54 protein-coding genes (1 of these 54 only partly in view) are annotated in these 52,375 nt (G+C 66.7%); 33 read left to right on the top strand and 21 right to left on the bottom strand.

What is annotated here, in order from left to right:
• On the bottom strand, nucleotides 1-1,318 hold a 1,318-nt coding region (locus tag NQJ30_RS10805; RefSeq protein WP_255769914.1), incomplete at its 3' end, for a DUF445 domain-containing protein.
• A gap of 50 nt (nucleotides 1,319-1,368) precedes the next feature.
• Between NQJ30_RS10805 and NQJ30_RS10800 the strand changes: the two genes are divergently transcribed.
• The 6 genes from NQJ30_RS10800 to NQJ30_RS10775 all read left to right on the top strand — a co-directional run bounded on the left by NQJ30_RS10800 (nucleotide 1,369) and on the right by NQJ30_RS10775 (nucleotide 4,610).
• A complete protein-coding gene (locus NQJ30_RS10800; RefSeq protein WP_255769913.1) occupies nucleotides 1,369-2,274 on the top strand; it encodes a glycerophosphodiester phosphodiesterase in 906 nt (301 codons plus the stop codon).
• 87 nt (nucleotides 2,275-2,361) lie between these two features.
• On the top strand, nucleotides 2,362-2,883 hold the full coding sequence (locus tag NQJ30_RS10795) for a DoxX family protein (RefSeq protein WP_255769912.1): 522 nt from the start codon (nucleotides 2,362-2,364) through the stop codon (nucleotides 2,881-2,883).
• A complete protein-coding gene (locus NQJ30_RS10790; protein ID WP_255769925.1) occupies nucleotides 2,880-3,623 on the top strand; it encodes an AzlC family ABC transporter permease in 744 nt (247 codons plus the stop codon). The genes NQJ30_RS10795 and NQJ30_RS10790 overlap by 4 nt, the downstream gene beginning before the upstream one ends.
• On the top strand, nucleotides 3,620-3,931 hold the full coding sequence (locus tag NQJ30_RS10785) for an AzlD domain-containing protein (protein WP_255769911.1): 312 nt from the start codon (nucleotides 3,620-3,622) through the stop codon (nucleotides 3,929-3,931). Before NQJ30_RS10790 ends, NQJ30_RS10785 begins: the two co-directional genes overlap by 4 nt.
• Nucleotides 3,932-4,024: 93 nt before the next feature.
• Entirely contained in the window at nucleotides 4,025-4,279 is a 255-nt protein-coding gene (locus NQJ30_RS10780) for a hypothetical protein (protein ID WP_255769910.1), read from the top strand.
• Between the two features lie 58 nt (nucleotides 4,280-4,337).
• Nucleotides 4,338-4,610 carry a hypothetical protein gene (locus tag NQJ30_RS10775; RefSeq protein ID WP_255769909.1) on the top strand — a complete coding sequence of 91 codons (273 nt, stop codon included), beginning with the start codon at nucleotides 4,338-4,340 and terminating at the stop codon, nucleotides 4,608-4,610.
• Nucleotides 4,611-4,627: 17 nt separating this feature from the next.
• Here NQJ30_RS10775 and NQJ30_RS10770 read toward each other — a convergent pair whose 3' ends face one another.
• Together NQJ30_RS10770 and NQJ30_RS10765 are read right to left on the bottom strand one after the other, a co-directional pair.
• Nucleotides 4,628-4,846: a hypothetical protein gene (locus NQJ30_RS10770; protein ID WP_255769908.1), complete on the bottom strand. Its 219-nt coding sequence runs from the start codon at nucleotides 4,844-4,846 to the stop codon at nucleotides 4,628-4,630.
• 129 nt (nucleotides 4,847-4,975) lie between these two features.
• On the bottom strand, nucleotides 4,976-5,605 hold the full coding sequence (locus NQJ30_RS10765) for a TetR/AcrR family transcriptional regulator (protein ID WP_255769907.1): 630 nt from the start codon (nucleotides 5,603-5,605) through the stop codon (nucleotides 4,976-4,978).
• 121 nt (nucleotides 5,606-5,726) lie between these two features.
• Here NQJ30_RS10765 and NQJ30_RS10760 point away from each other — a divergent pair, with 121 nt between their 5' ends.
• The 5 genes from NQJ30_RS10760 to NQJ30_RS10740 are packed head-to-tail and all read left to right on the top strand — an operon-like array spanning nucleotide 5,727 to nucleotide 10,039.
• Entirely contained in the window at nucleotides 5,727-6,050 is a 324-nt protein-coding gene (locus NQJ30_RS10760; RefSeq protein WP_255769906.1) for a thiamine-binding protein, read from the top strand.
• Between the two features lie 46 nt (nucleotides 6,051-6,096).
• Nucleotides 6,097-6,774, top strand: a complete 678-nt coding sequence (locus tag NQJ30_RS10755) for an O-methyltransferase (RefSeq protein WP_255769905.1) — start codon at nucleotides 6,097-6,099, stop codon at nucleotides 6,772-6,774.
• Between the two features lie 19 nt (nucleotides 6,775-6,793).
• On the top strand, nucleotides 6,794-7,867 hold the full coding sequence (locus NQJ30_RS10750) for an acyl-CoA dehydrogenase family protein (protein WP_374113247.1): 1,074 nt from the start codon (nucleotides 6,794-6,796) through the stop codon (nucleotides 7,865-7,867).
• Nucleotides 7,861-9,294, top strand: a complete 1,434-nt coding sequence (locus NQJ30_RS10745; RefSeq protein WP_255769904.1) for a PIG-L family deacetylase — start codon at nucleotides 7,861-7,863, stop codon at nucleotides 9,292-9,294. The genes NQJ30_RS10750 and NQJ30_RS10745 overlap by 7 nt, the downstream gene beginning before the upstream one ends.
• A 1-nt stretch (nucleotide 9,295) precedes the next feature.
• Nucleotides 9,296-10,039, top strand: a complete 744-nt coding sequence (locus tag NQJ30_RS10740) for a glycosyltransferase (RefSeq protein WP_255769903.1) — start codon at nucleotides 9,296-9,298, stop codon at nucleotides 10,037-10,039.
• Between the two features lie 161 nt (nucleotides 10,040-10,200).
• On the opposite strand, the gene NQJ30_RS10735 is transcribed toward NQJ30_RS10740, so the two are convergent.
• From NQJ30_RS10735 to NQJ30_RS10720, 4 genes are all read right to left on the bottom strand, one after another.
• Nucleotides 10,201-11,328, bottom strand: a complete 1,128-nt coding sequence (locus tag NQJ30_RS10735; RefSeq protein ID WP_255769902.1) for a YihY/virulence factor BrkB family protein — start codon at nucleotides 11,326-11,328, stop codon at nucleotides 10,201-10,203.
• 93 nt (nucleotides 11,329-11,421) lie between these two features.
• A complete protein-coding gene (locus tag NQJ30_RS10730) occupies nucleotides 11,422-12,030 on the bottom strand; it encodes a DUF3618 domain-containing protein (RefSeq protein WP_255769901.1) in 609 nt (202 codons plus the stop codon).
• Nucleotides 12,027-12,458 (bottom strand): phage holin family protein, encoded by a 432-nt coding sequence (locus tag NQJ30_RS10725; RefSeq protein WP_255769900.1) that lies wholly within the window; start codon nucleotides 12,456-12,458, stop codon nucleotides 12,027-12,029. Before NQJ30_RS10725 ends, NQJ30_RS10730 begins: the two co-directional genes overlap by 4 nt.
• On the bottom strand, nucleotides 12,458-13,477 hold the full coding sequence (locus tag NQJ30_RS10720) for a hypothetical protein (protein ID WP_255769899.1): 1,020 nt from the start codon (nucleotides 13,475-13,477) through the stop codon (nucleotides 12,458-12,460). Before NQJ30_RS10720 ends, NQJ30_RS10725 begins: the two co-directional genes overlap by 1 nt.
• Before the next feature lie 200 nt (nucleotides 13,478-13,677).
• Between NQJ30_RS10720 and NQJ30_RS10715 the strand changes: the two genes are divergently transcribed.
• From NQJ30_RS10715 to NQJ30_RS10705, 3 genes are all read left to right on the top strand, one after another.
• A complete protein-coding gene (locus NQJ30_RS10715; RefSeq protein ID WP_255769898.1) occupies nucleotides 13,678-14,364 on the top strand; it encodes a hypothetical protein in 687 nt (228 codons plus the stop codon).
• 321 nt (nucleotides 14,365-14,685) lie between these two features.
• Nucleotides 14,686-15,387: a sigma-70 family RNA polymerase sigma factor gene (locus NQJ30_RS10710; protein ID WP_255769897.1), complete on the top strand. Its 702-nt coding sequence runs from the start codon at nucleotides 14,686-14,688 to the stop codon at nucleotides 15,385-15,387.
• A 40-nt stretch (nucleotides 15,388-15,427) separates the two neighbouring features.
• Nucleotides 15,428-16,327, top strand: coding sequence for a spermidine synthase (locus NQJ30_RS10705; protein WP_255769896.1), 900 nt, complete (start codon nucleotides 15,428-15,430; stop codon nucleotides 16,325-16,327).
• Here NQJ30_RS10705 and NQJ30_RS10700 read toward each other — a convergent pair.
• Nucleotides 16,324-17,226 carry a LysR family transcriptional regulator gene (locus tag NQJ30_RS10700; RefSeq protein WP_255769895.1) on the bottom strand — a complete coding sequence of 301 codons (903 nt, stop codon included), beginning with the start codon at nucleotides 17,224-17,226 and terminating at the stop codon, nucleotides 16,324-16,326. The two genes, NQJ30_RS10705 and NQJ30_RS10700, sit on opposite strands and share 4 nt — an antisense overlap.
• Before the next feature lie 129 nt (nucleotides 17,227-17,355).
• On the opposite strand from NQJ30_RS10700, the gene NQJ30_RS10695 reads away from it, so the two are divergent.
• The gene (locus NQJ30_RS10695; protein WP_255769894.1) at nucleotides 17,356-18,738 is read left to right on the top strand and encodes an MFS transporter; all 1,383 of its coding nucleotides are present in this window, start codon (nucleotides 17,356-17,358) and stop codon (nucleotides 18,736-18,738) included.
• 64 nt (nucleotides 18,739-18,802) lie between these two features.
• The gene (locus NQJ30_RS10690; RefSeq protein WP_255769893.1) at nucleotides 18,803-19,552 is read left to right on the top strand and encodes a 3-hydroxybutyrate dehydrogenase; all 750 of its coding nucleotides are present in this window, start codon (nucleotides 18,803-18,805) and stop codon (nucleotides 19,550-19,552) included.
• Nucleotides 19,553-19,625: 73 nt separating this feature from the next.
• Here NQJ30_RS10690 and NQJ30_RS10685 read toward each other — a convergent pair whose 3' ends face one another.
• Together NQJ30_RS10685 and NQJ30_RS10680 are read right to left on the bottom strand one after the other, a co-directional pair.
• Nucleotides 19,626-19,889: a hypothetical protein gene (locus NQJ30_RS10685; RefSeq protein WP_255769892.1), complete on the bottom strand. Its 264-nt coding sequence runs from the start codon at nucleotides 19,887-19,889 to the stop codon at nucleotides 19,626-19,628.
• Between the two features lie 224 nt (nucleotides 19,890-20,113).
• Nucleotides 20,114-20,491, bottom strand: coding sequence for a winged helix-turn-helix transcriptional regulator (locus NQJ30_RS10680; protein ID WP_255769891.1), 378 nt, complete (start codon nucleotides 20,489-20,491; stop codon nucleotides 20,114-20,116).
• 122 nt (nucleotides 20,492-20,613) lie between these two features.
• Between NQJ30_RS10680 and NQJ30_RS10675 the strand changes: the two genes are divergently transcribed.
• Nucleotides 20,614-21,477 (top strand): SDR family oxidoreductase, encoded by an 864-nt coding sequence (locus NQJ30_RS10675; RefSeq protein ID WP_255769890.1) that lies wholly within the window; start codon nucleotides 20,614-20,616, stop codon nucleotides 21,475-21,477.
• A gap of 199 nt (nucleotides 21,478-21,676) precedes the next feature.
• On the opposite strand, the gene NQJ30_RS10670 is transcribed toward NQJ30_RS10675, so the two are convergent.
• On the bottom strand, nucleotides 21,677-23,182 hold the full coding sequence (locus tag NQJ30_RS10670) for an amino acid permease (RefSeq protein WP_255769889.1): 1,506 nt from the start codon (nucleotides 23,180-23,182) through the stop codon (nucleotides 21,677-21,679).
• Between the two features lie 241 nt (nucleotides 23,183-23,423).
• On the opposite strand from NQJ30_RS10670, the gene NQJ30_RS10665 reads away from it, so the two are divergent.
• Genes NQJ30_RS10665 through NQJ30_RS10655 form a run of 3 tightly spaced genes read left to right on the top strand, consistent with a single transcriptional unit; the run spans nucleotide 23,424 to nucleotide 25,044 of the window.
• On the top strand, nucleotides 23,424-23,852 hold the full coding sequence (locus NQJ30_RS10665; protein WP_255769888.1) for a hypothetical protein: 429 nt from the start codon (nucleotides 23,424-23,426) through the stop codon (nucleotides 23,850-23,852).
• Nucleotides 23,846-24,076 (top strand): helix-turn-helix transcriptional regulator, encoded by a 231-nt coding sequence (locus NQJ30_RS10660; protein WP_255769887.1) that lies wholly within the window; start codon nucleotides 23,846-23,848, stop codon nucleotides 24,074-24,076. The genes NQJ30_RS10665 and NQJ30_RS10660 overlap by 7 nt, the downstream gene beginning before the upstream one ends.
• Nucleotides 24,073-25,044 (top strand): NAD(P)-dependent alcohol dehydrogenase, encoded by a 972-nt coding sequence (locus NQJ30_RS10655; protein WP_255769886.1) that lies wholly within the window; start codon nucleotides 24,073-24,075, stop codon nucleotides 25,042-25,044. The genes NQJ30_RS10660 and NQJ30_RS10655 overlap by 4 nt, the downstream gene beginning before the upstream one ends.
• Before the next feature lie 113 nt (nucleotides 25,045-25,157).
• Here the strand turns inward: NQJ30_RS10655 and NQJ30_RS10650 are convergent, their stop codons facing one another.
• Nucleotides 25,158-25,370 (bottom strand): hypothetical protein, encoded by a 213-nt coding sequence (locus NQJ30_RS10650; protein ID WP_255769885.1) that lies wholly within the window; start codon nucleotides 25,368-25,370, stop codon nucleotides 25,158-25,160.
• A gap of 330 nt (nucleotides 25,371-25,700) precedes the next feature.
• On the opposite strand from NQJ30_RS10650, the gene NQJ30_RS10645 reads away from it, so the two are divergent.
• From NQJ30_RS10645 to NQJ30_RS10630, 4 genes are all read left to right on the top strand, one after another.
• The gene (locus NQJ30_RS10645) at nucleotides 25,701-26,498 is read left to right on the top strand and encodes an IclR family transcriptional regulator (RefSeq protein ID WP_255769884.1); all 798 of its coding nucleotides are present in this window, start codon (nucleotides 25,701-25,703) and stop codon (nucleotides 26,496-26,498) included.
• A gap of 138 nt (nucleotides 26,499-26,636) precedes the next feature.
• A complete protein-coding gene (locus tag NQJ30_RS10640; protein WP_255769883.1) occupies nucleotides 26,637-28,334 on the top strand; it encodes a urocanate hydratase in 1,698 nt (565 codons plus the stop codon).
• A gap of 95 nt (nucleotides 28,335-28,429) precedes the next feature.
• A complete protein-coding gene (hutH, locus tag NQJ30_RS10635; protein ID WP_255769882.1) occupies nucleotides 28,430-30,022 on the top strand; it encodes a histidine ammonia-lyase in 1,593 nt (530 codons plus the stop codon).
• A 160-nt stretch (nucleotides 30,023-30,182) separates the two neighbouring features.
• Entirely contained in the window at nucleotides 30,183-30,419 is a 237-nt protein-coding gene (locus NQJ30_RS10630) for a hypothetical protein (RefSeq protein ID WP_255769881.1), read from the top strand.
• A gap of 73 nt (nucleotides 30,420-30,492) precedes the next feature.
• On the opposite strand, the gene NQJ30_RS10625 is transcribed toward NQJ30_RS10630, so the two are convergent.
• The 5 genes from NQJ30_RS10625 to NQJ30_RS10605 all read right to left on the bottom strand — a co-directional run bounded on the left by NQJ30_RS10625 (nucleotide 30,493) and on the right by NQJ30_RS10605 (nucleotide 34,478).
• Complete coding sequence (locus NQJ30_RS10625) at nucleotides 30,493-30,750, bottom strand: hypothetical protein (RefSeq protein ID WP_255769880.1); 258 nt, start codon at nucleotides 30,748-30,750, stop codon at nucleotides 30,493-30,495.
• A gap of 207 nt (nucleotides 30,751-30,957) precedes the next feature.
• A complete protein-coding gene (locus NQJ30_RS10620; RefSeq protein ID WP_255769879.1) occupies nucleotides 30,958-31,359 on the bottom strand; it encodes a universal stress protein in 402 nt (133 codons plus the stop codon).
• Between the two features lie 61 nt (nucleotides 31,360-31,420).
• On the bottom strand, nucleotides 31,421-32,959 hold the full coding sequence (locus NQJ30_RS10615; protein WP_255769878.1) for a tripartite tricarboxylate transporter permease: 1,539 nt from the start codon (nucleotides 32,957-32,959) through the stop codon (nucleotides 31,421-31,423).
• On the bottom strand, nucleotides 32,959-33,471 hold the full coding sequence (locus NQJ30_RS10610; RefSeq protein WP_255769877.1) for a tripartite tricarboxylate transporter TctB family protein: 513 nt from the start codon (nucleotides 33,469-33,471) through the stop codon (nucleotides 32,959-32,961). Before NQJ30_RS10610 ends, NQJ30_RS10615 begins: the two co-directional genes overlap by 1 nt.
• Nucleotides 33,468-34,478: a Bug family tripartite tricarboxylate transporter substrate binding protein gene (locus NQJ30_RS10605; protein WP_255769876.1), complete on the bottom strand. Its 1,011-nt coding sequence runs from the start codon at nucleotides 34,476-34,478 to the stop codon at nucleotides 33,468-33,470. Before NQJ30_RS10605 ends, NQJ30_RS10610 begins: the two co-directional genes overlap by 4 nt.
• Before the next feature lie 239 nt (nucleotides 34,479-34,717).
• On the opposite strand from NQJ30_RS10605, the gene NQJ30_RS10600 reads away from it, so the two are divergent.
• Together NQJ30_RS10600 and NQJ30_RS10595 are read left to right on the top strand one after the other, a co-directional pair.
• Nucleotides 34,718-36,325, top strand: a complete 1,608-nt coding sequence (locus tag NQJ30_RS10600) for a sensor histidine kinase (RefSeq protein WP_255769923.1) — start codon at nucleotides 34,718-34,720, stop codon at nucleotides 36,323-36,325.
• Nucleotides 36,326-36,381: 56 nt separating this feature from the next.
• A complete protein-coding gene (locus NQJ30_RS10595; protein WP_255769875.1) occupies nucleotides 36,382-37,059 on the top strand; it encodes a response regulator in 678 nt (225 codons plus the stop codon).
• A 34-nt stretch (nucleotides 37,060-37,093) separates the two neighbouring features.
• On the opposite strand, the gene hutG is transcribed toward NQJ30_RS10595, so the two are convergent.
• Together hutG and NQJ30_RS10585 are read right to left on the bottom strand one after the other, a co-directional pair.
• Nucleotides 37,094-38,053, bottom strand: coding sequence for a formimidoylglutamase (gene hutG / locus NQJ30_RS10590; protein ID WP_255769874.1), 960 nt, complete (start codon nucleotides 38,051-38,053; stop codon nucleotides 37,094-37,096).
• A gap of 93 nt (nucleotides 38,054-38,146) precedes the next feature.
• Entirely contained in the window at nucleotides 38,147-39,589 is a 1,443-nt protein-coding gene (locus NQJ30_RS10585) for an NCS2 family permease (protein ID WP_255769873.1), read from the bottom strand.
• Between the two features lie 187 nt (nucleotides 39,590-39,776).
• Here NQJ30_RS10585 and NQJ30_RS10580 point away from each other — a divergent pair, with 187 nt between their 5' ends.
• Together NQJ30_RS10580 and NQJ30_RS10575 are read left to right on the top strand one after the other, a co-directional pair.
• The gene (locus NQJ30_RS10580; protein ID WP_255769872.1) at nucleotides 39,777-42,179 is read left to right on the top strand and encodes an ATP-binding cassette domain-containing protein; all 2,403 of its coding nucleotides are present in this window, start codon (nucleotides 39,777-39,779) and stop codon (nucleotides 42,177-42,179) included.
• Between the two features lie 79 nt (nucleotides 42,180-42,258).
• Entirely contained in the window at nucleotides 42,259-42,894 is a 636-nt protein-coding gene (locus NQJ30_RS10575) for a copper resistance CopC family protein (protein ID WP_255769871.1), read from the top strand.
• On the opposite strand, the gene NQJ30_RS10570 is transcribed toward NQJ30_RS10575, so the two are convergent.
• Nucleotides 42,891-43,529, bottom strand: a complete 639-nt coding sequence (locus NQJ30_RS10570) for an FAD-binding oxidoreductase (protein WP_255769922.1) — start codon at nucleotides 43,527-43,529, stop codon at nucleotides 42,891-42,893. The genes NQJ30_RS10575 and NQJ30_RS10570 overlap by 4 nt on opposite strands.
• A gap of 433 nt (nucleotides 43,530-43,962) precedes the next feature.
• On the opposite strand from NQJ30_RS10570, the gene NQJ30_RS10565 reads away from it, so the two are divergent.
• The 5 genes from NQJ30_RS10565 to NQJ30_RS10545 all read left to right on the top strand — a co-directional run bounded on the left by NQJ30_RS10565 (nucleotide 43,963) and on the right by NQJ30_RS10545 (nucleotide 50,950).
• The gene (locus tag NQJ30_RS10565; protein WP_374113246.1) at nucleotides 43,963-45,000 is read left to right on the top strand and encodes a universal stress protein; all 1,038 of its coding nucleotides are present in this window, start codon (nucleotides 43,963-43,965) and stop codon (nucleotides 44,998-45,000) included.
• 30 nt (nucleotides 45,001-45,030) lie between these two features.
• Nucleotides 45,031-47,748 carry a PEP/pyruvate-binding domain-containing protein gene (locus NQJ30_RS10560; protein ID WP_255769870.1) on the top strand — a complete coding sequence of 906 codons (2,718 nt, stop codon included), beginning with the start codon at nucleotides 45,031-45,033 and terminating at the stop codon, nucleotides 47,746-47,748.
• 88 nt (nucleotides 47,749-47,836) lie between these two features.
• Nucleotides 47,837-48,994: a hypothetical protein gene (locus NQJ30_RS10555; RefSeq protein ID WP_255769869.1), complete on the top strand. Its 1,158-nt coding sequence runs from the start codon at nucleotides 47,837-47,839 to the stop codon at nucleotides 48,992-48,994.
• Complete coding sequence (locus NQJ30_RS10550) at nucleotides 48,991-50,037, top strand: ABC transporter ATP-binding protein (RefSeq protein ID WP_255769868.1); 1,047 nt, start codon at nucleotides 48,991-48,993, stop codon at nucleotides 50,035-50,037. Before NQJ30_RS10555 ends, NQJ30_RS10550 begins: the two co-directional genes overlap by 4 nt.
• Nucleotides 50,027-50,950 carry an ABC transporter permease gene (locus tag NQJ30_RS10545; RefSeq protein ID WP_374113245.1) on the top strand — a complete coding sequence of 308 codons (924 nt, stop codon included), beginning with the start codon at nucleotides 50,027-50,029 and terminating at the stop codon, nucleotides 50,948-50,950. The genes NQJ30_RS10550 and NQJ30_RS10545 overlap by 11 nt, the downstream gene beginning before the upstream one ends.
• A gap of 47 nt (nucleotides 50,951-50,997) precedes the next feature.
• Here the strand turns inward: NQJ30_RS10545 and NQJ30_RS10540 are convergent, their stop codons facing one another.
• Nucleotides 50,998-52,375: the 3' portion of a C40 family peptidase gene (locus NQJ30_RS10540; protein WP_255769867.1), read on the bottom strand. Its footprint extends 98 nt past the window's final position; 1,378 of the gene's 1,476 nt are visible here — the last part of the coding sequence; its start codon lies off the right edge, out of view; its stop codon occupies nucleotides 50,998-51,000.

Genomic DNA, 52,375 nt, shown 5'->3' with positions numbered 1-52,375 from the left:
TGGCCAGCCCGGCCAGGGAGCCCACCACGGTGCCGTTGATCCGGATGAACTGCAGGTCCTTGCCCACCTGGAGTTCGATCTTCTGGGAAGTTTCCTCGGCGTCCCACCGCGCCACGGTATCGGTGATGACGCCGGCGATGTCCGAGCGGTACGTCCGCACCAGGTACCCGGCTGCGTCGCCGATCCACGCGTTGACCTTGCCGGCCAGCTCCGGATCAACCACCAGTCGGGTGCCGAAGTCGTGCACGGCGGCCTTGAACTTGATGGTCAGCTCGCTGTGGGGATCGTCGACGGCGCCGAGCAGCGCCGCCTTGATGGTGCCCCAGGTGCGGGACGCCAGTTCGCGGACCTCCGGATCGCCCAGCACTTGTGCCTTGATGCCTTCGGCCCGGGCGATCATCACCGGATCGTGCTGCAGGTCCTGCGCGAGCGAGGTGAGGTAGGTGTCAATGGACTGCCGGACCTGGTGCTGCGGATCGGCCTGCACGGCCTTGGTGAACTTGAGGATTTCCAGGTACACCTTGTCGCCCACGAGCCCGTCCACGAACTGCGGGACCCACTGCGGCGACCGGTCAGAGACCAGCCTGCTCACGGTTTCATGGTTGTCCCGGACCCAGTCCACCGTCCGGTCCACCAGCAGGTCCACCAGGGTGTGGTGGTGGCCGTCGGCGAAGATCCGGGCGGCGAGCCTGCCCACGGGAGGCCCCCACGGCGGCGCGAGCAGGTGCTTGCGGACCATCGACTCGATAACGGCCTGGACGTCGTCGTCGTTCAGTACCTTGAAGGCACCGCGGATGACGGCGGCACCCTCCTTGGCTACCCGCTCGGCGCCGCCGGGGCCGGACAGCCACGCACCCGCCTTCCGAGCCACGTCCACCGACGCGAGCTTCTCCTGGACAACCTCCTCGGAAAGGAAGTTGGTTTCCACGAACTCGCCCAGCGACGCCCCGATCTGGTCCTTGCGGCGCGGGATAATGGCGGTGTGCGGGATCTTGATGCCCATGGGGTACTTAAACAGCGCGGTCACGGCGAACCAGTCGGCCAGCGCGCCCACCATGCCGCCCTCCGCCGCGGCGCGGACGTACTGCAGCCACGGGTAGTCCTTCTGCAGGGCGAAGGCGAACACAAAAATGACGGCCATGGCAAGGAGGAGTGCCAGCGCCAGCATTTTCATCTTCCGCAGCGCTGCCGCCTTTTCGGCGTCGCCGGCACTGGGTTGCTGACCGACGACGGCGGCCCCCGCCTTCCGTCCGGGCGGCACGGGGACTGTCGGTTGCGGCGGGGCCTGCCGGGTAGTTGGCTCAGAGTTCACCTGCATGTGCCCAGCCTAGTCCCGTGTGCCCTGCCCCGGTCCGCTAGCGTGTCCTCATGACATTCGATGAGTCTGTGCCGGACCGGCCACTGGTTTATGCTCACCGCGGCGCCAGCGCTGCCTTTGCTGAACACACCCGCGCCGCTTACCTGCAGGCCATCGCCGACGGCGCGGACGGGGTGGAGTGCGACGTCCACCTCACCCGCGACCAGCACGTCATCCTGCTCCATGATGCCAACCTGGACCGCACCTCGGACGGGACCGGGCCGGTGGCGGACCGCACCCTGGCCGACCTGCGGCAGCTGGATTTTTCGTCGTGGAAAGGCGTCCGGATCCCCGAAAAGTACGGCGCCCGATCAGAGCAGTTCCTGACGCTGCCCGAACTCCTGGACATCCTCCGCGGCGCGGGTCGGCCGATGGGACTTGCCATAGAACTGAAACACCCGAGCCCCTACCAGCTGAAACTGGAGGACCGGGTGCTCGAAGTGCTCCGGGCTGAAGGGTGGGACGGCGCGACCTCCACCGTGGACAACATCAGCATCTCCTTCATGAGCTTCAGCCCGGATTCGGTGAAGCACCTGCTGAAGAAGGTTCCGGCCGAGCACATCTGCCAGCTGGTGGATGACATCGACGTCGACGAAATCCGGGACGAGCTGAGCCTGGGCACCATCGCGGGCGCCGCCGTCGCCAACGTGATGAAGGCCGCCCAGCTGGAAGGCGAGAGAATCCTGGACGACTGCGAGGTGGGGCTCGCGGGGCCTGGAATCATCTACATCCGCGAACATGCCCGCACCGTCCAGCGCTGGCTGGAATCCGGCCGCCGCTTCCGCGTCTGGACCGTGGACACCGAACGCGATGTGGCCCTGTGCCAGGGGCTGGGCATCCACGAGGTCACCACCAACAAACCGGCCCGGGTGCTGGCACAACTCCAATCGAGCAGCCCCCAGGCCCTGCGTTCCTGAAGGGCGGCCGGTACCCCGGCGTGCGCGCTGTTTTAGCCGCTAACGTCCCGTTTAGCGGCGGACGTTCCGCTGTGATTGAGTGGAACCATGTCATTTCGCTGGTCCCGTCAGACCGTCCAAACCCTCTCCGCGGCCGCCATGAGCACGCTGCTGCTGGCCAGCGCCATGAAACATTTCCGCCAGCCGCGCTTCTTCGCCCAAATGGTCCCGGACTACCTCTGCCGCGACGCTCCGGACAGCACCGGTGAGGCGCCTGGCGCCGGCGCGGGCAGCGCTGGCGGCGCTGTAGGAACGGACGCAACTTCCGACGGCGGCGGGCGCCCTTGGGCGGTCATGACCCGCGCGGAGTGGATTGCGGTGAGCGGCCTGCTCGAGGCGGGTGCCGCCGTCGTACTCCTGATCCCGGCCACGCGCCGGGTGGCGGCCACCGCAGTTGCCGGAATGTTCACGGTGTTCCTGGCCGGCCACGTGGATGCCCTCCGCCGCGCGTACGGCCCCGCGGGCTCGCCGTCGCAGCGCACGGCACACACCGTCAGGCTTCCTGTTCAGCTCCCGCTCATCCTGTGGGCCTGGAGCCTGCGGACAGCCCCCGGCCGGCCGAAACAGTGAAGATCCTCGCGTCGCCTGCCGTCCGGGTGGGCGTGTCCATCAGCATCGCCACCGGACTCTACGGGATTTCCTTCGGTGCCCTGTCCGTCACATCCGGCCTCGATTTCTGGCAGACCATGGCCCTGAGCCTGCTGCTATTCAGCGGTGGTTCCCAGTTTGCGTTCATTGGCGTGGTGTCCGGCGGCGGGTCCGGCGTTGCGGCGATGAGCGCAGCCACGCTTCTGGGCATGCGGAACGGCATCTACGGGATGCAACTGAATGCCCTCCTGCACCCGAGGGGATGGCGGCGATTTCTTGCCGCCCAAGTCACCATTGACGAGTCGACAGCCACCAGCACCGGGCAGACCGACCCCGCGGAGCAGAGGCGCGGATTCTGGACCGCGGGGATTGGCATCTACGTGCTCTGGAACCTGTTTACCGCGGTCGGGGCCCTCGCCGGCAGCGGCCTGGGAGACCCCAAGCAGTGGGGCCTGGACGGTGCAGCGGTTGCCGCTTTCCTCGCCCTCCTGTGGCCCCGGCTCAAGGGATTCGAGCCTGCCGCGATCGCCGTGGCGTGTGCATTGGCCACCGTCCTCGCCGTGCCCTTCGTTCCCGCCGGCGTGCCCATCCTCATCGCGGCCCTGGTGGCCGCCGTGATCGGCTGGTTCAGCCACGGACGCAGCGATGAAGGCCTCGAACCGGACGTTGATCCGTACCAGGAGCATCACGGCCACGGCGGCATCCGTGAGGCAGGCTCATGAATCTGTGGTTCTGGCTGCTGTTGGCGTGCGTCCTCGCCTACGCATGGAAGCTGATGGGTTACCTGGTCCCGGCGAAGCTCCTGGAAAACCCGCGAATGTCCCGGGTGGCAGGGACCATGACCATCGGCCTGCTCGCCTCCCTGACCATCGTCAATACCGTGGCGTCCGGGCAAACGCTGACCGCTGACGCCAGGCTGGGAGCCCTCGGCGCTGCGGCAGTTGCGTTGGCTTTCCGCGCGCCGTTCCTCCTCGTGGTCATCATCGGCGCTGCCACCGCTGCCCTCCTGCGGTTAATTGGCTGGAACTGAGTGCAAAACCTAGTGGTGTGCGGCACAACGGCTGTAGCATGAATCTGGCTATGCAGTTGGCCATGGATTCCCACGAGAGCACCGACCATGGAAATGAACCTGCACGTAGCCCGGGCCAGACCCGGCCCGCCCCGTCACCCCAACGCCGCCGGATGGCGCGCCGGCCTGCCCGTCAAGCGCTTCTTCACCCGGTTCAGGTCCCTCTCCGACTTGCCGCCTGAGGACCTTGACATCCTCTCGGAACGCATAAGACTGGCCATGGACGTCACTCAGGAGCCAGGCATGGCCGCGCTGCATGCTGCGGTCCGGGCCGAGCTCAACAACAGGGGAGCGCCGTCGGACGACTAAAGCCCCCCGACGAGGTTTAGCTGCGACTTGGCAGTTGCGGCCGGAGAGGAGCCAGGCCATGACCGAACAGGCGGAACACCAGGGAGCGGACGCCGAAGTCGGAGCCGATCCCAGGGACTCGGAATCGAAGTCCCGCCCCACCTATGACGCGAGCGGGTCCGAAGCCACCAGGGAAATGCGGGACACCTCCCGGCGGCGGCGTGACGCCGAGGAGAAGCTGCAGCAGCACCTGCGGGAGGCCAGGGAACACGTTCCCCACCACCACGGTGATGAGGAACGCGGTGCGCTTCAGACGGACGGGGATACACCCCCGGGAGCGATGCCGGGCTGAATCCCTTGGCAGTAGCCTTAGGCGGTCTGCTCATCCCCGGGGGCAGCTGTGCGCCGGGCACATTCTTCGACGGCGAGTTCGTACCACTCCTGCGCACCAAGATCAGGTGCAGGCGTATCGAGGTTCTGGTACAAGGCGTCCAGCAGATTGGCGAGATCTTCCGCGGGCAGCGTGGGAAGGACTTCTTCCGGTCCGCGCGGATCGTTGATGACTTGGGAAAGCTTCGAATGATTCATGGCAGCCTCACGAGTTCCGGTGGAATGCCAAGAGTATGGTTCATTTTTGTCTCCTCTGGTGGTTCAGAGGCTGGCTGCGTAACCCAACTCGAGTTTAGGCCACCGGGTCGGGACGCACAATGCCATGGACTACCTGTGCCCCTGTACCTGCGGCGCAGGCAGCGGGACGAAGGCAGGCAGGGGGCGCCCGGTCCGTTCGGTGCGGATGGCGTCCTCGATGAGCGCCACCGGACGGCGCCAGGCATCGGAACCGGGTTCCATGGTGTCCACCACGCCGATCAGCATGGCGAGCAAGCGGAACATGTCCGTCATGGAAATATCGGAACGCAGGGTCCCTTGTCCCTGTCCCCTGACCAGCAGGACACCGATGGATTCCATCAGGGATCCCGTGATCCCCGTGAGGAGTTCGCGGCGCCCGGCAACTGCGCCGAGCAGATTGGCGTCGGTGCTCGCGGCGGCCATAATCGCCTCGATGACGCGGAGCAGCCCCGCCGCGGCGTCCATGCCCGCCAGCGCCTCGACCATGACCGGGTCCACAGTCTCCCGCAGCTGGCGGTTGAGGGCGGCCAGGACCAGTTCCTCTTTGTCGGCGAAGTTCCGGAACAGGGTGGCAGGCCCCACTCCCGCGGTAGCAGCGATGGTCTGCAGGGGAACATCCGGGCCATGCTCGCGGAAGCACTGGCGCGCGGCCAGGATGATCTTGTCCACGTTCCGGGCAGCGTCTGCGCGTAGTGGCTTGCGGACGACAGCAATGCTCATTCGATCAGGTTAGCAACGCCGCAGGCCACGAACGTGGTTACCGGAGGGTAGCCGGTTATGTGACGATCCTTGGCCTTCCCCTGACCCGTTCCCGCAGCCGGTCGCATGACACACTTGCCCTATGTTGCTTGCATTTTCAGTTGCCCCGTCCGGTATGCCCGCCGGGGGAGCCCGCCCCGCCGACGCTTCAGTCCACGACGCCGTCGCTGCCGCGGTGAAGATCGTTCGGGAATCCGGGCTGCCTCATCAGACGGACTCGATGTTTACCACCATCGAGGGCGAATGGGACGAAGTGTTCGACGTCGTCAAGCGCGCCACCGAAGCCGTGGGGCAGTTCGGCAGCCGGGTCTCCCTGGTCATCAAAGCCGATATCCGTCCCGGATACACGGGTGAGCTCAAGGCCAAGGTGGAACGCCTCGAGAAGGCCATTTCGGGCGGTTCCTAGACCACTGCTCCTAGACCACTGCGTGGCCGCATGCCAGACTGTGGCCATGTTTGAGCACAAGACCCAGCCCGGGTGGGTGGCTGTGGAAGAATTCCTGACGGCAACTGTGGTGCACCCCGACGACGCGCTGCAGCGGGCCGTCAGTTCGGCCGTCGAAGCCGGGATGCCGCCCATTGAGGTAAGCCCCAATGCCGGCAAGTTCCTCCAGCTTCTTGTCCAGATTTCGGGCGCCCGGCGGGTGCTGGAGATCGGCACGCTCGCCGGGTTCAGCAGCATCTGGATGGCACGGGGACTGCCCGACGGCGGTCATCTGGTGACGTGCGAATACCTCGCCAAGCACGCGGGTATCGCCAGGGCCAACATCGAGGCGGCCGGGCTGGGCCACAAGGTTGACATCAGGGTGGGCGCAGCGCTGGACACCTTGGCAGCACTGCAGTCCGAGGGCCAGGAGCCCTTCGATCTTGTGTTCATTGACGCGGATAAGGAACACGACGCTGATTACCTCGACTGGGCTGTCCGCCTGGGCCGGCCCGGAACCGTGGTGGTCCTCGATAACGCAGTGTGGGAAGGGGCGGTCCTGGAACCCTCCATGGATGAGGTCAACGCGCCCGGGATCATCAGCGCACTGGAACTGCTCGGACAACACCCGGAGCTAGACGCCACTGTGATCCAGACCGTCGGCTCCAAGGGCTGGGACGGGTTTGCCCTGGCCCGGGTCCGGTGACGGGCGGAAAGGCCTGGAAGTGACTGAGGAGCGCAGAATTCCCAGGCTCGTGCGGTTGGTTTCGGCCGGATCAGACCTTGCCCCACTCGGCGCCCTGTTGGATGCCGTAGGGTCTGCTGCCGGGGACGTCCCGGCGCTGCTGGCCCTGGCCGGCGACGCGGGAAGAAACTGGCCGAAGCCGGGGCAGGGCGAAACCGGCCGACTGTGGGAGCTGCTCGCGTCGGTGGCCGGCGTGGATGTCGCCGCGGCCCGCGTTTTCGAGCCCCACCTGGACGCGCAGGCCATTCTGGACCAGGCCGGCCATCCGCCCGGCGAGCGGGGCGGCCTGTGGGGCGTTTTCGCGGCCGAGGGGCCAGGGACGCGTCTGGAAGCAAAGGCCGACGGCGGCGGCATCGTGCTGGACGGCGCCAAACCGTGGTGCTCGCTGGCGCCGCTCCTGGACCGGGCCATCATCACTGCGCATACCGAAACCGGAGGACGGGCCGCCTTTGCCGTGGATCTCCGGCACCCCGGCGTGACGTGTGAGGTGCCCGTGTGGGTGGCGCGCGGCCTGCGGGAAATTCCCAGCGGCACAGTCAAGTTCAACCGGGTGCCGGCAGCTCCTGTCGGCGGGGACGACTGGTATTTCAGCCGCCCTGGTTTTGCCTGGGGCGGCATGGGGGTGGCAGCCTGCTGGTTGGGCGGGGCGGTGGCTGTTGCCAGGGACTACCGGGAATCCTTGCGGGCCGCTGCCGTGACAGGCCGGGAAGCTGACCAGATCGCGCTGGCTGCACTCGGGGAGACGGACCGGATCCTGACGGCCGCCCTCCAGTACATGGGCCGCGTGGCTGAGCGGATCGATGGCGGGGGCCGCACCCGGGAGGCCGGGCTCAGCGCATGGAGCGAAGCGTTGCGCGTGCGCGGAACTGCAGCCGCCGCCGTCGAGCGTGTTCTTTCTTTGGTCAGCACGAACCGGGGACCAGGCCCGCTGGCGTTCGACGAGCCTTATGCCAAGCGCATGGCTGACCTGGCGCTGTACGTCCGCCAGCACCACTTCCTGCGGGACGATGCCCAGCTCGGAAAGCTGACGCTCGCCGGGGAGGACCCGTGGTGAACTTCTCGCACACGGACCCCGGAACGGACGAAAAGGACTGGGCTGCAAGCGGTCTGCCAGCCTTGGCTGAGCTGCCATTGGGGCCGCGGGAATTGAGCAGCATGCGGTTTGTGGTGCTGGCGGCCCACCCGGATGATGAAACCCTGGGCGCCGGCGGCCTCCTGTCACTTCTGCATTCCCTGGGCGCCGACGTCGACGTGCTGCTCTGCACTGCGGGCGAGCGCTCGCACCCTGACTCCACCACGACGACCCCGGAACAGTTGGCAGCCGTGCGGACAGAGGAATTCGGCTCCGCGATGGAAATTCTGGGGCTGGCCGGGCGCTGGCGATTCCTGGGGCTGTCTGACGGCGGCCTCAGCGAACGGACAGCAGAGATTTCCGCGCAGCTGAGGGCAGCTATCCGGAGGCCCGCCGGTCAGCCCGGAGAATCCGGAGCTTCGGGGCAGCCGCAGGAGCTTGTGATTGTGGCGCCTTACCGTGCTGACGGCCACCCGGACCACGAGGCGGCCGGCAAGGCCGCCGCTCAAGTGGCACTGGAAGATGGCCACGCCCTACTGGAATATCCCGTCTGGTACTGGCTGTGGGCCTCCCCGGAAGACACTGTATGGCGCTCGTGGGCGCGGCTTCCCCTCGGCCCTGAACAGCAGGCAAGCAAGTCAGCCGCCATGGGCGCCCATGCCAGCCAGACGAATCCCTTGTCTGCCCTGGCCGGCGACGAGGCGCTGCTTGGCGAAGGTTTCCTGAAACACTTCCAGCGCCGTTTTGAAACGTTTGCCTGGAGCCATGCCGTCCCGGCAAGCGCCGCCGGTGCGGAGTCGGTCCCGCCGCCGCACACGAGCGTGGAGGCGCAACGGATTTTTGATGCGGTGCACTCGGAGTCCGGTGACCCCTGGCGGTACACCACCCGTTGGTACGAGCGCCGCAAGCGCAACCTGACGCTCGCCGCCCTGCCACAGGAAAAGTACGGGTCGGGCCTCGAAATCGGCTGCTCCATCGGAACCCTGACCGCAGAGCTTGCCGGCAGGTGTGCCAGCCTGCTGGCCATTGACGCCAGCAGCACCGCCCTGAAACTCGCCGCCGAGCGACTTGCGCCCTTTCCCGGCGTCGCCACCCGGCAGATGACCCTGCCGGGTGAATGGCCCGAAGGCCGCTACGACCTCGTGGTCGTCTCCGAAGTGGGGTACTACCTCGCGCCGCCGGAGCTTGATCAGCTGCTGGAGCAGATCCGGTCATCCATGGCCCCCGGCGGCACGCTGCTGCTGTGCCATTGGCGGCACCCGATTTCAGGATGGGAGCTCGACGGCGACTCCGTGCACGCGATTGCCCGCAGCCTGTTGCGGTGGCCCACGGCCGGGTTGTACCAGGAGCGCGATTTTGTGCTGGAAACGCTGGTGGCGCCCGGCGGTCCCGCCCTGTTGGGCGCCTGAGATGGAGCGCATCAGGCAGGTAGCCGTGGTGATTCCGGTCCACAACGAAGAACAGCTGCTATCAGGCGCGCTCGCTGCCGTCCGCGAGGCAGCCGACGTCCTGCAGTCGCATCGGCCGGACGTAGGTGCGTCCATTCTCGTCGCGCTGGACAGCTGTATCGATGGTTCCGCGGCAGTCACAGCCCAAATGGCCGCGGAGGACAGGCGCATCAGTTCTTTGCAGGTAACGTTCCGCAGCGTCGGGGGAAGTCGGCGCGCAGGCAACCGGGCCGCCCTGCTGGCGAGCTACGGGCAGGGCCTCCCGTACGCTTCGCCGCAACTCTGGCTGGCCAACACGGACGCCGATTCCTCTGTTCCCGGGCACTGGCTGTTGCGCCAGGTGGAACTGGCCGACTGGGGGGCGGATGCTGTCCTGGGAACAGTGGAACCTGACCCGGCAGGGACAGAAAGCGAGCTGCTGCGGCGCTGGCATGCCCGGCACCGCTTGGGGGAGGACCATGCCCACGTGCACGGCGCCAACCTGGGGGTGCGGGCTTCCGCTTACGCGCTCGCCGGAGGCTTTCCTCGTCTTCGTTCCCACGAGGACCGGATGCTGGTGGACCGGCTCCGTAAAAACGGTGCCGCACTGTGGCCGACGGATACCATCCGCGTGCGGACTTCAGGACGGACCGAAGCCCGGGCGCCGCAGGGGTTCGGCACCTACCTGCTGTCACTCGCCCGGGAACCCGCGGCGCTGAACAACTGATCAATCCAAAGGCAAGCGGCGCTTGTTTGAGGAAATCCAGGGGGCCGACGACGACTGGGGGGACTGGCCTCGGTCTCAGAAGAGGCCACCTCGCCGCCGACCCCGCTTAACCCCGGGCCGCTGACGGCCCGGGAAACTCAGAAGGATCTACAACACAATTTTCACCCATCTTGTGGGTCCTGCCTAGTCCCGGCCGCTGCACGATACCCCGTTTCTTCCTGTCCGCTCTCCGCGCGGTATTTTTCACGCAGCTCCCGGCCGTGCCGGATGTCTTCCTCCTCCTGCTGCTGCAACTTCTCGCTCTTTTTCGTATCCCGCGGCGGCAACTGGAGGGTCTCCTCGGCCTCAATCCCGGCCTGGAGTTGCCGTCCGCGCTCCGTTTCGGCGTCGAACTCGGCTCCGAAAAGCAGGGACATGTTTAGGATCCACAGCCACAGCAGGGCGATGATCACGCCGCCGATTGCGCCGTAAGTCTTGTTGTAGCTGTTGGAGTATGAAATGTAGAAGCCGAAGGCCAGCGAGGCCACCAGGAACACCACCAGGGCGATGGCCGAGCCCATGCTCATCCAGCGGAACTTCGGCTGCTTTACGTTGGGGGTGGCGTAGTAGAGGATGGCGATTGCCGCGATGATCAGGACCAGCATCACCGGCCACTTGACGATGTTCCAGACGGACAGGAAGGCGCCGCCGAGCCCGATGAGGTTTCCGACGGATTCTGCCACAGGGCCGCTCAGCACGAGCATCGCTGCGATGACGACGACGATCAGCAAGTTCACGACCGTCACGCCGAGCATCGTGCCCCGCAGCTTCACGAACGGCCGGCCCTCATCGACCTCGTAGACCCTGTTCATTGCCCGGCCGAAGGCTCCGACGTAGCCGGAAGCGGACCAGAGTGCGGTGAGGAGGCCCAGGATGAAGGTGAGGCCGGCGGCCGCGGAGTTGGCCAGGTCCTCGACCACTGGACGGATCGTGTCAACGGTCTGGCCGGGGGCGAATCCCTGGACGATGTCGAGCAGTGCCGAGATGGTCTTTTGCGGGTCCCCGAAGATCCCGAGCAGGGACACCAGCGCCAATAGGGCCGGGAAGATCGAAAGCACTGAGTAGTAGGTGAGTGCCGCCGCGAGGTCCGGGCACTGATCCTTCGAGAATTCCCGAAGGGTCTTTTTTGCGATGTACTTCCAGGACGGTTTAGTGACGTCCGTGGGGCTCTTGGGTTTCCTGTCGTCGTCGGGCGCGGGAGCCTGACCGGCCTTGGCGGTGCTGGTTTCGGACGAATCGTGAGCGGCCATGATGAGTCCTCTCAGGTAGGTAATGGACAGGCCGGCCCTCCCGAAAAGGAAGACCGGCCTGACTGTCATGCTGCGCGCGGATTTCCGTACCCGTCACGTGTTCTGGACGTTCTCCTTGGCATCGGTGGCGCGGTCTTTGACATCGGCAGCGGCCAGTTGGCCTTCGGCTTTGACGTTTTGGGCAGCATCGGTGGCCGTAAGCTTGACGTTTTCCATGGCTTCGCGGGCTGGTTCTTTGAGTCCTTGGGCCATGTCTTTCGCGGCCTCGGTCAGTTCGGTAGTCATGGGCTCGGCGGCGGTTTTGAGAGCATCCGCTGCCTCGCGTTCCTTTTCGCTGGCGGGGATCAGGGCGGAGAGGAGCATGCCGGCGCCGAATGCGATCAGGCCTGCAGCCATGGGATTGCCCTGGGTTTTGGCCTTGACCTGCTGCGGGGCGTCGCTGATGGCCTCGCCCGCGTCGTGGAGGGCGTTTCCGGCATGATCGGTGCGGGCGTGGACGCCGGTGTGGGCGCGCGTGGTGAGGTCGTCTGCTGTTCCCATGACTTTCTCCTTCACGCCGAATACGGCGTCGCGGACTTTGCCGGTTTGGCGGTGGACGATGTTGGACGGGCTGACTTTGTCGGCCACGGCGTCCACGTTGGTGCCCAGGCGGGCGCGGGTTGCTTCAATGTCTGAACGGATTGCGTCCGGGTTCTCGCTCATCTTTTTACCTCACCGGGTTTCAGTGTTGGGGGGATTTCTGAGAGTGTTTGGCTGGTCTGGGGCATGCCCTTAACCGTTTTGAGTTCCTTCCGACCTGCGGAGGCCAGGACCGCGGCGATGATGGCCCAGACCACGGCGACGACGATGGCGGACCAGCCCAACCCAATCAGCTCGCCCAAGGCGTACCAAAGAGCGATCGAGAGGAACAGCAGGACGAAGTGCCCGGCGACGCCGGCGCCGGCCAGCATGCCGCCGCCTTTGCCGGTCTTGGACGCGGACTCCTTCAGCTCGGCCTTCGCGAGCTCCACTTCCTGACGCATCAGCGTGGACAGGTCGCGGGTGACCTCACCGAGCAGATCACCCAGCGAAGTGTTGTCCGCCTTAACGTGTGCCGCCGTGGGAGGAGGCTCCGGAATCTGGCTGCTCATCACAGCCTGCCATTCTGACCGTCCGCGGAACGGTCCCGGGTCAGGGGGTCCGTGGCCAGGGGATCGTCGGCGAGCGCCCGTTCCTGCAGCGGATCGCTGGCGAAGGGGTCATCTGACCACGGTTCCTCTGCGAGCTGTGGGCTGTCCAACGGGCTGGCGGGGCGGGAAGGCTCACCGTAGCTGCTTCCAGGAGCGCCACCGTCGAACCCCGCAGCGGTGGTGGCCGGCCCGGGCAGTTGGACCGGAGGCGGCTGGATGGTGCCGCCGGCCGGCGGTGTGTAGGCGCCGTCCGACGGCGGGTAGCCGCCCGGGCCCGCTGCGTGCTGGCCGCCTGTTCCGGTGTAGCCGGTATCCGCGTAGCCCTTGGCTGACTCGGGCGCACCGGCACTGAGGCTGCGGGTGAGCCGTCCCGCGAGGACGCCGGCGCCGGCGGCAAGGAGCAGGAAAGTTCCGGGACGCTGCCTTGCAAAGCTCTTGACTTCGTTCAGGAGTGATCCGGGGTCGCGGTTGTCCAGCCAAGCGGCCACGGCGGAGGATCGCTCTGCCGCCTGGCGGACAAGGTCCGTGGCCACCCCGGGCTGGTCCGATGCCCGGGCCATCGCGTGCAGCTCATCGGAAACTGACCGCAGGCCGGTGGCGACCTTCTGCTGCTGGGCACCGGCCTGATCCGTGAGGTCGCGACGTGCCTGGTACAGGAGGTCCTTCGCGTTGGCTTTCGCCTCGGACGCGACATTTGCGGCTTCCGTCTTGGCGGTTTCAGCCACGCTCTGGGCTGAATCGGCTGCGGTCCGGGCGACGTCTGCTGCCTCGCCCTTGACGGTATCCGTGCGGGACTCGCCAAGGCCGTCACCGGTGGGAGGTGCGGAAGGTGCCGGCGGGCTCGAGACTCCGCCGTTGGTGGCGGCTGGAGGGAATGTGCTGGCACCGCGTTCCGCGGTGAAGCTGGATTCTGCTGTGGATCCGGAAGGACCCGGAGAAGCCGTAAAAGTAGGGTCCTCGGGCCATTGGTTCTCTGTCATCTTCGCTCTCTCTTTCCAAAGAAGGCCGGTTGCTGAGCAAGAACCAGCCATGCTGGCCGTAAAATAGTAAGCATGGTTACTAACAAAAGATAAGTACCCTTGCTTTTTATTTTCAAACGAGTGACCTGATCAGCGGGTCCGAGATGCCGGCCAGTGTGCCGGGTGGGCCCGGCCGAAGCAAATGGAAAGAGGTGGGTAGCTTGGATATCGCACCCTGGGTTTGGATTGTCGTTGTCGTTATTGTGGTGGTCCTTCTCGTTGTGTTCCTGGTGACGGGCCGTCGACGCCGTGCCATGGAGCAGAAGCGTGACGAGGCGAACCGCGAAAAGGCAGCTGAAATGCGCCGTAAGGCTGAGGATGTGGAGCTGGAGGCGCGCGAGAAAGAGGCTCGGGCGAGCCGCGCCCGTGCCGACGCGGAGCAGGCCCAGGTTCAGGCCGCGCGGCTGAAGCAGGAGGCCGAGCAGAAATCCGTTGACGCGCGCTCCCTCCGCGAAGATGTGGTCAGGCACACCGAAAAGGCCAACGAAATTGACCCTGACGTTCGCACGGATGACGATGCAGTCGGGGGCCGGGAGCCGATGGCCCGCGACGCTATGAGCCGGGAGGACCTGACCCGGGACACCGTAAGCCGTGAGGGCATGGGTCGTGAACCTATGGGCCGCGACGCCGCCGATCGGGAAGCGTACGCGGCCGGCCGCTCGGACGCCTATCCGGATGACCGCAGGGAGGCGCTCGGGGTTGCCGCGAGCGATGCCAGGCAGGCTGAGCCGCCCATGGGAGATGTCCCGGAGGCGCAGCGGGCGGAAGGTGCCGAGCGACTCCAGGCCGAGGACCTTCGGCGTCGCCGCGACCGTACCGATGGCGACACGCCGCGCCCGGGAATCTAAGCTCGGACCTAAGCTCCCGAATTCCCCGGAACCTACGCAGCAGTACATCCGAGGGCAGTTGGCGGGCACGGTCCGCCAACTGCCCTCGGGGCATTGTTTAATAAGCAGGCTTATGATTTCCTACTTCTAAGTCTTGCCACAGGCTTTCGGACCAACACCCGGAGGACGCTGACAATGCCGGAAGTTCTCGCTGTCCTTACCCGAAATGCTGTTCCACCCAGCTTGCTGCCCGCGGACTTTGCCTCAAACACCCGGCCGTACCCGATCCTGCAACGGCCTTCCAGACAGGCCCCGCAAGAGCTGCCCGGGCAGACCCCGCAAGTGCAACAGCTGGTACTGGGCTATTTGGATCTCGCCGAAGCACTCGCGGCACGCTTCGAAGCCCGCGGCCGCGAGCGCGCCGACCTCAACCAGGTGGCCTACCTTGGCCTGGTGAAGGCCGCGAGGCGTTTCGATCGGAACAAAGGTGAAAGTTTTCCCGCATATGCCGCTCCCACTATTACCGGAGAACTGAAAAGGTACCTGCGGGACCGCGGCTGGATGGTGAGGCCGCCGCGGCATATCCAGGATTTGCGCTCGCGGCTCCTACGCGCAGAGCCGGAACTGGCGCAGGCCCTGGGGCGGAATCCCACGGTCGCCGAACTCGCGCAGCATCTGGACGCGGCTCCCGGCGAAGTACTGGAAGCGATCAACGCGTCCAGCAGCCTCCACCCTGACTCGCTCGACGCCGTCCCTCCCCACGGCGGCGCGCTGCCCCTCGCCGAAGGGCTTGCCTGCGCCGACACACCGCTTGAACGGCTGGAGGAACTTTCCTGCCTTCGGCAGGCGATGCAGGAATTGGACGCCGCAGACCGGGAGCTGTTGTACCGCCGGTACTTCTGCGAGGAGACGCAAGTGGAGATGGGTAGGCGCCTCGGCCTGACCCAGATGCAGGTTTCCCGCCGGCTGGCCCGCGTGCTGGTGGGTCTGCAGCGGCGGCTCCGGGACACTGGTCATTGGTCACCAGCCGCCGATTTGGGGTGAGCAACTAGGGTTGATGCATGACTGAAGCGGCACACGGGTAATGGCGAAGCGCGGCAAGTCAGGCGGCAGGAACAGCAGCCAGCGTTCGACGGCGGGCGTTGTCGAAGTGCCCAGGGGCACCCGCCCGGACGGTCCCGTCCAGGGCGTCTACTACATTGACACCGGCGACTGTGAGCTCATCGCCGACCAGGACAACTCCAACGGCTGGCTCCTGAAGATCAACGGCGTGATGAGCTCCCACATCGACCTCGCCGATCCGCTGTTCCTCGACTTTGAGTACATGCGCTGGATGGCTGCGCTGATTGAATCCCGGTGGCCGCCGAAGGCCGGGGCAAAGCTGCGCGGCCTGCACCTGGGCGGCGGCGCCTGTTCCCTGGCCCGGTACTTCCACGCCGCCTACCCGGACGCCCGGCAGGTGGTGGTGGAACTGGACGGCAAGCTCGCCGAATACGTCCGCGGCTGGTTCGACCTTCCCAAAGCGCCGCTGCTCCGGCTCCGTGTAGGGGAAGCCCGGGAAGTCACCGAGACACTGACGGCGGATTCCCGCGATTTCATCATCCGCGATGTCTTCGCCGGCTCACTGACCCCGCGGCCGCTCACCACCGCCGAGTTCACCGAACACATCAAACGCGTCCTCGCCCCGGGCGGCGTCTACGTGGTCAACTCGGGCGACGCCCCGGACCTCAGGAACGCCCGCGAGGACGCCGCCACCATCGCCGCCGCTTTCGAGCACACCGTCATCATCGCCGATCCCGCCATGCTCAAGGGCCGCCGCTACGGCAACATGGTGATGGCCGGCAGCGACACCCCGCTCGACGCTGATCCGCAACTGGCCCGCAGGCTCCTGGGCGGCGCCGTCCCGGCCCACATCTGGAACGACGCCCAGGTGCGGGCCTTTGCCGCCAGCTCCCAGGTCTGCCACGACCCCGCCGTGAACTAAGTCCTGCCCCTTCCCAGGAGGAACTCCCGGTGCGCCGCCGTCTGGTCCCGCAGGGCCTGGACGACGGCGGCCACCGCCGGGCGGCGCATCGAATCAGGCCGCAGGACCATCCAGTAGGGGAGCAGCTCGGCGAAGTCGTCGGGCAGCAGCCGCACCAGGTCATCATGCAGATCGCCCATAAAGCACGGCAGGAATCCGATGCCGGCCCCGGCACGCGTGGCTTCCACATGGACGAAGACGTTCGTTGACGTGAGGCCGTCCCGCATGGCCGGAACCAGCCGCCGCGGCGCGTCGAGGTCGTCCACCTGCAGCATGGAGTCCACAAAGTAGACCAGTGGATGCTCGGTCAGTTCCGCCACGCTCGCCGGGGTGCCGTGTTCGGCAAGATAAGCGCGTGAGGCGTACATCCCCAGCATGTATTCGCCCAGCCGGACGGCTTCGGCCCGATGGACCTGCGGTTCGCCCACCACCACCTCAATGTCCAGGCCCGAGCGCTGCTGCAGCGCCCGGCGCGTCATGGTCACCACTTCCACGACGAGCCCGGGGTGGTCCCGCCGCAACCGTGCCACCGCCGGCGCCGCAACATAGGCGCTGAAGCCGTCCGTCGCGGTCATGCGTACGACGCCGGCAATCGGGTCGGGTGCCTTTCCCGCCGGTCCCAGCGCGCTGACTGCCGCTTCCACCTGTTCGGCCACCCGGACTGCCTCCGTTCCGAGCTCCGTCAGTTCCCAGCCGCCCGCGGCGCGGGCCAGGACCCGGCCGCCCAATGCTTTCTCCAGCGCGGCTATGCGGCGTGAAACGGTGGTGTGGTTCAGGCCCAAAGCCTGCGCCGCCGTCGTAAATTTCCCCGAACGGGAGACTTCAAGGAGGACCAGCAGGTCGTCGGGGTTGGCGTTCATATCTGCAATTGTGCACACAGCAGGTGCTGCATTGGCCATTGAATGCGCAAGTTTGTGCAGTAATACTCGATGGAGCCATTAGTGCTGTGGATCACAGCACGTGTCAAAGTGGACACTAAGGAGAAACTCATGAGCGTAGAGCAGCGCTCGGCAGACAATGCCGCCGGACCCGCATCCAAGGGTTCCGGCCTCAAGAAAATCGTGGCCGCCTCGATGGTGGGCACGGTGGTGGAATGGTACGAATTCTTCCTCTACGCCACCGCCGCAACACTCGTCTTCGGCAAGTACTTCTTCCCCGCCACGGGCAACGAGCTGGACGGCATCATCCAGGCCTTCATCACCTACGCGGTGGGCTTTGTGGCCCGCCCGCTTGGTGGTATCGTCTTCGGCCAGATCGGTGACAAGCTGGGCCGCAAGCCCACCCTCCAGCTCACCATCGTGATTGTCGGCGTGGCCACGTTCCTCATGGGCTGCCTCCCAGGCTTCGCTGACATCGGCTATGCAGCTCCGGCCCTGCTGGTCGCCCTGCGCTTCATCCAGGGCTTCGCTCTTGGTGGCGAATGGGGCGGCGCCGTGCTGCTGGTTGCAGAGCACAGCCCCAACAGCAAGCGCGCCTTCTGGTCCAGCTGGCCGCAGGCCGCCGTGCCCGTGGGTAACCTGCTCGCCACGCTTGTGCTGTTCATCATGTCAACCACGCTGAGCCCGGAGGCGTTCCTCGGCTGGGGCTGGCGCGTAGCATTCTGGCTCTCCGCCGTGATCGTGTTCGTTGGCTACTACATCCGCACCCACGTCACCGAAGCCCCCATCTTCCTCGAAGCCAAGGCCCTCGTGGAGAAGGAACAGGCCGTCAGCTATGGCGTCTTCGAGGTGGTGCGCAAGTACCCCAAGGGCATCCTGCAGGCCATGGGACTCCGCTTCGCCGAGAACATCATGTACTACCTGGTGGTCAGCTTTGCGATCGTCTACCTCAAGAGCGTGCACAAGTACGACACGTCCTCGCTCCTGCTGGCACTGCTGATCGCGCACGTCATCCACTTCCTGATCATTCCGCAGATTGGCCGCCTTGCAGACTCCGTGGGACGCAAGCCCGTCTACCTCATCGGTGCCATCACCGGCGCTGCCTGGCCGTTCTTCGCCTTCCCCATGTTCGACACCCGCAACGCCATGGTGATCGTCCTTGCCGTGACCATCGGCCTGTGCCTGCATGCCTTTATGTACGCCGGCCAGCCTGCCATCATGGCTGAGCTGTTCCCCACCCGGATGCGCTACTCGGGCGTCTCGCTGGGTTCGCAGGTCACGTCCATCTTCGCCGGTTCCCTGGCTCCGCTGCTGGCCACCCAGTGGCTCAAGGACACCGGCTCCTGGGTCCCCACCGCCATCTACTTGGTGGTTGCCTGCGCCATCACCGCGGTAGCCGTGCTGAGCCTGAAGGAGACCAAGGGCATCGCGCTGGAGGAAGTGGACAAGGCCGACGCCGCCCGCGAAGGATTGCTCCCGGCCAGCTCACGCTGAACCGCTTGAACAGCCTTAACCGCGAAGCCTGATGGAACTGAACACGATGGGAACCGGATCTGCAATGGAAAACACACTGAACGGCCGCAAGGCAGTTGTCACCGGCGGCGCCAGCGGAATCGGCGCAGCGTGTGTCCGGGAGCTCGCCGCCCGCGGCGCGAAGGTGGTGGTTGCCGACGTCGACGCCGCCGGCGCTGCCGCACTCGCTGACGAAGTGGGCGGCACCTCCTGGGCTGTTGACCTGCTGGACGTGGACAGGCTCAGCACCCTGAGCCTGGACTGCGACATCCTGGTGAACAACGCCGGGATCCAGCGGATCAGCCCCATCGAGGATTTTGATCCCGTGGAATTCCGCCGGATCATCGCCCTCATGCTGGAGGCGCCGTTCCTGCTGATCCGGGCCGCATTGCCGCACATGTACACCAACGGGTTTGGGCGCATCATCAACCTGTCCTCGGTGCATGGCATCCGTGCCTCCCCGTTCAAGAGTGCGTACGTATCCGCCAAGCACGGCCTGGAAGGGCTGAGCAAGGTGACGGCGCTTGAGGGCGGGGACCACGGCGTCACCTCCAATTGTGTGAACCCGGGCTATGTCCGCACGCCGCTGGTGGAGAAGCAGATCACTGATCAGGCCAAGGTCCACGGGATCCCTGAATCGGAGGTGCTGGCCAAGGTCATGCTCACCGAGTCCGCCATCAAGCGGCTGGTGGAACCGGCCGAAGTGGCATCGCTGGTGGCCTGGCTGGCGTCCGATCACGCCGGCATGGTGACAGGGGCCAGCTACACCATGGACGGCGGCTGGTCAGCCCGCTGACCTCCCGCCCGAAGAGTTTTTGTCCAGATAACGCACCCAAATACCCGTGAACGCGCGTTATCTGGACAAAAACTCAGTCCTGCGGCCTCAGGTGGCGGTGGTCGTAGTAGAACACTCCCGCCGCGGCGCTCAGTTCCACGGACGGACCGCGGTGGGACACCACGATCCCTTCCTGCCGGCCGTTGAAGGGGTCGTCTCCCACCACCGCATCGCCCACCCGGTAGGGGGACCTCGGGCCGGTAGCCGCGAGTGCCCGCCGCCAGGCCCCGGCGATGAGCGTGGAAAGTCTGACGGGCCTGCCCATACTCGCCAGGTCCTGGACATGTGCTTTCACCATGCGAACCACTCCTCGAAGCGGCGTGGAGCCGCCTGCTATGGTGCGGTAGCCGGAAGCTCCCAGCAGAGGATGGTCCTCATATTCCTGGCTGGCACCTTAGAAGAACGCTATGGGCTATTCACACCAGTCACACCAGTAACATGTACTCGAGTTTGTGCGGCGCCGGTACTTAGGCGAATGAAGTAATTTTCCCGGCCGCCTGCGCCGTGTACTGCGCCGCTTTCTCAGGGCCGGGTCTTGAGGATTTCCCCGGCGTTGTCGTAGGCCCAGGCCACCAGGGGAACGAGCAGGGCCGTCAGTTCATAGCCGCGGTCGGTGAGGCTGTAGTCCACCCGGGGCGGAATCACCGGCCGGGCATGGCGGTGCACCAGGCCGTCATTCTCGAGTGTTTTCAGGGTCTGTGCCAGCATCTTCTCGCTGATGCCTTCGGCCCGGCGCCGGAGTTCGCTCCACCGCTGTTCACCTTCGGAGAGTGCCACCAGGATCAGCACTCCCCATTTGCTGGTGATGTGGTCCAGCACCGTCCGGCTGGGGCACCCGGCGGGGAACACGCCGTCGGCAAAGCCTGCGGGCAGGCGGGCCGGAAATGTCTGTGCTTCCATGCCCCTAACTTACCAAAAGGTGAGTACCTAACTTCAAAGTGCGTACTCTCCGGTGGGAAGTAATTGTCGAAGGGGCTCGTTGTGCAGGATGACCCCCTTTGCAGATGGTGAAAGGAACACCCATGAGCATCGTTATTACCGGAGCAACCGGACAGCTTGGCCGCCACGTCGTCGAAGCCCTCCTGGAGCGCAACGTTCCGGCCGCAGAGATTGTGGCCGCCGGGCGTTCCATTGGGAAGCTGGCCGACTTTGAAGCACGCGGCGTGCAGGTCAGGGCGATGGACTACACCGACGCCGCTTCCGTGGCGAAGGCCCTCGACGGTGCCACCAAAGTCCTGCTGATCTCCGGCAGCGAGGTGGGCCAGCGGGTTGAGCAGCACCGCACTGTCATCGATGCCGCCAAGGCCGCAGGCGTGGAGCTGCTGGCTTACACCAGCATCGCCAACGCCGGCACCACCGGCATGAAGCTGGCCGCGGAGCACCAGGCCACCGAGGACCTCCTCAAGGACTCGGGAGTTCCGTTCGTCCTGCTTCGCAACGGCTGGTACCTCGAAAACTACACGGAGCAACTGCAGGGAACGCTGGCTCAGGGTGCCCTCGCCGGCAGTGCCGGCGAAGGCAAGGTCAGTGCCGCGTCCCGCAAGGATTACGCCGAGGCCGCTGCAGCCGTCCTCGTGGCCGAGAACCAAGCAGGCAAGGTGTACGAGCTGGGCGGCGACCAGGCGTTCACGCTCCCCGAGCTGGCCCGGGAAATCAGCACCGCAGCCAACACCACCGTGGCTTACCAGGACCTCCCGGCCAGCGACTACGCCGGACTGCTAGCAGGTTTCGGCGTTCCGCAGCCCTTCGCTGACATCCTGGCCGACTCGGACCTCGGCATTGCCAGGGGCGATCTTATTGTCAGCGGCTCGGACCTTCGCCAGCTGATCGGCCGGCCCACCACGTCCATGCCGGAGGCCGTCCGCGCAGCCCTCGCCACCGCCTAAACCAGCAGCCTTCCCCGACGCTCTCGCACTTGCTGCGCCGTTTGAGCCGACGCTCTATCAGTTGATGCAGGAAAGCACCGAATGCTCTATCACTCTCCACAAGAGAGTGATAGAGCATTCGGGTCTAAGCGACATCAAGTGCGAGAGCGTCCGGGGTGCAGTTGGGTGCCCGGGGATGGGATGGACGGCGTTCGCCTGCCTACCGGGCTGAGGGGACCACCGGCAGAGGTGAGGTTTCGTCCACAAGGTCGGCCCGCCGTCGTCCGTTCCCCTTGACCCACAGGCGGTACGCGAGCACCAGCAGCCCCAGCCAAACCGCACCCACGTACAGTGCCACGCGCGTATCCTCGAAGGCTCCCAGGACGCCGATGACCAGTGCCATGAACGCGATGGTGACGACGGACGCTGCCGGCCACCAAGGGGACGGAAATTCCGACGCCGGCAGGCCCTTCCGCGCGATCTCCCGCTTCATGGCCACGTGGGAAGCGAGGATCATGACCCATACCCAGACGGTGGCGAACGTGGCAATCGAGGCGATCACAATGAACACGTCCTCCGGAATCACAGCGTTCAGGACAACGCCCACCAGCAGGATGCCGGCCATCATCACCACCGTCATCCACGGAACGCCGTGGCGGGAAACCTTGCCGAAGACCGACGGCGCGTGGCCCTGGCCGGACAGCCCGAAGAGGATCCGGCCGGCGCCGAAGATGTCGCTGTTGATGGCGGACAGTGCGGCGGTGATCACCACGGCGTTGAGGATGTGCGGTGCCGCCGGGATGCCGAGGCTGCTGAAAATCTGCACAAAGGGGCTGCCGTTGGTGCCGATCTCGTTCCACGGGAAGAGGCTCATCAGGATGCCGAGGGTGAGGACGTAGAACAGCAGGACCCGGACGGGCACAGTGTTGACGGCTTTGGGAATGACTTTCTTGGGATCCGCGGCCTCACCCGCTGTGATGCCGAGGGTTTCGATCCCGCCGAAGGCGAACATCACCACAGCGAACGAGGCCAGGAGTCCGCCGAAGCCGTTCGGGAAGAGCCCGCCGTGCTCCACCAAATTGCCGAGCCCCGGGGCCACGGTGGACCCGCCGGTCTGGAAGCCAAAGGCGATGATTGCCGCTCCGCCGGCGATCATGGCGATGATGGCTGACACCTTGATGAGCGAGAACCAGAACTCCAGCTCGCCGAAGACTTTGACGCTGAGCAGGTTCAGGGCGGCCAGGAAGCAGATGATGGCCAGGATCCAGATCCAGCGGTCCACCTGGGGGAACCAGAAGCCCATATAGATACTGAAGGCTGTCACGTCCGCGATGGCCACAATGGCCATCTCAAAGACGTACGTCCAGCCGGTCACGAACCCGGCCAGCGGCCCAAGATACCGGCTGGCGTACTGGCCGAACGAACCGGAAACCGGGTGCCGCACGGCCATCTCACCGAGGGCCCGCATCACCATGAACACCGCTGCGCCGCCGATGATGTACGCGAGCAGCACCGCCGGCCCGGCCTTCTGGATCGCCGAGGCTGAACCGTAAAACAGGCCGGTGCCGATGGCCGAGCCGAGGGCCATAAACCGGATGTGCCGGACGTTCAGTTCCCGGTTGAGTGCACCGCCCAGAACGCGTCCGACGGCGGCGCCTTCCCTGGCGTTCCCGGTTTGGCTAACGTCGTGGCTGGCTGTGTCCTGTGTGGCGGCTGCTTGCTGCATACAAATACCTTCTCGTCATTGGGGAGGGGGACGCTAACCAGCAGACCATTTTGGCGGCTGACGTGATGAGCCTCACGGGGGCTTGGTGTCTTCGATCTCAGACAGGGCGGGTTTGGCTTGTTACTCCCGTGAATGGAGTAAGAAACTGTTGACATCATGTAATCCTTTCTTTACATTGGGGAATGTCAGCTTTGCTTTACATCTGGGTCCCCTTGGTTGGTGGAACGTGGCAGGAGCGGAAATGTCGTTCGAAGAGAAGAGCGCCTGGATCATGGGGGCTGCGGCGATTGCCTCCTACGGCGTGTACCTGGCCGTCATTCTTGGCATCGCCGGCACCACGGCCATCGCCGAGGTGCCGTACGTTGCACCGCTGCTGTGGACCATCGGAGGTTCCATTGCGGCCTCCATCGCCGTGCATGCGGTGATCGGGATCTCCTCACCCCGTGACGCCGGGAGGAAGGACCAGCGGGACAGGGAGATCTACCGCTTCGGCGAACATATCGGCCAGTCCTTTCTGGTCATCGGGGGAGTGGCCGCGCTGCTGATGGCCATGGCCGAATGGGAGCACTTCTGGATCGCCAACGTCATCTACCTCGCGTTCGTGCTGTCCGCGATCCTGGGCTCCGTGGCCAAGATTGTTGCCTACCGCCGGGGATTCCAGCCATGGTGAAGCCCACACGCGTCACCAATTCCATTCGCCGGCTGCGATTCGAGCGCGGCGAAATGACCCAGGCCGAACTTGCCGAGCGGGTGGGTGTCACCCGTCAGACCGTTATTGCCATCGAGCAGGGCCGGTATTCGCCGTCCCTGGAAATGGCCTTCCAGATCGCCCACGTGCTCAGCGTGCCGCTTGAGGACGTGTTCCAGTACCCAGTCCTAGGAGACGCATCATGAAAGCTATCGTGCAGGACGTTTACGGCAATGCGGATGTGCTGGCACTCCGGGACATCCCCCGGCCGGTGCCGGGAGCCGGTGAGGTGCTTCTCAAAGTCAAAGCCGCGGGCGTCGACCAGGGGGTGTGGCACCTCATGACCGGACGCCCGTACCTTGTCCGGCTTTTCGGCTTTGGTTTAACGAAACCCAAGGTGCCTGTCCGCGGCAGGGAGGTTGCCGGTGTTGTCGAGGATGTTGGCACCGGCGTGACCCGCTTCCAGCCCGGCGACGAGGTGTTCGGCACAAGCGAGGGGTCATTTGCCGAATACGTTTGCGCGAAGGAGACGCTGTTGGCCCGCAGGCCGGCAAACCTTACCTTTGAGGAAACCGCAGCCACTCCCATCTCCGCCATCACCGCGCTGCAGGCCATCCGCGACGCCGGCCAGGTCACCGCCGGGCAGAAAATTCTGGTCATCGGCGCGGGCGGGGGAGTGGGATCCTTTGCCGTGCAGATCGCCAAGGCCTTTGGGGCGGAGGTCACCGGGGTCTGCAGCACGGGCAAGGTGGATCTGGTCCGGTCGCTCGGAGCTGACCGTGTCATCGACTACACCAGGGATGATTTCACGCTCGCCGGTGTCCGTTACGACGTCATCATCGATACTGCCGGTAACCGGTCCCTTGCTGTTTTGAGGCGCGCGCTCGCACCGCGCGGAACCTTGGTGATCGTCGGAGGGGAAGGCGGAGGGAAGGTCACTGGCGGATTTGAGCGCTCGCTGGTTGCGCCCCTGGCCGCACTGTTTTCCGGGCAGAAATTCAAGGCTCTGATGGCGAAGGAAAACCACGCCGATCTTGACGCGCTGACTGCGCTGCTGGAAGCGGGCACAGTGAAACCGGCCGTGGACAAGGTCTATGACCTGGCCGATGCTGCTGCCGCCATCGACTATCTGCACCGGGGGTTGGTCCGCGGCAAGGTGGTTGTTCGCGTGTAAACGCGCAAGGTTATCCACATAGGCCAGAGCGGACGATGCATTTGCGGGGCCTGCCCAGTGAACTGGTCCGGCTGGAGTCCAGGATCACGGGCGTCAGGGTGGGGCTGTTTCACTCAGGGTGCGAACGTGACCCCACGCTCCGCGGCGGCGGCTTCGAGGATCCGAACAGCCTTGGGGCCTACCCCGTGCATGGCAAGTAATTCCCTGCGGCCCAGCGCGGCCACCTCAGCCAGCGACGTGATGCCCGCGTTGAGCAGGGCGCTGTTGGCAGGCCGGCCAACCGGAGGCAGGTCCCCGATCTGTGCCGGAACGTCCCGGGTGGTCATGCCTGCCTCGCCGCAGCTTCGATCACGGCACGATGTGTGCCGGCACCGTCGTCAAGCCATGGGAGGAGCCGGCCGCGCAGGTAATGATGCAGCGTCTCTTGCTGGTCCATAGCGGGCACTCTACCGAAATGCGGCCCGTGTGCCAGCCCCTTGCCTTCTCAGCCACGCCGTCCATAGGAAACCCAAGGAGAATAGTCTGGTATCCCAGACAACGAAGCCAGGGGATGGATCCGGAAGTCCTGCTGCGGCACGCAAGCTTAAGTACGGTATCCCGGACACCCGGACACCCGGACACCCGGCGAAGACGACGGCGACGCATCGGAGAAGGCAATGGCAGACACAGCAGCGAAGGCGACGTCCAAAGTCCCCGCCGCCGAGAACACCCTCCGCATCCTCAAACTGTTGGCCTCGAAGCGAGGTCCCATGGCGGCGTCGAGCATTGCCACGGCCCTCGAGCTGCCCCGTTCCAGCGTGTACCACCTCCTGGGCGTGATGGAGGCGAACGGATTTGTGCTCCATCTGCATGAGGAGCAACGGTATGGACTGGGCATCAGCGCCTTTGAACTGAGCTCGGCCTACTCGCGGCAGGAGCCGCTGTCCCGCCTGGGCCGCCCGCTGCTCGCCTCGCTGGTGGACGTCATTGGGGAGAGCGCCCACCTTGCCGTGCTCCATGGCCGGGATGTGCTGTACATCGTCGAGGAGCGGGCCAAGAACCGCCCGTCGCTGGTGACCGACGTCGGCGTCCGCCTTCCCAGCCACCTCACCGCCAGCGGCCGGGCCATCCTGGCAGCCCTGCCAAAATCGCAGGTCCGCGCCCTGTACCCGAACGCCGCGGCCTTTACTGCCCGGCATGAGGTGGAGGGCGCCATCATGAAGTACTCGGCGCTGTCCTCCCATCTTGACCAGGTCCGGCAGCGGGGATACGCAACCGAACACGGTGAGGTGACGCCGGGCTTCGGGTCCATCGCTGCCGCCGTCACCGATCACGTGGGTTGGCCGACGGCAGCTGTGGCCGTGACCTTCCTCGAGGACAAGCTGCCCTCGGACCAGTGGCCGGCGCTCGCGGCCCGCGTCCAAAAGGTGGCGGACGAACTCTCCGTCCGCATCCACGGCCGCCCCGCCAAGTAGCCTCCCGTCACAGTAGGGGTGGGTATGTCTGGAATCCCGGACAGCCGCCCAAAGAAAGTCCTTTCAGGCCCGCATCCAAGGGGCTTTAGTAGATACAGAACCTCAACACCACACCAGCACGACGAGAAGGAGCCCCTCATGGCACCCGCCGATTTCACCACCGGTGCCCGCCCGGTCAAAGCAGCCCGCGGCACTGAGCTCACCGCCAAGAGCTGGCAGACGGAAGCCCCGCTGCGCATGCTCATGAACAACCTGGACCCCGAGGTGGCCGAACGCCCCGATGACCTGGTGGTCTACGGCGGCACCGGCCGCGCCGTCCGCAGCTGGGCCGCGTTCGACGCCATCACCCGCACCCTGGAAACCATGGAGAAGGACGAAACCCTCCTGGTCCAGTCCGGCAAACCCGTCGGTGTCTTCCGCACCAACGAATGGGCGCCGCGCGTGCTGCTGGCCAACTCCAACCTCGTGGGCGACTGGGCCACCTGGCCCGAATTCCGCCGTCTCGAGGCCGAGGGCCTGATGATGTACGGCCAGATGACCGCGGGGTCCTGGATCTACATCGGCACCCAGGGCATCCTGCAGGGCACGTTCGAAACCTTCGCCGCGATTGCCCGCAAACTCACCGGCGACGAGAACGGCACCCTCGCCGGCACCCTGACCCTCACCGGCGGCTGCGGCGGCATGGGCGGCGCCCAGCCCCTCGCCGTCACCCTCAACGACGGCGCCTGCCTGATTGTCGACGTCGATGAGTCCCGCCTGCGCCGCCGTGCCGGCAAGCGCTACCTCGACGAGGTGGAAACCGATCTCGACGCCGCCATCGCCAAGGTGCTCAAAGCCAAGGAAGAACGCCGCGGCTGGTCCGTGGGTTACGTCGGCAACGCCGCCGAGGTGTTTCCGGAGATCCTGCGCCGCCACAACGCCGGGGAACTCACCGTGGACATCGTCACCGATCAGACCTCCGCCCACGATCCGCTGTCCTACCTGCCTGAGGGCATCTCGGTCGAGGAATGGCACCGCGAAGCCGAGGCAGACCCGGAAGGCTTCACCAAGAAGGCCCAGGCCTCCATGGCGCGGCACGTGCAGGCCATGGTGGAATTCCAGGACGCCGGCGCCGAGGTATTCGACTACGGCAACTCCATCCGCGATGAGGCACGCAAGGGCGGCTACACCCGCGCCTTCGAGTTCCCCGGCTTCGTTCCCGCGTACATCCGGCCGCTGTTCTGCGAAGGCCTGGGCCCGTTCCGCTGGGTGGCCCTCTCCGGCGATCCCGAGGACATCCGAGTCACGGACGAAGCCATCAAGGAGCTCTTCCCCGAGAACAAGCACCTGCACCGCTGGATCGACGCAGCCCAGGAGCGGGTGGAATTCGAGGGCCTGCCTGCCCGCATCTGCTGGCTTGGGTACGGCGAACGCGCCAAGGCCGGCCTACTGTTCAACCAGCTCGTCAAGGAAGGCAAGGTCAAGGCCCCCATCGTGATCGGCCGCGACCACCTCGACTCAGGTTCGGTTGCCTCCCCGTACCGCGAAACCGAGGCCATGGCAGACGGCTCCGACGCGATCGCCGACTGGCCCATGCTCAACGCGCTCCTCAACACCGCCTCCGGCGCCACCTGGGTGTCCCTGCACCATGGCGGCGGCGTCGGTATCGGCCGGTCCATCCATGCCGGCCAGGTGTCCGTTGCCGACGGCACCGACCTCGCAGCCCAGAAACTCGAACGCCTCCTCACCAACGACCCCGGCATGGGCGTCATCCGCCACGCCGACGCTGGCTACGACCGCGCCCTCGAGGTTGCCAAAGAACGCGGCGTCCGCATCCCCATGCAGGAATCCCGCTAACCGAGCCCCAATTCCACATCGATTGCTCCGTAAGTGCCGTTATGACCCCTCAAAAGGGCCCTTACGGAGCAATCGACGAGAAAAAGTAGGAAACCATGACCCTCACAACCCACGAACCGCTCACTGTCACCCTCGGGTCGGTCGGCGTCACGCCCGAGGACGTCGTCGCCGTCGCGCGCCACAACGCCAAGGTGACCGTCGCCCAGGATGCCCTGGACAACGTCGCCAGGGTCCGCGCCCACATCGACGGACTCGCCTCCAGCGAGGTCCCCGCCTACGGCATCTCCACCGGCTTCGGCGCCCTGGCCAACCGCCACATCCCCAACGAGCTGCGCACCCAGCTGCAGAAGTCCCTGATCCGCAGCCACGCAGCGGGCATGGGCCCCGCCGTAGAGCGTGAGGTGGTGCGCGGCATCATGTTCCTGCGCGCCAAGACCCTCGCCTCAGGCCGCACCGGCGTCCGTCCCGTGGTCCTGCAGACCATGGTGGACGTCCTCAACGCCGGCATCACGCCCGTGGTCCGCGAGTTCGGTTCGCTCGGTTGCTCCGGTGACCTCGCCCCGCTCTCCCACTGCGCCCTGGTGCTGATGGGTGAAGGGGAGGCAGTAGGGCCCGACGGCGTCACGTACGGCGGGCGCGGCGAAGCACCTGTCGCTGAGCTGCTTGCGCAGCACGGCATCGAATCGGTGACCCTTGCCGAAAAGGAAGGGCTGGCGCTGGTCAACGGCACCGAGGGCATGCTGGGCATGCTGCTGATGGCCATCGCGGACCTCCGCAAACTGCTCACGACGGCGGATATCACCGCGGCGCTGAGCGTCGAGGCCCTGCTCGGCACGGACCAGGTGTTCCTGCCCGAGCTGCATGCGGCCCTGCGCCCGCACCCGGGCCAGGCCGCCAGCGCGGACAACATGCTGCGGGTGCTGTCGGACTCCCCGATCGTGGCCTCGCACCGGGTGGGGGACTCCAAGGTCCAGGACGCCTATTCGCTGCGCTGTGCACCGCAGGTGGCCGGGGCTGCCCGCGACACCGTGGACTATGCGGCCCTGGTGGCGTCCCGTGAGCTTGCTGCCGCCATTGACAACCCGGTGGTCCTTCCCGACGGCCGCGTCAGCTCCAACGGCAACTTCCACGGCGCCCCGGTGGCCTACGTGCTCGACTTCCTCGCCATCGCCGTGGCGGACCTGAGCTCCATCGCCGAGCGCCGGACAGACCGCATGCTGGACCCGGCCCGCTCCCACGGCCTGCCGGCCTTCCTGGCCTCGGACCCGGGCGTGGATTCCGGCCTGATGATCGCCCAGTACACGCAGGCGGGGCTCGTCTCGGACAACAAGCGGCTGGCCGTCCCGGCGTCGGTGGACTCGATCCCCAGCTCGGCCATGCAGGAGGACCACGTCTCCATGGGCTGGCACGCCGCCCGGAAGCTGCGCAAAGCGGTGGAGAATCTCCGCCGGGTGCTGGCCATCGAACTGGTGACCAGCGCCAGGGCCATCGACATCCGCACGCAGCTGTCCGGTGGCGAACTGCTCCCCGGGCCGGCGGGTACTGCCGTCATCGAGGTCCTGCGCGGCCATGTTGAGGGACCCGGCGCCGACCGGTTCCTCTCGCCGGAACTGGAATCCGCCGACCTGCTGGTGGCGTCAGGGGACCTGATCACGGCAGCCGAATCCGCCGTCGGGATCCTTGCATAGGAAGGAATATTCTTCGTTCTCCGATGGCTTTTTGGACCAATGCTGAAATATGGTGCAACACGCACATTTCCGGTCCGGGAACTGTAGTAGAACTGAAGATGTAGTAAAGGTCACATCAACGAGGCTGTGACGGAACGTATACAAAGGGGTAGAAGTTCAAATGAAAGCACGTGGGGCAGTTCTTTCGAGACGCAACGCACATTCCACCATCGTCTCGGATTGGGGAACCTTCCGGGCCGGGGACCGGGTCGAGATCATCAAACACGCCCACGTCATTGCGGCGGGCGAGGTTGAGGAAGTATCACAGAGCGGGAATGTTTTGTGGCTTGTCCCGGCCGGGCCGTCGGAGGAGCAACTCTTCCTGAAATCCGATGGCGTGCAGGTTCGGCGAAGCTGACCCTGAACGCAGAAAAGTCCCTGCCCCCCGATCTGTTCGGGAGGCGGGGACTTTTTTGTGCGCGGTGGTTGGATTAGGCCGCGATGGCTTCGTAGGTCTCGCCGAAGGGGACCGATTCGTCCAGGGCAACAGTAAAGCGCCCGGGGCGCAAACGGGTCACAAGGATTCCGCAGGCGGCGTCCTTGGCAGGTTCGATCAGGGTGGCAACAGCGTTGTCCAGTCCTTCGCGCATCTCCTCGGCAGTGGCAAACTGCAGGTCGAGGGACCGGGCTTCTGAGGCCTCGTTGGCCGCAGCGGCGGTCAAGGGGCGTTCCAATATGGCTGTAGTCATACTTTCAAGTATACCGACCCATGGCTAAGATGTCAGATGACTGCCTTCTCCGCGGTCAGGGCGCAAAACCACCGAAGCTTGTTCGCGGAACCCTGCCTTGAGGGCGCGGATTCCCGAACAAGCTTCGGTTTCCGTGCTGGGTTATTTCTGCACGGAGTTGGTTCTGTACTGCGTTGGTTTGGGTACCCGGGTTGGAAGAGCCGGATACTAGCCGACCGGGGCAGCCTTGACTGCCAGTACGGGGCAATCGGCCTCCAGGAGGATCCGCTGGGACGTGCTGCCCATGATCAGCTTGCCCACCGGGGTCCGGCGACGAAGGCCGATCACAATCAGTTCCGCGTTGTGCTCCTCCGCTGCGTCCAGGACCTCGGCGGCCGCGTCATGTCCACGGACCGGCTGCTTGATGACGTGGTTCACCCCGTGCGCGGCGAGGCGCTGCTCGATGCCCAGCATCTCGTTTTCCTGCGCGTACCTGTTGTCCACCAGGGTGTCGCCCTTGGAAGAGTTGATCACCACCAGGGTGGCGCCGGACTTCCGCGCCTCCTCGATGGCCTGGGTCAGCGCCGCTTCACCTTCGGGGGTTGGGACGTATCCCACCACAATGGTCATGGTTGCTCCTGTCTGTGTGCTGACTGCGGGTAGGTGGGTCCGGCGGATCGCCGGCGGCATTTCAGTCACTGTAGTCGGCTGCGCCGGAATTGGCGGGAAGCAGTGAGTTGCGCGAGGAACGGTTCCGGCGGATGAGCTTGAACAGCAGCGGCCACAGCAGGATGAGCGCCACGAGGACGTAGATCCCGACGGCGATCGGCTCGCTCCAGAGCCCGGCAGGGTCACCGGCGCTGAGCTGCAGCGTCTGCCGCAGCTGCTTTTCGAGCCGCGGTCCGAGGATGACGCCGAGGATCAGCGGCAGCACGGGGAGCCCGAAGCGCCGCATCATGAACCCCAGCGCACCCAGCACCAGCAGCAGCACCAGGTCGAAGACCCGCAGGTTCACCGAATAGGCGCCCAACGTGGCGAAGAACAGGATGCCCGCGTACAGGTACGGCCGGGGCAGCTGCAGGAGCTTCGCCCACATGGGGGCCAGCGGCAGGTTGATGATGAGGAGCAGGAAGTTGCCGATGAAGAGGCTGGCGATCAGCGCCCACACCAGGGGTCCCTGGCTGTCGAAGAGCTGCGGCCCGGGCTGGATGCCGTACTGCGTGAAGGCCGCCAGCATCACGGCAGCCGTGGCGTTGGTGGGCAGGCCAAGGGCCAGCATCGGGGTCAGGGTTCCGGCTGCTGCCGCATTGTTGGCAGCTTCCGGACCTGCGACGCCCTCGATGGCGCCATGGCCGAATTCCTCGGGGCGCTTGCTGAGGCGTTTTTCCGTGACGTAGGAGAGGAACGTCGGGATCTCGGCGCCGCCGGCGGGGAGTGCACCGAAGGGGAACCCGAAGGCCGTTCCGCGGAGCCATGGTTTCCAGGAACGCTTCCAGTCGGATTTGCCCATCCAGGGCTGTCCCACGGGGATGGCGTGCAGCGGAGTGCGGCGCAGGTGCGCTGCGACCCACAGTGCCTCGCCCACGGCGAAGATGGCCACGGCCACCACCACGATGTCCAGGCCGTCGGACAGCAGCGGCAGGCCGAACGTGAGCCTGGCTTGGCCCGTGACCACGTCGAGGCCAACAAGGCCGATCGCCAGCCCAAGGCCCAGCGAGGCGAAGCCGCGCAGGCGCGAGGAACCGAGGACGGCGGTGACGGCCAGCAGCGACAGAACCATGATGGCGAAGTAGCTGGGCGCGCCCAGGCTGACGGCGAAGTCCACCACGATGGGCGCGCAGACCGCCAGGAGGGTGGTGCCGATGGTGCCGGCAACGAACGAGCCGATGGCCGCCGTCGCAAGTGCCTGGGCGGCCCTGCCTGCCTTTGCCATCTTGTTGCCCTCAATGGCCGTGACCACGGAGGACGATTCGCCCGGTGTATTCAGCAGGATGGAGGTGGTGGACCCGCCGTACATGCCGCCGTAGTAGATGCCGGCGAACATGATGAACGCGCTGGTGGGTTCCAGGGCATAGGTGACGGGCAGCAGCAGTGCCACGGTCATGGCGGGGCCAAGGCCCGGCAGGACGCCGACGGCGGTGCCCAGCACGACGCCGATCACGGCGTACAGGAAGTTCATGGGGGTCAGTGCGGTGGCAAAGCCGTCCATCAGGGAGGAGAAGACGTCCATCAGAGAATCCCTTCCAGGAGGCCGGCCGGCAGCGCAATGCCCAGGCCGAGGTAGAAGCCGTAGAACGTCAGGAGGGACATGGCCACGGAGATCAGGCCGTCACGGACGTAGTGCCGGCTGCCGAGCGCCCACACACTTCCCCAGAACAGGACAGCTCCGGAGATCACCCAGCCCGCCCAGTCGATCAGCAGGATGTTGGCGACGAAGGCCGCCACCAGCGGAAGTACTGTCTTCCAGTCGGCCGGGTGGCTGAGGTCGACGTCCTCGCCGCCCTCCACTTCGCCCCGTCCGCCGCGGAAGACGTTGATGGCCAGCAGGACAGCGCAGACCAGCAGCAGGCCGCCCACAACGAACGGCAGGGTCTTCGGTCCCACCGGGTCAGTGCGCGAGTAGGGTGTGACAATCCGGGCGGCGTCCGCGATAACCAGCAGGCCGGCCGCGCCGAGCAGGAGGACAACCCCCAGCTCGGCGCGGCCCTTGAGCCGTGAAGCCAGCGTTGGTGCAGAACTCACGCCAGGCCAAGCTTCGTGAGGACGTCCGCCACCCGCTTGTCCTGCTCGGTCAGGAAGGTCTGGAACTCTGCCCCGGTGATGAAGGCGTCAGTCCAGCTGTTGGTCTTCAGCGCCTGCTTCCAGGCATCCGTGCCGTGCATCTTTTCGAGGGCGCCAATCAGCTTGGCCTTGTCAGCGTCGCTGATGCCCGGAGGGGCCACAATGCCGCGCCAGTTGGTGAACACCAGGTCGATGTTGGATTCCTTGAGCGTGGGCGCGTCCACGCCCTCGAGCCGCTTCTCGCCACTGGTGGCCAGGACCCGGACCTCGCCGGATTCGATCTGCTTGAGGTACTCGCCCGCACCGGACGCGGCGAAGCCCACCTTGTTTCCGAGGATTGCCGGCAGGAGGTCTCCGCCGCCGTCGTAGGACACGAAGTTCACCTTGGTTGCGTCGATGCCCAGGGCACCGGCCAGCTGCATGGGCAGCAGGTGGTCGGGGCCGCCCGGCGAGGAACCGCCGCCCACGCTGATGGAGCCCGGATCCGCCTTCCATGCGGTGACCAGGTCATCGATGGTCTTGTAGGGGGAATTCTTGTTGACCATGATGGCGCCGGGCTCTCCGATGAGCCGGGCCAGCGGGGTGGTGGCCGTCAGCTTGGACTCGGACTTGTTGGTGTAGCTCGCGCCTACCACGCCCAGGCCCATCAGCATGGTGAGGTCGCCGTTGCCCTTTTCATTGACGATGCGGGCCAGGCCCACGGTTCCGCCGGCTCCGGCCAGGTTGAAGACCTCGGTGTTGGTGGCCACCTTCTCGTCATCCAGGACCTTGGCTGCCACGCGGGCGGTGGTGTCGTAGCCGCCGCCGGGAGTGTTGGGGACCATGATCTGGAGCCCGGTCACGGGGCCCGCGGCAGCGCTGGAGCCGGAGGCGTTGGTGGAGCTCTTTCCGGTGGCACCGCAGCCGGTGGCCATCAGGGCGATGCCGGCGGCGACGGCGGCGATTCGCAATCCGCGGATCTGGCGCATGGGGTTCCTCTTCTCTGAAAAACTTGGGGAAAAACTGGTCAGCCGGAAACCGGCTGGTGATCCGATGCTAGGCGGGGCGGTGACGGGCATCACTCTTGTGTACGCAGAGAAAGTTAAGTTCATTGCGTTCACGGCTGCGGCAGGAAGCCGGCCGCCCGGGCCGTGCAGACTTCAGGTAGCCTGACCTCCAGAGCCCGGCCGCATCAGAAGAAAGAACCACAGTGACTCGACGACGAGGAATGTCCCTGGCGGGGCAGTATCTGGTTCTGCAGTTGCTGATTGTCTTCGCGGTCCTGGTGGGCGTGGTGGCCATCTCCCTGGCCCAGTCTGCCACCGCGTTTGAACGTACCGAGGGCCGCCGCGCCTTGTCCGCGGCCGAGGCGCTCGCCGCCAACCCCACGGTGCGTGAGCTCCTTCCCACGGCCGAACCGCGCGGTGGCTCAGCGCTGCCGGCCGTCGCCGAGTCCGTGCGCACCGTCTCCGGATCCTCGCACGTGGCGCTCGCCAAACCGGACCGCACAGTCATCGCCTCCTCGGATCCGAGCCTGCTGGGCCAGCCGTTGGAACTGGGCGGCAGCCGTGTGCTCGAAGGCCGGGCGTGGACCGGCGTGGTGGAAGCCTCCGGAGCGGACGAGCTCTCGGCCCACGTTCCCGTGCTCGACGACGCCGGAAAGATCATCGGCATCGCAGCCATCAGCCGGAACTACCCCTCAACGCTGGAGCGGCTTGGCGACGCGGTGCCCAACCTGCTCACGTACCTCGGGGTCGCCAGCGTGCTGGGTGTGGCGGGCTCGCTGCTGCTCTCCCGCCGCGTGAAGCGGCAAACCCTGGGCATGGAACCCAGTGAAATCACGGGCCTGGTGGAGAACCGCGAGGCCATGCTCCTTGGCCTGAAGGAGGGTGTGGTGGCCCTGGACCCGCACGAGCGGATCACCGTGGCCAACGATTCCGCCCGTGCCCTCCTGGGCCTCCCCGCCGACTGCGTGGGCAAGCGGCTGCACAGCCTCCCGGTGGAGCCTGCCTTGAAGGATGTCCTCACCCGCGACCAGCCCGGGCCGGACCAGCTGGTGCTGGTGGGGGACCGGCTGGTGGTGCTGAACCGGGTTCCCATCCGCTCGCGTGGCCGGGATATCGGGTCGGTCACCACGCTGCGTGACCGTACCGAACTCTCGGCCCTCGAGCAGGAGCTCGGCACCACCAGGACGGCCACCGACACCCTCCGGGCCCAGGCGCACGAGTTCGCCAACCAGCTCCACGTGATCTCCGGGCTCATCCAGATCGGCGAATACGATTCGGTGGTCCAGTTCGTGAACGGGGCCACGCTGGATAGGACCCGGCTGAACGATGAAGTCACCAGCCGCATTGAGGACCCCGCACTCGCCGCCCTGCTGATCGCCAAGTCCAGCCTGGCCACCGAGCGCGGGGTGCTGCTGCAGCTGGACCAGGAATCCCGGCTGGGCCAGGTTGATGACGGGCTGTCCCGCGACCTCACCACCGTGGTGGGGAACCTTGTGGACAACGCGTTCGACGCCGTTGCCGGGCTTCCGGAACCGTCGGTCCGCGTGCTCGTGGAGGACACCGCGGACGGCGTCACCGTGACGGTCCGGGATTCCGGACCGGGCGTCACGGGGGACGCCAAAGACATCTTCCGGCAGGGCTTCACCACGAAGGAACCGGGCCCGGCCGGCAGCCGGGGCTTTGGCCTGGCGTTGTCGCGGGTGGTCTGCCGGCGCAGCGGAGGCGACCTGGCCGTGGCAAATGACAGCGGGGCCGTCTTCACGGCCAGGTTCGCCAGAATAGAACCGGCCAGAACACAATCAGCCAGAACAGAACCCGCCAGACCATGACCAGAACGAGCGCGACCCGAACGACCGCGACCCCGCAGAACCAGGAACCCGCAGCAATGATCAAAGTCCTGATTGTCGATGACGACTTCATGGTGGCCAAGGTCCACGCGGGGTTCATCCAGCGTATGTCCGGGTTCGCCGTCGTGGGTGTTGCCCACACCGGATCCCAGGCGGTTCTCGAAACGGCGCGTTTGCACCCGGACCTGGTGCTCCTGGACATCCACCTGCCGGACATCAACGGGCTGGACCTGATGCACCGGCTCCGTGAGGTGGCGCCGGAACTGGACGTGCTGGTGATCAGCGCCGCCCGTGAGGTGGACACGGTCCGCAAGGCCCTCCGCGGTGGCATTGTGCATTACCTCATCAAGCCCTTTTCACAGACTGACCTGCAGGAACGCCTGGAACACTACCGCAGCGCCTATCAGGGCCTGGACGCCTCCAAGGATGTGGCGGAGCAGTCGGACGTGAACCGGGTGTTCGGGCTGGACCGTGCTGCAGCCCAGGACGGGCGGCCGCTGCCCAAGGGGTGCAGCGTGGAGACGCTGAAGCTCGTGGAGGCGGCGCTGAAGGAGGCCGACGGCGACCTGTCAGCCAACGAGGCGGCCGTCGAGGTTGGCACGTCCAGGGTGAGCGCCCGCCGCTACCTGGAGTACCTGCACGACGAAGGCGTACTGGAAGTCCGGCTCAAATACGGAGTGGGCCGGCCCGAACGGCGCTACGCCCTGAAGGCTTAGCGCTGCCGGCGTCACTCAGCACACCCGGCGTGAACTAGCGCAGCAGTGTGTTCACGAGCCTGGCCGCGACTTTGGCGGTCCGGCCGTCGATGTCGAACTGCGGGTTCAATTCGGCCACGTCCAGGTGCAGGAGCTTGCCACTCTGGGCCACCTGGCGGCAGACGGCGCTGATCACCGGCAGCGGAACGCCGTAGGCGGCGGGCGCGCTCACTCCGGGGGCCACCGACGCCGGCAGGACGTCCAGGTCGATGGTCAGATACAGCACGTCCACGCCGGCCAGGAACTCCGCAACAAACGCCCGGACCCGGTCCTCGGTGCAGTCCTCATCGGCCAAATACTGCACACCCAGCCGCTCGGCGGTGGCAAACAGCGCGCGGGTGTTGTTTGGTTCAGAAATTCCGACGACGGCGTACCGGAATTCACGCCCCGCGGCGGCTTCCGCACGGGCCATCTGGAGGAACGGTGTACCCGAACTGGGCACGGGTTCCTCGCGGAGGTCGAAGTGCGCGTCCAGGTTCAGGATGCCCAGCCGCCGGCCATCCCGTACTGCTGCGGACCCGGCCACCCCCATATAGCTGGCAAAGGCCGTTTCGTGGCCGCCGCCGAGCACCACGGTGAGGTTGCCGGCGTCGAGCATGGCAGAAACCGCCTGCCCGGCGCGGGCCTGGCCCGCTTCAAGGGCACCGTCCGCCACCACAACATCGCCGGCATCGGATACGGCACGGTCCAGGTGGAAGGCCAGCGGACCAAGCGCTGCCCGGATGGCCCCGGGCGCTGCCGCGGCTCCGGTGCGGCCCTTGTTGCGGCGGACACCCTCATCGCTGGCGAACCCGAGGATCACCGCGGGCGCCGGGGCAGTGCCGGCGGCCGGGGCCGCCCCGGGCACATAGGGGGTAACCGCCTGCCACCAGCGGCGGTGCCCGTCGCCGTCGCCGTCGAACCTTCCGGTCCAGGGCTGCGGCGGGACATCAACGGTGAGCGCGGGAGAAACCATGCCCCTAGCTCACCGCAGCCCGGCCGCGAAAGCCAGCAGTGCCGTCGCCGTACTGTCCGGAATCCCGGACCTTTCCCCCAAGGTGATTGGCTGCTACTTCATGCCCAGGACGGCCTCGATGGGTCCCACGGCGAAGAACAGCAGGAAAGCTGCCGCCACGACCCACATCAGCGGGTGGATTTCCTTCACCCGGCCCTGGACGGTGCGGATGATGACAAACGCAATGAACCCGGCACCCAGGCCGTTCGCGATCGAGTAGGTGAACGGCATCAGGGTAAAGGTCAGGAAGGCCGGGATGGCGATGCCCCAGTCCTGCCAGTCGATCTTGCCCACCTGCGAGACCATCATGAACCCGACCACCACCAGGGCGGGAGCCACGGCCTCGAACGGGACCAGGTTGATCAGCGGGGTGACGAACATGGCCACGAGGAAGAGCAGGCCGGTGACAATGGAGGCCACGCCGGTCCGCGCGCCCTCGCCGATCCCGGCGCCGGCTTCCACGTAGATCTGGTTGGAGGAGACGGACGCGCCGCCGCCGATGATGGCGCCCAGGGCGTCCACCTGAAGCACCCGGTCCACGTCCGGGATGTTGCCGTCCTTGTCCACGGTGCCTGCTTCGTTGGCCAGGCCCACCATGGTGCCCATCGCGTCGAAGAAGATGCTGAGCAGGATCACGAAGGCCAGCAGCGTGGCGGCCACAACACCGAGGTGCTCGAACGCGCCGAAAGGGTTCGCCTTGCCGATCAGGGAAAGGTCCGGGGCGGCCCAGCCGGAGAAGGACGGCGCCACGAGGGACCAGCCCTGGGGATTGTGGGTCTTGCCGTCGAAGCTTGGGCCGATATGGAGGGTCAGTTCCAGGATCACCGAGATGATCGTGGAGGTAATGATTCCGATCAGGATGGCTCCCTTGACCTTGCGGACTACCAGGGCGATGGTGAGGATCAGGCCGAAAACGAACACGGCAGTCGGCCAGCCCAGCAGTTTGCCGTCAAAGCCCAGGCCCACCGGAACCGTGGTGCCGGCGACGTCGGGGATGCGGCGCACAAAGCCGGCGTTGACCAGCCCGATCAGGGCGATGAACATGCCGATACCCACCACAATGGCGGTCTTGAGCCCGTCCGGAACGGCCTTGAAGACGGCGGTGCGGAACCCCGTGAGGACCAGGATCAGCATGGTCACGCCGGAGAGCACCACCAGGCCCATCATGTCCGGCCAGGTCAGGCCCGGGTTGGTGGCTACCGTCACGGCCACAAACGCGTTGACGCCCAGGCCGGTGGCCAGTGCAAAGGGATGCCGGCCCCAGGCGCCCATGAGGATGGTGAGGATGCCGGCCACGAATGCCGTCACAGCGGCCACGGCAGCGAAACCGAGGCTGTTGCCGCTGGAATCGGGGCCGGAGAGGATCAGCGGGTTCAGCACCACGATGTAGCTCATGGCAAAGAACGTGGCAAAGCCGCCGCGGACCTCGCGGGACAGGTTGGACCCCCGCTCGGATATCTTGAAATACCGGTCCAGGGCAGAGCCTTGCTTAAGCATTAGTCCTCCGGGGAAAGTGTTGTGGGGATACTTGAATAATAAAGGGCATCGGCCGTAAGTCCGGGACATGGTGGCTCCCGTCACAGCCGGGCCTGGCGCCGCGGACGGGCGCCGCGGCCGGCGCGCCGGGGCCCGCGCCTAGAATGGCACTCAGGGACCACCGCACGCGCAAACGTATGGAGACACGATGACCACTGCCACCACCGACGAGCAGCTCCCCGGGATCCACATTGCGGACAGCCACGATCTGATTAGTGTGCAGGGTGCCCGGGAGAACAACCTCAAGGACATCAGCGTCGAGATCCCGAAGCGCCGTCTGACGGTGTTCACCGGGGTCTCGGGCTCGGGCAAGAGTTCGCTCGTGTTTGCCACCATCGCCGCCGAGTCGCAGCGGATGATCAACGAAACGTACAGCGCCTTTGTGCAGGGATTCATGCCCAACCTCGCCCGGCCCGACGTGGACCGCCTCGAGGGGCTGACCACAGCCATCATCGTTGACCAGGAGCGGATGGGCGCCAACCCCCGCTCCACCGTGGGCACCGCCACGGATGCCAATGCCATGCTCCGGATCCTCTTCAGCCGGCTGGGCACCCCGCAGGTCGGCCCGCCCACGGCGTTTTCCTTCAACGTCCCCACCCGCAAGGCCAGCGGCGTGATGAGCACTGAAAAGGCCGGCGGCAGGGTGGACAAGAGCGTGGTGCAGAACGCCGTCTACCTCGGCGGCATGTGCCCGCGCTGCGAGGGCATGGGCTCGGTGTCCGACTTTGACCTCACCGCGCTGTTCGACGATTCCAAGTCGCTTTCCGAGGGCGCCCTGACCGTCCCCGGCTACAGCATGGACGGCTGGTACGGCCGCATCTTCGCCGGTGCCGGGTTCATCATGGACAAGCCGATTGCGAAGTACACCAAGAAGGAAATGCACGATCTCCTGTACAAGGAGCCCACCAAGATCAAGGTGGAGGGCATCAACCTCACCTATGAGGGCCTGATCCCCAAGATCCAGAAGTCCATGCTCTCCAAAGACGTCGATGCGATGCAGCCGCACATCCGGGCGTTTGTGGAACGGGCCATCACGTTCCAGGCCTGCCCCGAGTGCGAAGGCACACGGCTCAGCGCCGAGGCGAGGTCCTCGAAGATCCAGGGCAGGAACATCGCCGACCTCTGCAAGATGCAGATCACGGACCTCGCCGCCTGGGTCCGGGAACTTAGGGAGCCCTCGGTGGCGCCCCTCCTGAAGGGCCTGCAGCACCTGCTCGACTCGTTCGCCGAGATCGGGCTGGGCTACCTGTCCCTGGACCGGCCGGCCGGCACGCTGTCCGGCGGCGAGGCCCAGCGCACCAAGATGATCCGGCACCTGGGTTCCTCGCTCACGGACGTCACCTATGTTTTCGACGAGCCCACCATCGGGCTGCACCCGCACGACATCGAGCGGATGAACCAGCTCCTGCTGCAGCTGCGGGACAAGGGCAACACTGTGCTGGTGGTTGAGCACAAGCCCGAAACCATCGCCATCGCAGACCACATCGTTGACCTCGGCCCCGGCGCCGGCACCAAGGGCGGCAGCGTCTGCTTCGAGGGAAGCGTGGAAGGCCTGCGGGCCAGCGATACCATCACCGGACGCCACCTCGACGACCGTGCCGCGGTCAAGCCGGGCATCCGGCAACCCGCCGGGGCGCTGGAGGTGCGCGGTGCTTCCACACACAACCTGAAAAATGTCGACGTCGATGTCCCCCTGGGGGTGCTCTGCGTGGTCACGGGCGTGGCAGGCTCGGGAAAGAGCTCGCTGATCCACGGGTCCGTCGCCGGCCGTGACGGCGTGGTGGTGATCGACCAGGGCGCCATCAAGGGCTCCCGCCGCAGCAACCCCGCCACCTATACCGGCCTGCTCGAACCGATCCGCAAGGCGTTTGCCAAAGCCAACGGCGTGAAGCCTGCCCTGTTCAGCTCCAACTCCGAGGGCGCCTGCCCCACCTGCAACGGCGCCGGGGTCATCTTCACCGAGCTCGGCGTCATGGCCACGGTCGAGTCCACCTGCGAGGACTGCGAAGGCCGGCGCTTCCAGGCCTCGGTCCTGGAATACACCCTGGGCGGGCGCAACATCGCCGAGGTGCTGGCCATGTCCATGACGGAGGCGGAGGCGTTCTTCAGCGAAGGGGAGGCCCGGACGCCCGCGGCCCACAAGATCCTGGACCGGCTGGTGGACGTCGGGCTCGGGTACCTGACGCTCGGCCAGCCGCTGACCACCCTGTCCGGCGGCGAGCGGCAGCGCGTCAAGCTGGCCACGCAGATGGCGGAGAAGGGCGACGTCTACGTCCTGGACGAACCCACCACCGGCCTGCACCTGGCGGACGTGGCGAACCTGCTGGGCCTCCTGGACCGCCTCGTGGACTCCGGCAAATCGGTGATTGTCATTGAGCACCACCAGGCCGTCATGGCGCATGCCGACTGGATCATCGACCTCGGGCCCGGCGCAGGGCACGACGGCGGCACCGTGGTTTTCGAGGGCACTCCGGCCGACCTTGTGGCCGCGAAGTCCACGCTCACCGGCAAGCACCTCGCCCTCTACGTCGGCGGCCCGGCGGAAGGCTAGGCGGGGCGGCGGAAAGCTAGCCGGGCGGCCAGGCGGGCTAGGCTTAACGGAAGCCATTTCTTAAGGGAGCTGTCCACTCATGCGATCCATCCGCCGCCAGTTGCTGAGCGCCTTGCTCGGGACCTTCGTTTTCGCCGCCGCGACGCTGGGGTTCTCCGCCCCGGCTTTCGCGCACGACTCCGCCGAGTCCAGCAGCCCCGCGCAGGGCGCCACGGTGGCAACACCGCCGGAGAAGGTCTCCGTCACGTTCAGCAAGAACCCGCTGGGGATCGGCGCCCAGTTCTCCGTGAAAGACTCAGCGGGCGCCGAATGGGCCGACGGGGCGGTCGAGATTGTGGACAACGTGGCGTCGCAGAAGCTGAAGGACGGGGCGCCGGCGGGAGCCTACACGGTGGCGTGGCGGGTGGTCAGCTCGGACTCCCACCCCATTGAAGGCACGTTCGGCTTCACGGCCACGGCAGCAGCCGCGGGCGCAGCACCGTCAACAGCCGGGGCGGGCGCTACTCCGTCGGCCGCCGCGGGCGTTCCCGGGATAGGCACTGCCCAGCCGGGAATCACGGCGGCGCCGGAACCGGCCGCTGACGCGTCAGAACCGTTTCCGTGGAGCCTGGTGATCTTCGCCGCCGTGGCGCTGGGGCTGCTCGTGACGATCGGCATCCTGGCGAAGCGCCGGCTCACTACCGGCGGCGCCGACGAGGACGCCGAGGAGTCCTAGACGGCGAAAGTTCCCGCCAAGAGGTCCTGGCCGGTCTCCGGGTAGACCTTCGATGAGATGGCCTGGCCCACGGTTTTCGCCTGCCGCAGCACTTCCTTGGGCGAGGGCGTAATCAGGTCGCCCACGCCCACCAGATAGATGCCAATGGTCCGCATGGCTGCGACGAGGTTGCGGCCCACCGCGATGCCGAAGTCGCTCAGCATGCGGCGCAGCTGGCTGTGGGCGCAGCGGGTCAGCACAATGTGGTCCGCCAACAGGATGCCGTTGGGAGTGTGGACCTCCCACTGGCCGGTTGGCGGTTCCGCGCCGGCAGCGTCGGCCGTGCCGGGCGCGCCGCCCACCATTGTCAGCTGAACGGCCCGCGTGGTGTTGCGGACGTCCATGTGATGACTGGCCGCATAGTTGCGCAGGTGCCTCAGGATTTCGTTGCGTTCCCGGAGGGAGTCGGAGTCTGCAGCGTCGCATCGCTGGAGTGAGGTGGTATTGGCCGGCTGCCCGGCGCCGAGGATGTCCAGCCCGTCCACCACGATGGCGTCCACACCGCGCCGCCGCAGTTCCGCGCCGACGGCGAGCCCGGAAAGTCCTGTGCCGATGATCACCGTGGTGGTCCGTTCGGTCCCGCCAGTCACAGGCATGGTTGACACTACAGTTCTCCTCCTTGAAGGCTTTCAGTTGATGCAGGCGTCCTTGCCCGCATGCGATTTCCGTACCCCCCAAGTCCGGCCGCAACAGCGGCCCGCGATGCACCTTTGCGGAGGACATCTACGGACCGGCAGTGCCTCGAAGACTACAGAAATTTAGTGTCCGGGGATAGCCCATTTGGAAACATTCTTCTTAACGATGGATGCGGTTGCCGAATCGGTTGCCAAGGGCTGTGGATAACCGCCCGCAGGAGGCCCTTGTGCCCTTGCGAAGTGTGTGCGGACCGAGAATAGTGATGAACGGAGGCAGAGTGTTCCTGACCAGCGGCAACGTCATCGCGGCCGGAGCTGGCAGGGCGCCGCGCTTCTGGCACAATGGCCGGAAGACCAGCCTGATTATGAGGCAGTACCGCTAGGAGGCGGCCCGATGGGCGCACATGAGATGCAACCGGACCCGGAACGGACCAATGCGGCCAATTCCGCCGCTCCGGAGGGAATCGTTGTTGGCGTAGACGGCTCCGACCATGGCCAGTGCGCCCTGGTGTGGGCAGCCCGCGAAGCCGAGCGCCGCCGTCGGCCGTTGCACATCGTCACCGCGTATTCAGTGCCGATCTTCGCTGCGTCCGGGCTGGACGGCGGCTACGCTACAGTGGACGATTCGGTGATCCGCGAAGGGGCGGAAGCCATCATCCAGCAGGCGATGGACAAGGTTGCCGGCTACAACATCGACGTCGACGCCTCGGTGGAGAACGGTGACGCCTCGGGAGTGCTGCTGGAGATGTCGGAAACGGCCGAACTGCTGGTGTTCGGCACCCGCGGCCGCGGCGGGTTTGTAGGCCGCCTGCTGGGCTCGGTGAGCAGCGCGCTCCCCGCCCACTCCAAGTGCCCTACGGTCACCGTGCCCCTGGTCTGTTCGGACCGGCTGGGCGAAACCACGGATGACAGGCGCATCCGGGCCGAGCAGGCCAAGGAAGGGCACAAGCAGGTTGACAACGTGGTCGTGGTGGGCGTGGACGGGTCCGAACAGGCCCGGGTGGCTGTCCTGGAAGCCGCAGACCAGGCCACCCGGCTCGGGGCCACCCTGCGCGTGATTTGTGCCGTACCGCAATTCAGCGGATCCCTGGCCTGGGTGCCGGCCCCGATGGACCGGCAGGCCTTGTTTGACGACATCCGGGAGCAGCTCGAAGCCGGGAAAACCTGGCTGAAAAGCCACTACCCGAACCTGGCCGTGGAGTCGGAAGTGAAGGACGGCTCGGCCGTTGACGTCCTGGTTGAGGCCAGCAGGCACGCTGAACTCGTCGTGGTGGGCACCCGCGGCCGGGGCGGATTCACCGGCATGCTGCTGGGCTCCACATCGGACGGGGTCCTGCACCACACCAAGGGACCGGTCATGGTGGTACCCGACCGCGACGATCCGCGGCTGGCGGACAGGGCCAAATTCGGCCCGGTCCTCGGCGCGGCCTGACCCCCGGCCGCCACGGCAGGGCGCAGAAACATGGCTGGCGACGGGTCCCCGATCCTCGACCTACAGGCTGTCACCGCTGCGATGGTGCCCGTGGTCGGAGGCAAAGCCGCCAACCTGGGCGAGCTGCTGGCCGCCGGGCTGCCGGTGCCTGACGGATTCTGCCTGACGACGGCGGCCTACCGCCAAGCCACCGCCGGCACCGCGGCGGGCGGCGCGCTCGCCGCGGTCCACCAGGCCCTGAAGTCCACGAACGACGGCGACCTCACCGCCTTGGCAGCCTTGGCCGGGCAGGCGCGGGATGCCATCCGGTCAGCGCCGGTCCCACCGGACATTGCAGCCGCAATCGAGGACGCATACTCGGCGCTCGGGAACGAGGTGCCGGTGGCAGTGCGGTCCTCGGCCACGGCTGAAGACCTCCCGTCCGCGAGCTTCGCGGGGCAGCAGGACACGTACCTCAACGTGGTGGGGGCGGCCGCGGTGGTGGACGCGGTGCGCGACTGCTGGGCTTCGCTGTGGACGGACCGGGCCGTCAGCTACCGCGCCACCCGGGGGATCGACCCTTCCGCAGTGGCGCTCGCCGTGGTGGTCCAGCGCATGGTGGACGCAAATGCCGCCGGTGTGCTGTTCACGTCGAACCCGCTGACAAACCGCCGCCGTGAGGCCGTCATCGATGCCAGCCCTGGCCTGGGTGAGGCCGTGGTATCCGGAGCCGTGAACCCGGATCATTTTGTGGTCGATCCGGTGGCGGGGCGGGTCCTGGAACGCCGGCTGGGGGACAAACGCATCGCGGTCCGGCCCCTCTCCGGCGGCGGAACCCGCACCGTGGCGGCCAGCAATGGCGGTGCCACCGCCTGCCTCTCGGACCGGCAGGCCGCAGATCTCGCCGTCCTTGGCCTTCGTGTGGAAGGCCACTTCGGCGCGCCGCAGGACATCGAATGGGCCATCGACGCCGGCGGCCGTCTCTGGCTGACGCAGTCACGGCCCATCACCACGCTGTTCCCGGTTCCGCAGCGGCCGTCGGGCAAGGCATCGGCGGCCGGCACGCGCGTGTATCTCTGCCTGAGCCTGGCCCAGGGGCTGACACGCCCCATCACGCCGATGGGCCTGGCAGCCTTCCGGGTCATTGCCTCGTCCGTTGCCCGCGCCGCCCATTTCGACGTGCCCCAGCCGCACGACGGCCCGTCGCCCTACGCCGAGGCGGCCCAGCGCATCTACTTCGACCTGACGGCCATTGCCCGCAGCACCACCGGCCGGCGAATCGTGCCCAGGGTCTTTGACGTGATGGAAGCGCGCTCGGCCACCCTGCTGCGGCAGATCTTCGAGGACCCGCGGTTCTCCGTCACCCGGCGGACTCCGCTTAGCCTGCTGCGGCACGTGCTGCCCGTCGCGGCCCGCGCCCGGGTGCCGGAAACGCTGGTCCGGGCTGCCCTCAAGCCGGAGGCGGCGCTCCGGCGGGCCAACCGGCAGACACGCGACTTCGGCAGCTCCCTGCAGCCCCCGGCCGGTGCCACCCCGTTGCAGCGGCTTGACCATGCCGAACATATCCTCGGCAATCGCCTCTTTTCGGTGGTGCCCTCCATCATTCCCCTCCCGGCGCTGGGCTTCGCCGCGCTGGGACTTGTCGGCAGATTACTGGGCGGCGACCGGTGGGACGACCTGCAAATTGTCCTCCGCGGCCTCCCCAACAACGTCACCACCGAAATGGACCTGGAGCTGTGGCGCTTCGCCCAGGTGATTAAGGACGACGGCGGATCCCGCACCGCCATGACCGACCGCAAACCCGCCGAACTCGCCGAGGATTTCAAGGCAGGCCGGCTGCCCACCGTGCTGCAGGCCGGACTGGCAAGGTTCATGGATCAGTACGGGCACCGCGCAGTGGCGGAAATCGACGTCGGAATGCCGCGCTGGTCCGACGACCCCACGCACATCATCGGCGTGCTGGCAAACTATCTTCGGCTCACCGCCGACGCCGTGCCGCCGGACGTTCAGTTCAGCAACGCCGCCGAGGAAGCGGAAGCCCGGATCGCGCAGCTGGTGGCGGAGGCGAACGCCCGCGGGAGGCTGCATGGTGCTCTGGTCAAGGCGGCGCTGCGGCGGGCCCGGCTGTTTGCCGGGCTGCGTGAATTGCCCAAGTTCCAGCTGGTGGTGGCGCTCGCCGAGGTGCGCAAGCAACTGGGCATCGTCGGTGCGGCGCTCGCGGCTGCCGGGGTTGTGGACACGGCGGACGACGTCTTCTTCCTCAACCTGGACGAAGCAAGGGCAGGGCTCCTCAAGGGCCCGGGGACCGGCCACCCCGATCTGCGCGGCGTCGTGGCCGGGCGGCGCGCGGCCTATGACCTTGAGCTGGCGCGGCGGCACGTGCCACGGGTGCTGCTGTCGGACGGCACGGAACCTGAGGCGGTCCAGCCTGCCGGCAGCCCGGGCCAGCCGGCGGGATCCCTGACCGGCAGCCCGGCATCCGCCGGAACCGTCACGGCGGCGGCCCGCGTCATCATGGACCCGGTGGGCGCGCACCTTGAACCGGGCGAAATCCTGGTGGCGCCGTCCACAGACCCCGGCTGGACCCCGTTGTTCCTCACCGCGGGCGGCCTGGTGATGGAGATGGGCGGGCCTAACTCCCACGGCGCCGTGGTGGCGCGGGAGTACGGCATTCCCGCGGTGGTGGGCGTCCCGGATGCCACGCTGCGGCTTGCCACGGGGCAGCAGATAACGGTCGACGGCGGCGCGGGAACCGTGGTGCCGTCGTAACCCGACAGGCACGCTCCCGGAGGGGTGTGCGCAGCCGTCCCCAGGCGTAATCTGAAGATATGGGCTCCAACGATGAAGCGGGCCCGGCATGAACCGCGCATGGAAGCGCTGGGTGCCGGCCGCAGCTGTACCTGCCATGATCGCCGCCGGTGTGCTGGTGGGGTCCATTCCGGCGCGGGCCGGCGACCCGTTGCCCGCAAAGTCTCCGGCTGAAGTCCTCACGCTGCTGGGGCAGCACAGCGCCCGGACGTTCTCCGGCACCCTTGAGCAGGTCTCCGACCTCGGCCTCCCGGAGCTGCCGGCCGGCGCCCCCACGTCAGGGCCCGCTTCTCCCGGTTCCGCCGGCGGCCCGGCCTCCATCATCGAGCTACTGACCGGCCAGCACACGGCCCGCATCTTTGCGGACGGGCCCGCCAAAATGCGCGTCCAGGTGATGGACCGGCTGGCTGAACGCGATGTCATCTGGCGGGACCAGGACGTTTGGTTCTACAACTCCAAGGACAACTCCGCCGCCCACCTGAGCCTGCCGGCCGCCGCCAAGGACCAGCCCTTGCAGGCTCCGGACCAGCCGGCACCATCAATCGCCACCCCGGAAGACCTGGCCGCGAAGTTCCTCGCCAACGCTGACAGCTCCACCGCGGTAACTGTCGGCCCGGAGACCCAGGTGGCCGGCAGGTCCGCCTACAGCCTGGAGCTGGCACCGCGCACCGACGGGACCCTGCTCGAGAAGGTAGCCATCGCCGTCGACGGCCAGACCGGAATGCCGCTCCGGGTGACGGTATCCGCCCGTGGCCAGGCGAAACCCGTCTTCCAGGCCGGCTTCACCAGCCTGTCCCTCGCCGCCCCGGAGGACGCCGCGTTCAACTTCGCGGCCCCGCCGGGAGCAACGCTCAAAGAGCTGCCGGCGCCTTCCATGCCCGGCCACCCCGGAAAATCCGGCATGGTCACCCCGGGCCACATGCCCGGGGACGCCCCCGAACTGCAGCATCATGACGGCTCCAAGCCCGCGGTCACCGGCACGGGCTGGGAAACTGTGGTGGGCTTCCCGGCACCACCCGACGGTCAGGGTGCACAGATGACCGAATCGCTCCTGAAGGATCCGCTCCTCTCCCAGGCCGCCGTCGTCGTGCCTGAAGGACGGCTCCTGTCCACGTCCTTGGTCAACGTCCTGCTGACCAGCGACGGCCGGATCTTTGTGGGGATGGTTCCGGCGGATCGGCTGCAGGCCGCCGCCGGCGCAGCATGACCCTGGCCGGCGGCAGTGCCGCCGGGCTGACCATCGAAACGCACGGCCTCACCAAACGGTTCGGCCGCCAATTGGCGGTGGACAACGTGGACCTTGCCGTCCCGCACGGCGCCGTCTTCGGCTTCCTGGGACCCAACGGATCCGGCAAGACCACCACCATCCGCATGCTGCTGGGCCTTGCCGAGGCGTCGGCCGGCACCGTCAACGTACTCGGACGGCCCATGCCCCGGCAGCTGCAGGAGGTACTGCCCCGCGTGGGTGCGCTGGTGGAAGGGCCGGCGTTTTATCCATTCCTGTCCGGCACCGCCAACCTGCACCGGTTCGACGCCGCAACCCGGCACGGGACGCCGCGCACCAGGAAAGCGCGCGTGGCGGCTGCCCTCGAGCGCGTGGGGCTCTCGCACGCCGCCGGCAAGCGGGTGCACGCCTACTCGCTGGGCATGAAGCAACGGCTGGGAATCGCCAACGCGCTGCTGTCCCCGCGCGAACTGCTGGTGCTGGACGAGCCCACCAACGGCCTGGACCCGCAAGGCACCCGCGAGGTGCGCAGCCTGGTCCGCTCCCTCGCCGCCGACGGCGCCACGGTCTTCGTCTCCAGCCACCTGCTGGCCGAAGTGGAGCAGATCTGCACACACGCGGCCATTATGAGCGCCGGCCGGCTGGTGGCCCAAGGGCCGCTGGACGAGCTCCGACGGGGCGGCGAAATGCGGATCCGCCTGTTAACTCCCGACGCCGGCACGGCCTGTGAGGTCCTGCTGCGGTTGGGCATGTCCCCGGCCCGCGGGGACGCAGCGCCGGGAAGCTCCGGGGTGGACGGCGAAGTGGTTATGGCCGGGGCGGCAGGTGCGGTTCAGCCGCTGGGGGCGGCGGCCGGGCCCGGCCATCCGTCTCAGGTGCTGCAGCCGGATCTGCCGCATCCTGAGGACATCGTGGCCGGGCTCGTGGCGGCAGGGGTGCGTGTCCGCGGCTTTGCCGTTGAGCGGGAAAGCCTTGAGGAGCGTTTTGTGGCCTTGACGGGGGAGGGGTTCGACGTTGCCCAGTGACGTGTCCAGTGATGTTTCCAGTGCCGGGGGTGCTGCCGAGGGCGCGCGCACTGCGGATCCCGCGAGTGCAGGGGCCGCCCGGAATGTCCCGGCGGCTGCGTCCGGCCTGTCCCTGCTGGCGTCCGAACTAGCCACCCTTTTTCGCCGTCGCCGGACCTGGGCCATGCTGGCCGCACTCGCCGCAATCCCGGTGCTGATCGCCGTCGCTGTCCGGCTCTCGTCGAACGTACCTCCCGGGCGCGGGCCGGCGTTCCTGGACCGGATCACGCAGAACGGGCTGTTTGTGGCCGTCACGGCGATGCTCGTGGCGGTGCCGCTGTTCCTGCCGCTGACCATCGGGGTGGTGGCGGGCGATACCATCGCGGGCGAGGCGAGCCTGGGCACGCTGCGCTACCTGCTTGTGGCCCCTGCCGGCCGCGTCCGGCTGCTCCTGGTGAAGTACGCCGGCGCGCTGGCCTTCTGCCTGGCGGCCCCCATCACGGTGGCCCTGGCCGGCGCGGCGATCGGAGCATCCCTGTTCCCGGTGGGGCCGGTGACCCTTCTGTCCGGCGACGTGGTGCAGCCACCGGAGGCCGCACTGCGGGTCGCCCTGATCGTTGTCTATCTGGCGGTGTCCCTCGCAGGGTTGTCCGCGATCGGGCTCTTCCTGTCCACCATGACGGTTGTTCCCGTCGGGGCGATGGCAGCGACGGTGGTGGTGTCCGTCGCGTCCCAGATCGCGGACCAGCTGCCCCAGCTGGAGTGGCTTCACCCGTGGCTGTTCTCGCACTACTGGTTCGGGTTCGCGGATGTGCTGCGCCAGCCGGTGCTGTGGGACTCCTTTGCGAGCAATGCCCTGCTCCAGGCCGGGTACGTTGCCGTGTTCGGGGCGCTCGCCTACGCCCGGTTCGTCACCAAGGACATACTTTCCTGAGGCCCGGTTCCCGCGGTTGTGGCGGGCGGATTAAGTTTTCGGACTGGTCAGTAGCGGGCGGCATAGGGATGGAGTTGCATCCCGGCCATACGGCTCAATTGGGTGACGCCGATGCCTTCATCGGGGTTCAGCGCCTGTACCACCGCGCCGTTGCCCAGGTAGATGGCGACGTGATAAAAACCCGGGGCCGAACCCCACACCAGCAGATCGCCGCGCCGGGCCTCGGAGAGCGGAACATGAATCGGAGCGGCCGCGAACTGCTGGGCAGCGGTGCGGGGCAGGTACTTCCCGGCGGCGGCGAACGCAGTCTGGACCAGGCCCGAGCAGTCAAAACCATTCGGACCGGTGCCGCCGTACAGGTAGAAATACGGCGACCCCACCTTTGACATCGCCACTGAAATGGCAGTTTCAACGGAGCCGCCGGGTGATGGCGCGGGCGCTGGCGCGGGCGCAGGGGCCGGTGCGGGTGCTGGCGCGGGCGCAGGGGCCGGGGCTGGTGCCGGAGCTGGGACGGACGGCGCTTGGGGTGCGGGCCCCGCAGAGCCTGACCCTGCTGATCCCGACCCATTTGAACCAGAGCCAGTTGACCCTGGGCCTACCGAACCAGACCCCGGCGAACCAGACCCCGGTGAACCTGACCCTGCCGAACCTGAACCTGACCCTGCCGAACCTGAACCTGAACCGGAACCCGCGGGCGCGGCCGCCTGCGCAGCGTTGGCCGTAATGGCCGCGAGCAGGGCCTCTTCGCGTTGCCGGTCGAGTTCGTCCACGCGGGCGGACTCCAGCGCGACGGTGGTGTTCCTCAGCTGGGCGAGCTGGTCCACCAGGACGGTCCGTCGGGCCTTCGCTTCGGTCACTGCCTGGACCTGGGCCGCGTTGGCACTTTCGGCCTCGGCCTTGCGGGCCTCGGCCGTTTTGGCGGCGTCGTCGGCGGCCCGGTTGGCGTCCTGCGCGGCGGCGGTAAGCGACTGCGCTGCGGAAGCCGCGGTCTCCGCGGATTCGAACGCCCGGCTGCGGCTGGCCGAAATCGCCTGCAGGGTTGCGGCCTGCTGGAGCCCTTCGCCGTTGCCGCTGACGAAGGTGGTGAGTGTAGGGTTCAGGCCGCCGTTGCGGTAAAGGTCGCCCGCCAGCTGGCCCACCTGCTTGCGGGTTTTGTCCTGTTCCTGCTCTGCCACTTCTGCCCGGGCAGTGGCCGCGTCAGCCGCGCTTCGGCGGTCCTGCAGTTCCACCAGCGCCTCGCTGTACGCATTGTTGGCCTGCATCGTCAGCCCAAACGTGACCTGCTGGGAGGCGGCGGCGTCCGCCAGGAGCCGCTCGATGGCGGTGACCTGATCCGCCGTCGCGCTTTCGTTGGACTTTGCCGCGGCAATGTCCTCGGCGGAGGGAACATCCGGTGACGCCGGACGCTGGATGGCAGGCGCCGCG

Source organism: Pseudarthrobacter sulfonivorans, from assembly GCF_024391045.1.
Classification (GTDB): Bacteria; Actinomycetota; Actinomycetes; order Actinomycetales; family Micrococcaceae; genus Arthrobacter; species Arthrobacter sulfonivorans_B.
Note: the sequence above shows the minus strand (reverse complement) of the source record. Positions and strands in the feature narration are given on the sequence as shown.

Coding starts and splice junctions, on each gene's coding strand:
- NQJ30_RS10800 (WP_255769913.1), top strand. CDS start 1,369: ATGACATTCGATGAGTCTGTGCCGGACCGGCCACTGGTTTATGCTCAC.
- NQJ30_RS10795 (WP_255769912.1), top strand. CDS start 2,362: ATGTCATTTCGCTGGTCCCGTCAGACCGTCCAAACCCTCTCCGCGGCC.
- NQJ30_RS10785 (WP_255769911.1), top strand. CDS start 3,620: ATGAATCTGTGGTTCTGGCTGCTGTTGGCGTGCGTCCTCGCCTACGCA.
- NQJ30_RS10780 (WP_255769910.1), top strand. CDS start 4,025: ATGAACCTGCACGTAGCCCGGGCCAGACCCGGCCCGCCCCGTCACCCC.
- NQJ30_RS10775 (WP_255769909.1), top strand. CDS start 4,338: ATGACCGAACAGGCGGAACACCAGGGAGCGGACGCCGAAGTCGGAGCC.
- NQJ30_RS10770 (WP_255769908.1), bottom strand. CDS start 4,846: ATGAATCATTCGAAGCTTTCCCAAGTCATCAACGATCCGCGCGGACCG.
- NQJ30_RS10765 (WP_255769907.1), bottom strand. CDS start 5,605: ATGAGCATTGCTGTCGTCCGCAAGCCACTACGCGCAGACGCTGCCCGG.
- NQJ30_RS10760 (WP_255769906.1), top strand. CDS start 5,727: ATGTTGCTTGCATTTTCAGTTGCCCCGTCCGGTATGCCCGCCGGGGGA.
- NQJ30_RS10755 (WP_255769905.1), top strand. CDS start 6,097: ATGTTTGAGCACAAGACCCAGCCCGGGTGGGTGGCTGTGGAAGAATTC.
- NQJ30_RS10740 (WP_255769903.1), top strand. CDS start 9,296: ATGGAGCGCATCAGGCAGGTAGCCGTGGTGATTCCGGTCCACAACGAA.
- NQJ30_RS10735 (WP_255769902.1), bottom strand. CDS start 11,328: ATGGCCGCTCACGATTCGTCCGAAACCAGCACCGCCAAGGCCGGTCAG.
- NQJ30_RS10730 (WP_255769901.1), bottom strand. CDS start 12,030: ATGAGCGAGAACCCGGACGCAATCCGTTCAGACATTGAAGCAACCCGC.
- NQJ30_RS10725 (WP_255769900.1), bottom strand. CDS start 12,458: ATGAGCAGCCAGATTCCGGAGCCTCCTCCCACGGCGGCACACGTTAAG.
- NQJ30_RS10720 (WP_255769899.1), bottom strand. CDS start 13,477: ATGACAGAGAACCAATGGCCCGAGGACCCTACTTTTACGGCTTCTCCG.
- NQJ30_RS10705 (WP_255769896.1), top strand. CDS start 15,428: ATGGCGAAGCGCGGCAAGTCAGGCGGCAGGAACAGCAGCCAGCGTTCG.
- NQJ30_RS10700 (WP_255769895.1), bottom strand. CDS start 17,226: ATGAACGCCAACCCCGACGACCTGCTGGTCCTCCTTGAAGTCTCCCGT.
- NQJ30_RS10695 (WP_255769894.1), top strand. CDS start 17,356: ATGAGCGTAGAGCAGCGCTCGGCAGACAATGCCGCCGGACCCGCATCC.
- NQJ30_RS10690 (WP_255769893.1), top strand. CDS start 18,803: ATGGAAAACACACTGAACGGCCGCAAGGCAGTTGTCACCGGCGGCGCC.
- NQJ30_RS10685 (WP_255769892.1), bottom strand. CDS start 19,889: ATGGTGAAAGCACATGTCCAGGACCTGGCGAGTATGGGCAGGCCCGTC.
- NQJ30_RS10680 (WP_255769891.1), bottom strand. CDS start 20,491: ATGGAAGCACAGACATTTCCGGCCCGCCTGCCCGCAGGCTTTGCCGAC.
- NQJ30_RS10675 (WP_255769890.1), top strand. CDS start 20,614: ATGAGCATCGTTATTACCGGAGCAACCGGACAGCTTGGCCGCCACGTC.
- NQJ30_RS10670 (WP_255769889.1), bottom strand. CDS start 23,182: ATGCAGCAAGCAGCCGCCACACAGGACACAGCCAGCCACGACGTTAGC.
- NQJ30_RS10665 (WP_255769888.1), top strand. CDS start 23,424: ATGTCGTTCGAAGAGAAGAGCGCCTGGATCATGGGGGCTGCGGCGATT.
- NQJ30_RS10660 (WP_255769887.1), top strand. CDS start 23,846: ATGGTGAAGCCCACACGCGTCACCAATTCCATTCGCCGGCTGCGATTC.
- NQJ30_RS10655 (WP_255769886.1), top strand. CDS start 24,073: ATGAAAGCTATCGTGCAGGACGTTTACGGCAATGCGGATGTGCTGGCA.
- NQJ30_RS10650 (WP_255769885.1), bottom strand. CDS start 25,370: ATGACCACCCGGGACGTTCCGGCACAGATCGGGGACCTGCCTCCGGTT.
- NQJ30_RS10645 (WP_255769884.1), top strand. CDS start 25,701: ATGGCAGACACAGCAGCGAAGGCGACGTCCAAAGTCCCCGCCGCCGAG.
- NQJ30_RS10640 (WP_255769883.1), top strand. CDS start 26,637: ATGGCACCCGCCGATTTCACCACCGGTGCCCGCCCGGTCAAAGCAGCC.
- hutH (WP_255769882.1), top strand. CDS start 28,430: ATGACCCTCACAACCCACGAACCGCTCACTGTCACCCTCGGGTCGGTC.
- NQJ30_RS10630 (WP_255769881.1), top strand. CDS start 30,183: ATGAAAGCACGTGGGGCAGTTCTTTCGAGACGCAACGCACATTCCACC.
- NQJ30_RS10625 (WP_255769880.1), bottom strand. CDS start 30,750: ATGACTACAGCCATATTGGAACGCCCCTTGACCGCCGCTGCGGCCAAC.
- NQJ30_RS10620 (WP_255769879.1), bottom strand. CDS start 31,359: ATGACCATTGTGGTGGGATACGTCCCAACCCCCGAAGGTGAAGCGGCG.
- NQJ30_RS10615 (WP_255769878.1), bottom strand. CDS start 32,959: ATGGACGTCTTCTCCTCCCTGATGGACGGCTTTGCCACCGCACTGACC.
- NQJ30_RS10605 (WP_255769876.1), bottom strand. CDS start 34,478: ATGCGCCAGATCCGCGGATTGCGAATCGCCGCCGTCGCCGCCGGCATC.
- NQJ30_RS10600 (WP_255769923.1), top strand. CDS start 34,718: ATGTCCCTGGCGGGGCAGTATCTGGTTCTGCAGTTGCTGATTGTCTTC.
- NQJ30_RS10595 (WP_255769875.1), top strand. CDS start 36,382: ATGATCAAAGTCCTGATTGTCGATGACGACTTCATGGTGGCCAAGGTC.
- hutG (WP_255769874.1), bottom strand. CDS start 38,053: ATGGTTTCTCCCGCGCTCACCGTTGATGTCCCGCCGCAGCCCTGGACC.
- NQJ30_RS10585 (WP_255769873.1), bottom strand. CDS start 39,589: ATGCTTAAGCAAGGCTCTGCCCTGGACCGGTATTTCAAGATATCCGAG.
- NQJ30_RS10580 (WP_255769872.1), top strand. CDS start 39,777: ATGACCACTGCCACCACCGACGAGCAGCTCCCCGGGATCCACATTGCG.
- NQJ30_RS10575 (WP_255769871.1), top strand. CDS start 42,259: ATGCGATCCATCCGCCGCCAGTTGCTGAGCGCCTTGCTCGGGACCTTC.
- NQJ30_RS10570 (WP_255769922.1), bottom strand. CDS start 43,529: ATGCCTGTGACTGGCGGGACCGAACGGACCACCACGGTGATCATCGGC.
- NQJ30_RS10565 (WP_374113246.1), top strand. CDS start 43,963: ATGGGCGCACATGAGATGCAACCGGACCCGGAACGGACCAATGCGGCC.
- NQJ30_RS10560 (WP_255769870.1), top strand. CDS start 45,031: ATGGCTGGCGACGGGTCCCCGATCCTCGACCTACAGGCTGTCACCGCT.
- NQJ30_RS10555 (WP_255769869.1), top strand. CDS start 47,837: ATGAACCGCGCATGGAAGCGCTGGGTGCCGGCCGCAGCTGTACCTGCC.
- NQJ30_RS10550 (WP_255769868.1), top strand. CDS start 48,991: ATGACCCTGGCCGGCGGCAGTGCCGCCGGGCTGACCATCGAAACGCAC.